Source organism: Lysinibacillus sp. LK3, assembly GCF_001043675.1.
Lineage (GTDB): Bacteria > Bacillota > Bacilli > Bacillales_A > Planococcaceae > Lysinibacillus > Lysinibacillus capsici.
The window spans coordinates 1-57,671 of sequence record NZ_LDUJ01000013.1; the positions used below are offsets into that span (position 1 = coordinate 1).

A 57,671-nucleotide genomic window follows, 5' to 3' on the forward strand; every position below is an offset into this window, starting at 1 on the left:
GTGAGTATATTCTTCTTGTTGAACACAACCAGAAAACATTCTCTTCATTACAAAATAGTTATAATAGAATATTATCTGAAGTTTTTTTCATTTCATTTTCACAATGAATAGTTGCTTCTAGAAATAACCATTGATTTAAAACAAAAGGGTTGTTTCCTATCTTTTTTGAGACAGCTCCTTTTTCTATAAAGCACCATTCTATTATAAAAATAAATACACAAATAAAGGGCAGAAGAAGGCTCCGATAATAGCCGTTAAACCCATTGATAAGGAACCAACTGATAATTCCTGTTCCCCATATTCTCTTAATTTCACAAGACCTACCCCATGTGAGGCACTTCCTACTGCCACTCCCCTACTCACGGCAGAGTCAATTTTGCCATACTTAATGACTAACGGTCCGATAATGGCCCCTACAAACCCTGCAATCATGACGAAAACAGCCGTTAAAGGAGGAATGCCCCCAATCGTTTCGCTCACCTGCATTCCAACAGGCGTTGTTAACGATTTAGGTAAGGCTGTCAGCATCCAGCTAGGATCTACACCGATCCATTTTAGTAACACAAAAATTGTCACTAAGCCTGTTATCATGCCGATGAGAAGTCCTGATAAAATAGAATACTTATATTTCATAATAATTGCTCGTTGATTATAGAGAGGATATGCAAGTGCCACAACAGCTGGCCCAAGCATTTTCTGAAGCCATTCCCCACCTTGCATATAAGTTGAATATGGAATATCAAATACAAGTAAAATCACTGCACTGACAATCGTAGTCGTGACCAAGGGAATCATGATAGGATGGGGAAATCGTTGATAGAGCTTTGTAAATAAAATAAACATGATGATGGTGCTAAGGACAACCGTTACTTCAATCAACAGTTAATTCCCCCTTTCCTTCTTCCACATTAGGCTTTGAGCTTTCTTTTTTGGCCAGTTCTCTTTTTTCAATGAGTTGTGTCAGCAATCCTGTTACATAAATAGAGATTAATGTACTAGCAATAACTGCTAAAATGATGAGCAGACCAGTGAATGTCATGAGCTCTGGATAATCAATAACACCTACAGTTGCTGGAATGAAAAACAACGTTAAGATGCCAATTAAAAAACCTGCTCCATCTTGTATATATTCGACCTTAATAATTTTAAAATTGAGTGAAAGTGCTAATAAAAGTAAGCCAATGACGCTTCCTGGAAGAGGTATGTGCAGATAAGAAACAATGCCAACCCCCATGTAATAGAAAATAGTAAGTATACCGATTTGCACAATAATCCGAACAGCTCTTAACAACAACGTAGCAAAATTTTCGTTCAACATTTCGCCACTTTTCACCCCCTATATCGTTCATTCTACATCTGTAGGAATTTTCTGTCTATTGTAATTTTAGAAAAATAATAATCAAATACAGAAATATCCAAGCAATTCTATGAAACAGTATTAAAAGTCCTATTCTACAAGAACTTCATGATTTAACTTTTTATCATTTTGACTTATCAACTTTTTTATATTGTGCCTATCCACTTCAAATCACTTTTTTAATGATCATCTAGCAAATTTCGAAATTTTTTTATATAATCGAAAATTACAAAAGATTACTAGTATTATCAATGACTAAAATTTCTAGAATAAACACAAAGGTGGGATTCACTATTTTCTTTAAAACATTAACACTCCAAGCCCGCTTTGCCTATTACAGCAGTTTTTTAATTTTTATTATTGTTATTTTAGCAGGCATCCTCTTTTATATGACCATATCTGATGCATTGCAAACACAAATTGGAAACCGGGCACTATATTTGGCGGAAACAACGGCTAGCAGGGGTGATGTAATTGAAGCGTTTCATACAAATAACCCTTCCGAAAGTCTGCAAAAAATTAGCAAAGAGATTATGCTTGCTGCAAAAGCTACTTATGTTGTAATAGGAGATAAAAATGGTATACGCTACACCCATCCTATCGCTGACCGTATTGGTAAATCGATGGTCGGAGATGATAATGACCGAGCATTAATCAACGGTGAGTCTTATATTTCCATTGCAAATGGTTCAATGGGACAATCCATTCGTGGGAAAGCACCTATCTTAGACTCAAATGGATCGATTATTGGTGTTGTTTCAATTGGTTACTTAACAAGTGAATTAGATCGCTTATATTTTTTATACCTTGATAATATTTTTTATACGATGGTTATTGCACTAGGCATTGGTATTATCGGCTCTATTTTTTTATCCCGAAACATTAAAAAGCAAATTTTTAATCTGGAGCCAAGTGAAATTGCCAGTCTATTAACAGAAAAAAATACTTTAATTGAATCAGTTCGTGAAGCTATTATTACGGTAAATCAGAAAGGTGAAATTACGACCCTAAACAATGCTGCCGCGAAAATCTTACATTTAACGGATTCAGCTTCTATCATGGGCGATAATATCGAACAGCATATACCAAACACACATCTGCTTAACGTATTAATGAAGGGTGAAAAACAACTTGATAAATTGATGATTGTTAATGGTCATGAAATTATTGTTAACCGTGTACCTATGAAGGTGAATGGTAAAGTTGTCGGCGCAGTTGCAAGTTTCCGATTACAATCAGAAATAGAACAAATGGCTATCGAATTATCACAAGTAAAGCAATATACAGAAGCTTTACGTGCTCAAACACATGAGTTTAATAATGTCCTTTACACAATATCAGGCCTTATTCAATTAAATGCATCTGATGAAGCACTATCTATTATTCATAAAGAGGTACAAGGACATTCTTCTCTAACCCAATTTATAACAAAGCGTGTAAAGGACCCATTTTTAAATGGTTTAATTATCGGATTTTTTAATCGTGCACGTGAATTAAAAATCAAGTTGATTTTTGATGAGGATAGTTATTTAGAAACATTCCCTGAAAGCATCGAAAAAAGCTTAATTATTTCTATTATGGGAAATTTATTAACCAATGCTTTTGAAGAGGTTGAAAAAAACAAAGAGCGACAACCAATTATTAGGCTTTTTATATTTGATAATGGAGAGGAAATCATCTTTGAGGTCGAGGACTCGGGACAAGGTTTTGCACAAGAAAAACTAGACGTGCTATTTTCAGAAAATATTTCTACGAAAGATAGTAAGCATCGAGGCTATGGATTAAGGAAAGTCATTTCCAGTATCCATGATTTAAACGGTACTCTTGCTCTTGAAGAAGGAGATTTAGGAGGTGCCCTATTTATCGTATCTATTAGCAAAAGGGGGACTATGATCCATGAACAATATTGAAGTGCTAGTAATTGAAGATGATGTACGTGTAGCAGATGTACATTGTCGTTTTTTAGAAAAAATTGAAGGCTTTACAGTAATTGCACGGGCAAGTACGGGAGAAGAAGCTTTAGATTGGCTTCAATCATTTTCACCACACCTTATATTACTCGATGTCTTTTTGCCAGATATACTGGGAGTAGATTTAATTGATAAAATCCAAGAAGTGAGCCCAACAAGTAGTATTATTTTGATTACCGCAGCTACAGAGGCACATATAGTACAGAAAGCTTATCAGAAAAATGTTACTGATTACATTTTAAAGCCATTTACATTCGAACAGCTAAAAGAGAGTATAGAAAAATTCCGTTACAAGTATCTATTGCTGAAAAATAATGAGAAATTTACACATGAAAAAATTCAATACCTTTGGCCAAAAGCAGGTTCATCCCCCCTTCAAGAAACACCGTTATTATTACCAAAAGGGATAGATCCAACAACAATGAATCATGTTATCAACCATTTAAGTATAATGGAGAATGGTAGTACAGCTGAGCTGTTGGGAAAGAATATAGGTGTCAGCCGTTCCACCGCTCGTCGTTATTTAGAATTTTTAGTTACACAAAAGCAGGTCTATACCGAACTGACTTATGGTACAGTTGGGCGTCCTGAACGACGATACTTTATTTCCACATAAACTTTATGAACAAAATGATGTTAATCCACATTATTATCACAATATTTCCAAAATTGAGAAGTAAGTTATAGTATGGGTAGCGCTAAATTGATAGCGCTACCATTTTATTTTTAAGGGGGATTTTTATGTGGAGGAACATTTCTAAAATAATGGTAGCTGGCTTACTATTTACTAGTTTGGTTGGCTGTTCAGCATCAAATGGAGAAAAAACAGAGGGAAAGAATGCCAGTGATTATCCGAAAAGTAATATTACCATTGTTGCTCCATCAGGTGCTGGTGGTGGCTGGGATTTAACAGCTCGTGCAGTAGCAAAAACAATGAGTGATACTGGGTTGATTGATAAGGCGATTCAAGTTGAGAATAAGCCAGGTGGTGGTGGTGCTGCCTTCATGGCAACATTTGCTACAAAGGAAGCCAATAATGATTATATGTTAATGGTTAAATCACCACCGATCCTTATAAATCATGAAAAGGCTGAAGGAAATAGTAAATTTGGCTATAAGGATACTACACCTTTAGCACAATTAACACGGGACTATGGCGCAATCGTTGTTAGAAAGGATTCTCCTTTCCAAACGCTTGCAGATGTTTTAAATGCCATGAAAACTTCACCAAAAGATGTCACATTAGCAGGTGGGTCTGCACCAGGTTCGATGGATCATCTAGTAGGAATTATCCCGGCTTATAAAGCGGGGATTGACTTAAAAACAATTAAATATGTTTCTTATGATGGTGGCGGTGAGGCGGTTACAGCATTATTAGGTGGCAATGCGGATGTAATTGCAACAGATGCCTCCACAATTGCTACTTATGTTAAATCCGGAGATGTTCGTGTATTAGCTGTCAGTTCCTCTGAACGCTTAGAAGGTGAGCTAGCAGAGGTTCCTACTTTTAAAGAAGCCGGTATTGATGAGGAGTTTACAATTTGGCGTGGTATCTTTGGTCCAAAAAATATGAGTGAAGATGCGATTGCCTATTGGTCTGAAAAATTACAGGCAATGTCTGAATCAAAAGAATGGCAAGCTGAGGTGACCCGTAATGGCTGGCAAGCAGAATACCGTAATGCGGAAGAATTTACAGCTTATCTAGACAGTCAAAATAAAATAATCATTGAACTACTAACAGCTCTTGGTATGCAAAAATAACGAAACGTTTTTTTAAAAAAGGCACAAGTATTTCCATTAAATATAGAACTACTTGTGTAACTTTATCTATTTTCAATGGAGGTGTAAAACGGTTGAGCTATAGATTTGATAAAACATTTAGCATTACCCTCTTAGCACTTAGTATTTTGTTTATTTTTCAAGCAACACAGATTTCTGATAGTGCTTATGGGTCTACAGTTGGTCCCAAAATTTTTCCATTAGGTTTAGGTATTATTTTAGGTTTATTAAGTCTTCAATTATTTTATGAATCATGGAAAAAAGCTGTGAGAGAGCGAGTCACAGGAGGACCAACTACTTCTTCTAAAATATCTTCAACAGAGCTCAAAAAGTTCTTAATTATTTTAGGTAGCGCTCTTGCGTATGTATTTTTCCTTGAAAAAATTGGCTATATGATAACAACATTTTTATTTTTGTGTATTAGTTTCCAAACAATGGAACGTACTAAACTTATTTATTCAATTATTATTGCAGCTGGATTTTCACTGGGCGTCTATTATTTATTTACTAGTTTACTAGGAGGGTCATTGCCTAGTTTCCCAATTTTTTAGTACAGGAGTGAACATATGTCGACATTGCAATTTTTAGCTGATGGATTTGCAGTTGCCCTTCAATGGCAAAACCTTTTATTCGCTCTTGTTGGTGTCATAATTGGTACAGCAGTTGGTGTACTTCCAGGTATAGGTCCCATGAGTGGAGTTGCATTATTAATCCCCGTTACAGCAACCATTACAGCTGGACTACCTACTGAGGCTGCCGCTACCAGCTCAATTATTTTACTTGCAGGGGTATACTATGGGGCCATGTATGGTGGATCAACAACTTCCATTCTATTAAACACGCCTGGTGAATCCTCATCAGTTGTGACAACATTGGATGGCTATCAAATGGCTAAACAAGGTCGTGCTGGAAGTGCTCTTTCTATCGCGGCCATTGGCTCATTTTGTGCAGGCGTTGTAGCACTACTAGGTCTGATATTATTAGCTAATCCATTGTCAAAATTAGCACTTAAATTTGGACCCGCAGAATACTTTTCTTTGATGTTATTAGGACTTGCAGCAGTAAGTGGCCTAGCAGGACGTTCTATTACCAAAGCTTTAATTATGACTGTTTTAGGGCTTATGCTCGGAACAGTTGGTATTGATGCCGTATCAGGTATAGAACGTTTTACATTTGGTCAGCCAATGCTGTTCTCTGGCATTGAATTTTTAACCATCGCTGTTGGTTTATTTGCATTAGGCGAAGTATTTAAAACCATTCTTGAAAAAGAAGAAGAGGATGGTCAATTAGCCAAAATTAATCGTGTATTACCAACAAAGCAAGATTTAAAGGATAGTGCTGTTCCTATTGCTCGCGGCTCCTTATTAGGCTTTTTCATCGGCGTATTACCCGGCGCAGGCGCAACACTTGCCTCATTCTTTTCTTATATTACCGAGAAAAAATTCAGTAAAACACCCGAGCAATTTGGAAAAGGTCATATTGCGGGTGTAGCTGGACCTGAATCAGCGAACAATGCTGCATCAGGCGGTGCAATGATCCCATTACTAACTTTAGGAATTCCCGGCTCAGGTACTACTGCTATTTTAATGGGTGCACTTATTATGTATAATATTCAGCCAGGTCCATTATTATTTGATGAACATCCTCAAGTTGCTTGGGGATTAATTGCCAGTATGTTTATTGGAAATTTAATGTTATTAGCATTAAATATGCCTTTGGTCCGCATTTTTGCCAAAATCATCGAAACACCTAAAAAATATTTATTGCCTATTATTATTGCAATTTCAATTTTTGGAGTTTATGCCGTACAATTCGCCACGTTTGATTTATTTTTATTAGTAGCTTGTGGTGTACTTGGTTATCTATTTGCTAAAAATGATTACCCAGTAGCTCCATTAGTACTTGCATTAGTACTAGGGCCGATGATTGAAAATAATATGCGCCGTGCATTAACCATTTCGAATGGAGACTTTTCTATTTTTATAACAAAGCCTTTATCATTACTATTTTTAGTGGTTGCCATTTCTTGGTTACTTATACCACTGATTATGAAAATACGTGGTAAAAATGTACTTATTAATGAAGAAGGATAAATATTCTTAAAAATCCACTATACTTCTATTAGTATAGTGGATTTTTACTATTCTATAATGCGTGACCAGAGCCACCATCAATATTAACAGCTGTACCTGTAACATAGCTCGCCGCATCAGATACTAAAAAAGTGATAACGTTTGCTGCTTCTTGCGTATCACCTACACGACCTAGCGGAATTGCTTGCCCCACTTTACGAGAATATTCTTCCCACGATAAATTTGGTTCTTCCTTTTTCCATTTCTTTTCGATTTGATCACTACGAATAAGTCCTATACATACAGAATTTACTCGAATATTATCCTTCCCTAAATCCTTGCTCATCGCTTTTGTCAAGGCAAGCCCCGCAGCACGGCTTACAGTAGTTGGAAGTGAACTTGCAGGTGGAGTTTTAGCCATCACGGCAGTCACATTAACGATTGCACCGCCCCCAGCCTTTCGCATATATGGAGCAGCATATTTTGAACAATGAATAGCTCCAAATACCTTTAAATCTAAATCTGCCTGCCACAGCTCACTACTCACCGTTTCAAAGGAATTCGCTGAAGCTGTACCAGCATTATTAATAAGAATATCCACACGTCCAAAATGCTCTACAGTACGCTCAATGAGATACTTACAATCTTTTTCTTTTGTAATGTCAGTTGGAACAATTAATACATCTACGCCTGTTTCATTTTTTATGCATCCTGCAGCCACTTGCAGTTGTTTTTCACCACGAGCGCAAAGTACAACCTGTGCACCCTCTTTAACAAGCTGCATGGCTGTATAATAGCCAATTCCTTTACTCGATCCTGTTATAATTGCTACTTTCCCCGTTAAATTAAGCTCCATTATTAAATCCTCCCTTACTTTCTACAATGCTATCATTATAGCATTTATCGATTATTCAGAATAATCAAAGGAGCTTGTAAAAGGTAGAAATACGATTTAAAAGCTATAATAATTGAATATTTTCCATGAGGAGCTACTTATTACTTATCATTATCATTCAAGCCTGTTACGGGAAAAAGCTAATAGAAAAATTAATTGTTCATATAAAACATTGGCTAAAAAAAGAGTGTAGATAAGCGAATGTCTCGCTTTATCTACACTCCTTTATTCAAATTATTTTTTCGCTACAATGTGGATTGGGTTGCCAAGTAATACTTCAGCAGTTTCCATTGTAATTTCACCTAATGTTGGGTGAGCGTGAATTGTTAATGCGATATCCTCAGCAGTCATGCCGCCTTCAATTGCTAAGCCCATTTCAGCGATCATATCAGATGCACCAGCACCTACGATTTGAGCACCAATTAATAAGCCGTCCTCTTTACGAGCAACAAGTTTCACGAAACCTTCTGATTGGTTTAATGCAAGAGCACGACCATTTGCTGCGAATGGGAATTTCGCTGCAGTGTATTCAATGCCTTCAGCTTTTGCTTGTTCTTCGTTGTAACCAACTGTCGCCATTTCTGGATCTGTGAAACATACAGCTGGCACAGCAAGATAATCAACTACTGATTTTTCACCCGCAATTGCTTCAGCAGCAACTTTACCTTCGTAAGATGCTTTATGTGCAAGTTGTGGACCTGCTACGATATCACCGATTGCATAGATATTTGGAATATTTGTACGACATTGTTTGTCAACATTGATTAGACCACGTTCACCGAATTCAACTCCGATTTCAGCAAGGCCCATTTCATCTGTATTTGGACGACGTCCTACAGTAACTAATACGTAATCAGCTTCAACTTTTTTCTCTTCTCCGCCTACTTCATAAGTTACTACTACGCCGTTTTCAGTTTCTTCTACGCCTTTTGCAGATGCGTTAACTTCAATTTCAACGCCTTTCTTTTTAAGGCCTTTTTTCACGATTTGCGTCATTTGCTTTTCGAAGCCAGCTAAAATATCTTTTCCGCCTTCAATAATTGTTACTTGAGAGCCAAGGTTCGCATAAGCTGATCCAAGCTCAGTACCAATATAACCGCCACCGATAACAACTAATTTACCAGGTACTTCTTGTAGAGAAAGTGCACCAGTAGAATTTAATACACGATCAGTGAATTTGAATGTTGGAATTTCAACTGGACGAGAACCTGTTGCAATAATGACATTGTTAAATGTGTAAGTTTGAGCAGATTCACCATTGATGATACGCACTGAATGAGCGTCAACGAAATAAGCTTCACCTTGTACAATTTCAACTTTGTTACCTTTAAGTAAGCCTTCAACACCGCCAGTTAATTTCTTAACAACGCTGTCTTTAAATGCTTGTGCTTTTGAGAAGTCTAATTTCACATCAGAAGCGATGATTCCCATGTCATCTGAATGTTTAGCTTGCTCAAAACGGTGACCTACTGAAATTAATGCTTTTGATGGGATACAACCTACGTTTAAGCACACTCCACCAAGTACATTTTTTTCAACGATTGTTACTTTTTGGCCAGTTTGAGCTGCACGAATTGCTGCTACATATCCTCCAGGACCTGAACCAATGACAAGAGTATCTGTTTCGATTGGGAAATCTCCTACTACCATTTTTGTTACGCCTCCATTAATAATAATTCTGGCTCACTTAACAAACGCTTTAAATGATTTAAAGCATTTTGCGCAGTGGCTCCATCGATCATACGATGATCAAAGCTCAATGATAATGCTAACACAGGTGCGGCTACAATTTCACCATTTTTTATTACAGGTTTTTCTGAAATTCGACCAATACCTAGAATTGCTACTTCAGGATGGTTAATAACTGGTGTAAACCATTGTCCTCCTGCAGAGCCAATATTCGTAATGGACATGGAAGCACCTTTCATTTCATGTGGTGCTAGCTTACCTTCACGGGCTTTTGTCGCTAATTCATTAATTTCATTAGACACTGCAAATACAGATTTACGATCTGCATGCTTAATAACTGGTACTAGTAAGCCTCTTTCAGTATCTGCTGCAATACCAATGTTATAGTAATGCTTTTGGATAATTTCTTGTGTTGCATCATCTAAAGAGCGATTAAATTCTGGGAACTCGCGTAAAGTTGAAATAAGTGCTTTCACTACATATGGTAAGTATGTTAATTTAACACCTTTTTCGGCAGCGATATCTTTGAATTTTTTACGATGTGCTACAAGAGCTGTTACATCGACTTCATCCATTAGTGTAACATGAGGAGCCGTTTGTTTCGAGTGTACCATTGCTTTTGCAATCGCTTTTCGAATACCTGACATTTTTTCACGAGTCTCTGGGAAATCCCCCTCAAGAACTACTGGTGCTGCTGGTGTAGACGTTTCTTGTTGAACTGTATCTTCTGATGTTTCGATATTTGCAGTTTCAGCCTCTACAGTGCCGCCACCTTTTAAGAAGTTTTCAATATCTTCTTTAAGGATTCGACCGTTTTTGCCTGTACCCTTCACTTCACGAATATTTACATCGTTATCACGGGCAAATTTACGTACAGAAGGCATTGCGATCACACGTTTTGTTTCATCAACTACTGTCTCCACTTTTTCTGGAGCTTTTTCAGGAGCTTTTTCTGGTGCCTTTTCCTCTTTAGTAGGAGCTTTTTCTACGTTCTGACCAGATTCAGCAGTTGCTTGAACTTGTGCCTCTGTTTTTGCTTCGGCATGATCGTCACCTTTTAGCTTTAAGTCTTCATAGCCAGGTGCGTCTAATCGGATTAAAACATCGCCAACTACGGCAACTGTTCCTTCTCCTACTAAAACTTCCTCTACTGTTCCTTCAACTGGTGAAGGGATTTCTACTACTGCTTTATCATTTTGTACTTCACAAAGAATATCGTCTTCTTTTACTGTATCTCCAGCTTTAACGAACCATTTCACAATCTCGCCTTCGTGAATACCCTCGCCAATATCCGGTAATCTGAATTCAAATGCCATGTGTACCCATCCTTTCTATTTACTGTTGTTCAAGTTTAGAAGCATTATTAGAATGTTAAAACTTTTTTCGCTGTTTCCATTACATCTTTGTAGTTTGGTAACCAAACACCTTCAGCTTGTGGGAATGGGTACACAGTATCTGGTGCAGCCACACGAAGAACAGGAGCCTCTAAGCTTAGAATTGCACGCTCTGTAATTTCTGCTACTACGTTCGCAGCGATACCTGCTTGTTTTTGAGCTTCTTGGACAACGATTGCACGACCTGTTTTTTCAACAGATGCGATAATTGTTTCCACATCGATTGGTTGAATTGTACGTAAGTCAATTACTTCTATAGAATGTCCTTCTTTTTCAAGTTCTTCTGCAGCCTTTAAGCTTTCATGAACCATTAAACCGTAAGCAACAATTGTTAAATCAGTACCTTCACGTTTTACATCCGCTTTTCCTAGTGGAATTTCGTATGCTTCCTCAGGCACTTCTTCACGGAATGAACGGTATAGTTTTAAATGCTCTAAGAAAATAACTGGGTTGTCATTACGAATAGAAGAAATAAGTAAACCTTTTGCATCATATGGTGTTGATGGAACAACAACTGTTAATCCTGGTTGTGCTGTCATTAAGCTTTCTAAGCTATCTGAGTGCATTTCAGGTGTGTGCACACCACCACCAAATGGTGAACGGATTGTTACTGGAGCATTGTAGACGCCACCACTACGGTAGCTCATACGTGCTAGCTGGCCACTAATTGAATCCATTACTTCATAAACGAAACCAAAGAATTGAATTTCAGGAACTGGACGGAATCCTTGAAGAGAAAGGCCAACTGCTAAGCCACCAATACCTGATTCTGCTAATGGTGTATCAAATACGCGGTCAACCCCAAATTCTTTTTGTAGGCCTTCTGTCGCGCGGAATACCCCACCGTTGACACCTACATCTTCCCCGAATACAAGAACGTTTTCATCATTCTTTAATTCTGTGCGAAGTGCATCTGTAATTGCTTGAATCATCGTCATTTGTGCCATAGGTTATTTCGACTCCTTCTCTTTATAGATTTCATACTGTTCTTTTAGATTAGATGGCATTTCGCCTTTATACATATTTCCCATTAATTCTGTTACTTTTTGTTTTGGAGCAGCATCTGCTTTTTTGATTGCTTCTTTAATTTCTTCTTTTGCTCGCTCAATAACTGCTTCTTCTTTTTTCTCATCCCATATACCTTTTGCTTCTAGGTATTTACGGAAGCGAACTAGAGGATCTTTTTGAGCCCATTCATTATCTGTATCAGAAGTACGGTAACGCGTTGGGTCATCCCCAGCCATTGTATGAGGACCATAACGGTAACACATTGTTTCAATTAATGTTGGGCCTTCACCATTAACCGCGCGCTCACGAGCATCACGAGTTGCTACATAAACTGCAAGCGCATCCATTCCATCTACTAAAATACTTGGTAATCCTGCTGCTACACCTTTTTGTGCAATTGTTTTAGCAGCTGTTTGCAATTCACGAGGTGTTGAGATTGCATATTGGTTATTTTGTACGATGAAGATTGCTGGAGATTTAAATGCACCTGCAAAGTTAATGCCTTCATAGAAGTCTCCCTGAGAAGAACCACCGTCACCAGTATAAGTTACTGCAACAGCTTTTTTCCCGCGCTTTTTAATACCAAGTGCTACCCCAGCAGCTTGAATATATTGTGCTCCAATAATAATTTGTGGAGCTAAAACGTTTACACCTTCAGGAACCTGATTCCCCATGAAGTGACCACGTGAGAATAAAAATGCTTTTTCAAGAGGTAAGCCATGCCATACAATTTGAGGTACATCACGGTAACCTGGTAAAATCCAATCTTCTTGTTCTAATGCAAAGTGAGAAGCAAGTTGTGAAGCTTCTTGACCAGCAGTCGGTGCATAGAAGCCTAAACGTCCTTGACGATTTAATGAGATTGAACGTTGATCTAAAATACGTGTGTAAACCATACGTGTCATTAACTCAACTAGTTCCTCATCTGATAATTTCGGATCTGCCTCTTTATTTATAATTTCGCCTTCTTCATTCAAAATTTGAAACATTTCAAACTTATCTTCGATTTCAGTTAGCGTTTGTTTAGCATCAAAAATATTATTGTTTTTCTTGCTCATTTGTCACATCTCCCTTTCAGCTGTATTAAAATAAATCACCTTTTTAACTAGTACAACTTATTCTTGACACTCAGTATACTGAATAAAATACTGTCGGTCAATCATCTATTACTGCTATATACAAAGATTTTTTCTAGAATAACAATCAAACACCGCTGTCCTATACTGTATTACTAATATTCAAATTCTGTATTACAACACCTTACTCACACCATACAACTCTTACGTTTTCCAACAGGTTTTCCCCTAGTAGAATACCCCATTCTCGAAAATCTAATAGCATTAGAAAAATTTTTTGAGTATATTCAAATAAGGACTTTTTTCATGGGATTGTACGAAAACGTGATGTATACTTATTAGTAAGCACTACAAAGTTGAAAGGAAGATTACTATTATGATTTTAATGGATGATATTATCCGCGAAGGTCATCCGACTTTACGCACAAAAGCAGAGGAAGTTAAATTCCCTTTAACTGAAGAAACAAGAAAGCTTGCTGAGGATATGCTTCAATATTTAATCAACAGCCAAGATCCTGAAATGGCAGAAAAATATAATTTGCGTAGTGGCATTGGTTTGGCTGCCAATCAGGTAAATAGCTTACAGCGTATGTTTGCTCTTCATTTAAAAGATGAGGCTGGTGAACAATTAAGCTTTGTAGCCATAAATCCAAAGATCGTTAGCCATTCTGTTGAAAACACATACCTATCAGCAGGAGAAGGATGTCTTTCTGTTGACCGTAATATTCCTGGGTATGTACCTCGCCATGCACGCATCACAGTAAAATTTAAAACAATTGATGGTGAAGAGAAAAAAATGCGCCTTAAGGGCTTGCCAGCTATTGCCTTTCAGCATGAATTAGATCATCTAAATGGCATTATGTTTTATGACCGTATTAATGAAAAGAATCCATTTGCGGAAATACCAGATTCAATCCCATATGAGCGCGACTAAAAACAACCTCGGCAGTTTATTACTTCTGCCGAGGTTAATTATTATTTACATTCTAATTGTCTATCCATATTTAACCGAGCATTGATCGTTTCAATTAATGCTGGCAACTCCTCCATTGTTTCTATTGTATAATGAGCGCCAGATTCTTCAAAAACACATTTTGTTTTCTCTATGATTTGTTGCTGTTCTTCTGAAGACAGGGCATTGAATTCTTCTTCGGATAGTCCCATTTCTGAACTTCCAATAATAACGCCAACAGCCCAAACACCTGCATTCAAGGCTTCCTTTATATCTGATGTTGTATCGCCAACCTTCACAACTTGCTTCGTCGCTTGCGAACCTAATACCTCCATATTTTTAAAAATCATATATGGATATGGTCGCCCTTTATCACCAACCTGTGTTGGTGTTACAAGAAAATCAGGTTGATAGCCCTTGTCAGCAGCATGCTTTGTCACTACTTCCATCATTGCATCTGTATAGCCAGTTGTAGAGCCTATTCGAATACCTGCATCTCTTAATTGCTGTACTGTTGTTTTCACGTGCTGGATAGGATCTGTATAGGTCGCCAAAGACTCCATTAATTTTGTTTCAAAATGATTATACAATACATGTACATCCTTTTCAGTAAAGGATTGTCCATGTACACGATGCCATGCTGCTTTAATTCTTGGCATTTCTAGCATGGTGCGTATATGATCAATTTTCAGCATCCCCATTGGTTTACGAGCCTCTTCCAGTGTAACTATTACACCAGCATCTTCAAAAATTGTTAAAAAAACATTAACAGGAGCAAAACAACCAAAGTCAACTGCAGTGCCTGCCCAGTCCAAAATAACCGTCTCAATTTTCATTGTTTTTCACCACCATATAATTTTCAATGATTTCACATAATGCAAGAATATCTTCCTCATGAATATCACCAATATTGCCAATACGGAATGTATCGACATCCGTCAGCTTACCTGGATAGATAACGAAACCTGCATTTTTTATTTCCTGATAAAAATGCTCAAAAGAAAACTCTTTATACGGGAATAAAAATGTTGTGATAATTGGTGATTGAAGCTCCTCCGAAATATACGCTTTAAATCCCAGCACCGACAAGCGAGAGCGAAGTAGTTGATTATTATACGCATAGCGTTTGTAGCGGGCATGAATTCCGCCTTCTTCATTCAACTCTTCAAGCGCCTTCGCAAAAGCTGCCACTACATGTGTAGGCGATGTGAAACGCCATTTCCCATCTTGCTTCATTACTTCCCACTGACTATGCAAATCTAATGCAACACTTCGAGCTTGTCCCTTACATTTTTCCAGTGCTCTTGTATTCGCGATAACAAAACCAAAGCCTGGGACACCCTGAATACATTTATTGGCACTACTAATACAAAAATCAATATGCAAGCTTGATAAATCCATTGGTACGCCTCCAAAGCTACTCATGGCATCCACAATAAACGTTTTGTTGAACGAATGAACAACTTCCCCAATTTCTTTAATAGGATTTAAAATACCAGTAGTCGTCTCACAATGTACGAGAGCTACATGAGTAATACTCCTATCTCTTTCAAGGAAGGATTGAACTTCTAACAAGGAGGGCTGTTCATCATAAGGAGCACTATAAACAACATGCTGTAACTTTAAGGCTTTGGCCATTTCAACAATTCTTTCACCATAAGCACCATTTGTTAGTATCAGCACCTTATCATTTTCACCAATTGCTGTTGTTAGTACAGACTCTACTACAAAGCTTCCACTTCCTTGCATTAGTACCGTAGTGTAATCAGCTTCATCAACTTTTGCTAATTTTAAGAGTTGCTTACGAATCACTTGTGTCACATTTTTATAATCGTCATCCCATGTACAACGATCTTTTAACATTTCTCGTTTCACTGCTTCAGTTGTTGTCAATGGACCTGGCGTCAATAATTTATAGTTACTCATCTGCTATAACTCCTTATCGCTGTGCTTCTTTAAAGAAGGCTTGGTGTTTTTCTAATAAATCTACGGTTAAGGTAGTATCCCATTTTTTCAAATAGGTAGGAACGTGCTCGTCCTTTACTTGTTCTCCTTCGTATAGAGCTACAGGATATTGCTCTAGAAGACCATCACGAGCCTCTGTTGCAATTACCTTTGCAATTTCTTTTGCTAATGCTTCCTCACCTTCTTTGTCTACAACAGCTACAGATTCCGTTAAAGTGAAATTTCCTTCTGTCGGGTCAATATAATCAATCGGTAACCCTTCGTTTTTGGCATCAATAGCTTGGATACGTAAACCAAAGCCTGCAGCAACTTCTCCTGTTTTCACCTTTTTAATAGGGCCAGAGCCTGAACTTTCAATATGTGGTCCTGCATTTTTAATTAACTCTGCTAGAACTTTTTTCCCTTCCTCTTCACCATATTCCTTTATAATAGCTTGTACTAGAAGCCACCCTGTTGAGGAGTCCATAATGTTTGGGAATGACACTAAACCCTTATAAGCAGAGTCTGTCAAATCTTTAATGGATTTCGGAATAGATAGCCCCTTTTGTTGTAATACCTCTGTATTAATAAAGATAGAGCCTACATTGCCTAAAATCGGTAATGCATACGTAACACTCCCATCAAGAGGCTTTAAGTCTGAAGAAATATCCACAAACATGGATTTTGAGGTTTGTGCACTTTCTATAAAATAAGAAGCCATTGTTACAACATCTGCTTCAATATCTGTCCCTTCCGCCATCATTTTGCCACCTAACTCAGAAGTACCAAACGACTGGATTAAATACTTACCTTTATAGCCTTTATCATCTAATGTAGTTTCCATCACTTCAATAGCTTCATCATCAGCATTTGAATAAATGATGACTTGCTCTTTGGAATCTGCTGCTACTCCTCCACATGCAGCTAAAACGACTGCTGCTGCACTTACTGTCCCTAACATCATGCCTGTTGACTTCTTCATTTTGTAATCTCCTCCGTTTTTTCTTTATGTGCTGCTATATAATCACAACCTAATTTCACAATGAGGTTTGTACATAAAATGAATATCGATAAAACAAAAATATCGGTGTACTTTGCGAAATGCTGTAGCTCTTTTATCCTTGTCGATACAAGCATTGTCTTTGTGCTGACAAGAAAAATAACACCGCTGACTGTAACCATCGCATTTAAAAAATAGTAGCTAAACATTTGATAAATCGTTGGCCTAATATTCGGTAAAATAATTCGTATCACGGTTTTTAACCACGAATCCTTTAATAGCTCAGCTGTCACTTCCCACGTAGGATCCATTTTTTGCAATGAATTTTTCGCCATTAAATAAGGTGTCGTAAAAAAATGCACGATATTACATGCGATAACGATAAGAAAAGTACCCTTTAAAGAACTTCCATTAAAGAAAAATAAGTAGGATAATCCAAGTACCATACCTGGAACTGTATTTGTCATCATAGAAGTTACATCTAAGCTTTTTCTTCCCTTTAATGGTGTCCTTGTATTAAGAAGCGCCGACATAAATGTTATGCCCACACCTAATATTGCTGTTAGAACCGCTACGATGAGAGAATTGATGTAAACCTTTGTTAAATCTTTCTCTGCGAGTACATTTTGAACATGCTCTAATGTAAAGCTGAAATCGTACGGATAGCCTTTGGTAAAAGGCACAATAAACATGGTTAAAAAAATAATACATACAGCTGTTACACAGAGAATTGAATAAATTGTAAATAGCGTGTCTCGTAAACGATGCTTTACAAGTTCACTTTGCCCAACCTGTTTATATTGAAAATTGAAGCGCTCTAAAATCGTTAGCATGACAACACCTAATACAGCAGGTACTAGCATTAACACTGAAATGACTGCTCCACGTTCAAAATGCACAATGGAACCTAACATAGCTTGGTAGAGTTCAGTAGCTATTACCCTGTAATTGCCACCAACCGATGCAGGGATTCCAAAGTCAGTGAAGCTTAAAACAAATGTTAAAATAAATGCCCCGCCAATTGTCCCAACCATAGGACGGTATACGGTATGATAAAAACGACGCATTGGCTGATCATGCATTAATATTGAAACAAGTAAAAAACGTTTATCGATATATTGCATGGAGTTTTGCATTAATATAAAGGCAACTGGTAATGTGTATAAGACGTAACCGATCACCAAGCCGTTATACCCATAGATTGTAAAAAGAGGCTGCCCCACTAATTTTGTTAGAATTCCTTGATTCCCAAATGTATAAATCAATACAAAGCCATAGGTGATGGTTGGCAGTAGCATCGGCAAGGTAATTCCAATTTGAACTAGCTTTTTTGTATGGCGATGCATCGTAGTAAAATGAACAGCATAGGCCAACCAAAAGGCTAAAATGGTTGTAATCACTGATGCTACAAAAGAAACTTTAAAACTATTCGTAAAAGCTTCACGAATTTCGATATTCCGTAAAGCTTCTATATAATTTTGAGTGGTAACGACATTGCCTATTTTGAATGACTGCCAAAACATATAAAGCAATGGCACAATTAAAAAGAATAGAAAAAATAGTAGAATCGGTAGAAAAATTAATTTCATTATTTTATTCGTTTTAAGCATATGTTTCTCCAAACAATTGATAGATGTTATGTCGCTTAATATGAAGCTGCCTTAAGATAAAATCTTCTACAAATTGATTTTTTGGCGCTGTAACAATTTCATGAGGTGTGCCAAATTGAGCAACTGTACCTTCATTAATAATGATGACTTTATCCGATAAGGTAAGGGCTTCTTCCGGATCATGTGTCACGATAATCGTCGTCAAATTAAATTCACGGGCGATGGATTTAATACGTTCCTTTATAGATTCCTTTATAACGCCATCTAGTGCACTTAGTGGTTCGTCTAATAATAGAATTTTAGGTTGCATCACGAGTGTTCTTGCAATGGAAACGCGTTGTTTTTGCCCACCAGACAATTCATGAATCTTCTTATGCAAATGAGGAGCTAGCTCTAAAAAATCAATGTATTCTTGTATCTCCTCTTTGGACATTTTCACGTTTTTATTTTTTAATCCATAAATGATATTGTCGTATGCATTTAAATGAGGAAATAACGCAAAATCCTGAAACACTATATTAAATCCTCTTTCTTGCATTGATTGCTTGGAAATATCTTGTCCATTGTAGACAAGCTGACCAGCAGTTGGATCTACAAGTCCTAAAATGATATTAAGCAAAGTAGTTTTACCGCAGCCACTCGGCCCTAGCAATGAAATAATCTCACCTGATTCGACGGTTACATTGATATCTACTAAAACTTTTTTATTTTTATAGCTTTTTGAGATATTTTTTAGCTCTAACAAATTGGGTCACCTCACTCAGTTCTTAGCTTCAGTATAGAGACCTTTTGTAAAGGAAAATGCTTATTTGTGTAAATGTTGAGTAAATTCTGACCAACTGTTGACAAAGTTATGATTATTTTGAGTAAATATCTAGTAGAGGTGATGAAATGTATATGATAGAAAGGCAACACCAAATTTTGCAGTTTATACGTCAACATAAGGTAGTAAAATTAGTAACACTTACAAAAGAGTTTAACGTTTCAATGGAAACGATCCGTCGTGATGTCCAACAGTTGATGCAAGACAAAAAAATTGAAAAATTTTATGGGGGCGTTAAATATATTGAGCCAGTAGAAGGACTAATTGATCACCGACTTCACGAACAGTTAACAGAGAAAATCGCCATTGCCAAAGCATGTGCTTCGCTCGTTCAAGATGGGGAATGTATTTTCATTGATAGCGGAACAACTACCTATCAAATGACACCATTTTTATTGGACAAGGAAAAACTAACAGTGGTGACAAATTCACTACCTGTAGCATTTGATCTAATCGGCTCTAACATTGAGGTTATACTGCTTGGGGGTAAAGTACGCCATTCTGAAAAATCAGTGACATCAAATGAATTTTTATTTCGCTTCGAGCATCTTAATATCAATAAAGCTTTTATTTGCGCTAGTGGCGTTTCAATTGAAAAAGGCATATCTGATTTTAGCTTGGATGAAGCGATTACTAGAAAGCAAATTATTTCCATCTCTCAAAAAGTCTACGTAGCTACAGATTCCTCAAAATTTAATAAAGATGTAGCGATTCAAGTTTGTCCAGTGGATGACGTAGATGTCATTATCACAGATGACGCACTATCCAAAAAGACGATTCAACATTTTTCGGAAAAAGGTGTTCAAATAAAAACCGTCAATATGGCATAGACCATTAATCAATAAAAAACAACTAGTTGTAAATTTCACAACTAGTTGTTTTTCATTTTTAAATAATGGATAGCTTACGCATAATTTTAGAGAGACCATCCTCGTCTACATGGTCTGCAATATGATGAGCAACTGCCTTCACTCGCTCATGGCCATTTCCCATAGCAACACTTGTCCCAACTGCCTGTAGCATCTCAATATCATTTATGCCATCGCCAAAAGCAAAGGCATCTTGTAAAGTGATGCCCATTTTTTCAAGCACCTTTTCAATACCAGCAGCCTTCGAACCTCCCTTTGGCAAAATATCACAAGAATAACGATGCCAACGTACAAATTGAACATTTGGGAATGCTTCATTATATAAAGGTTCATCTTTTTCTTCCATAAAAATAAGTGTTTGATATACATTGTTCTGCATATAATAAGATGAGTCTAATTCTGGATACGGATATTTAAGAGTATCTAAGCTTTCAGCTACCATACGATGATCGCCAACTGAGGCAATCATCCGTTTATCATCTAAAAACACTACCGGTTCGTTACGCGCCTCACCAAAGGCAATAATTTTAGCTAGTTCATCTTTCGCAATCCCATTTGTATAGACAACCTCACCTTTATAGACAACATATTGGCCATTGAAGGTAACATACGTATCGATCTCTAATTCTTCTAGCAATGACTCAATCATAAATGGTGCTCGACCAGTAGCAATTGCCAATTCATAACCATTACGTCGTGCTGTCAAAAGTGCCTCTTTTGCAGATGAAGGTAACTTTTTTTCACTGTTATAGAGAGTACCATCGACATCAAAAAATAAAATTTTGTTCATTCTATTAACCCTTTCCATAAATATTATCCTTTCAAGCTAAATGACTTTACATAGACAATAATTTTAATTATAATGATCCTAAGGAGTGATGTGCCATGCTGAAGAAACTCAAACGAAAATTATTGAAGCAACTTCGCGGCGTACTCGGAAAAAAATCAATTGCCTAACATTTGCCCTTCATTATTTGAAGGGCTTTTCTTTATTTTAGAGGAAGTGCGTGATAATATAAAGGAAATGCATTTATTTGGCTATACGCAACCACTGTCTCACTACTTCCTATACAATTTTATAACATAGTGCACATCTGAAGCATTGAGATACAAGTATTACAAACGTACATTTCTTCAATAAAAGAAATTCGTTGTTTTCTTGTAGCACGTGTGTGGTAGTAGTCAAAGGTGCAAGAAAATTGTACGCAATTAAAGGAGAGCAAACTATGATTTACAAAGTTTATTATCAAGAAAATGCAAATGAGATTCCAGTTCGCGAAAATACTAAAAGTCTATACCTAGAAGCTACTTCAGAACGTGAAGTACGTGAAAAGCTAAAAGACCGAAACTATAACATCGAGTTCATTCAACTGCTTGAGGGTAACTACTTAGAGTACGAACAAGCAAGCCCGAACTTCGTCTTGGAGGAAATTTAACAAACATGAAGTTTGTTAAAAATGACCAAGCAGCTGTTTTCGCGCTCGGCGGACTGGGCGAAATCGGCAAAAACACTTATGGCGTTCAATTTCAAGATGAAATTATCTTAATTGACGCCGGTATAAAATTTCCAGAAGACGACTTACTCGGCATTGACTATGTTATTCCTGATTACACGTACTTAGTACGTAATGTCGATAAAATCAAAGGACTGTTTATTACCCATGGGCATGAGGATCATATTGGTGGTATTCCATACCTTTTACGTCAAGTAAATATCCCTGTCTATGGCGGTAAGCTTGCACTTGGCTTATTACGTAATAAATTAGAAGAACATGGCTTGCTACGTACAACAAAACTCATTGAAATTAAAGAAGAGGATGTTATTAAATTCAGAAAAACATCTGTTAGCTTCTTTAGAACAACACATAGTATTCCTGATGCTTATGGAATTGTTGTTAAAACACCACCTGGTAATATCGTTCACACAGGTGACTTTAAATTTGACTTTACACCAGTGGGTGAACCAGCCAACCTAACAAAGATGGCTGAAATCGGACGTGATGGCGTGCTTTGCTTACTATCTGATAGTACTAACGCTGAAAAGCCTAATTTCACAATGTCAGAGCGCACAGTTGGAAAAAGTATCGACGAGATTTTCCGTAAGGTGGATAGCCGTATTATTTTTGCTACCTTTGCATCAAATATTCACCGTTTACAGCAAGCCACAGACGCAGCCGTAAAATACGGAAGAAAGATTGCTGTCTTTGGTCGCTCAATGGACAATGCTATTACGATTGGTCGTGAGCTAGGTTACATTACTGCTCCAAAGGATACATTTATTGATGCTCAAAGCATCAATAGACTTCCTGCAAACGAAGTGATGATTTTATGTACAGGCTCTCAAGGTGAACCAATGGCTGCCTTGTCGCGTATTGCCAACGGGACACATCGTCAGATTCAAATACAGCCTGGCGATACAGTTATCTTTTCTTCTTCACCAGTACCAGGTAATACCGTGAGTGTTAATAAAATCATTAATTTATTGTTCCGTGCAGGTGCAGAAGTCATTCATGGTGCATTAAACAACATTCATACATCTGGTCACGGATCTCAAGAAGAACAAAAACTGATGCTTCGTTTAATGAAGCCTAAGTTCTTTATGCCTATCCATGGTGAATTCCGTATGTTAAAAATGCATACACATTTAGCTGAAGATTGCGATGTTCCACTAGACAATACATTTGTTATGGAAAATGGTGATGTTCTAGCACTAAGTGCCAATGAAGCACATGTAGCTGGGCGTATTCCTTCAGGAGATGTTTACATTGATGGCAATGGTATTGGCGATATCGGTAATATCGTGTTACGTGATCGCCGTATTCTTTCTGAAGAAGGTTTAGTGATTGTAGTTGTAAGTGTTGATATGGAAAACCAAAAAATTGTTTCTGGCCCTGACATCATCTCACGTGGATTTGTCTATATGCGTGAATCAGGTACGATGATCAACGAGGCACAAAAAATGCTAAACCGTCATCTGAATGAAACAATTCAAAGCAAAACTCCTCAATGGACAGAATTGAAAAATGAAATTACAGACGTATTGGGACCTTATCTATTCGAAAAAACAAAACGTCGTCCAATGATCTTACCGATTATTATGGAGGTTTAACCTCGTAAAAAGAAACTATGTAAAATTTACATAGTTTCTTTTTTATTTTTGAAACCTCCTTTTTATTTTTGCGTATATAGTAATAACAACATCAAAAAGGAGCGTTTTTATGCTAGATAAAATTCTTCATTCCTTACTCAATAGTAAATCCAAACGCCATTATTCTTCATCAAGTAGCCGTAGTAGATATTCAAAGCGACATAATTATTATGGTCACAAGCATTATAAGCGTGGCTCTCGTAAAAGCTCACGCAGTTTTTTCAGCTCTATGAGTTTCTTTAGTAGCTAATGTGGTGGAAACGAATTTCCGAAAAAAGTTTTGACCAGGCTGTAGAACTTTACATAGCCGAACATCCCGATTTTTCTTTTAAAAAATTCCTTGGCTATGGCTCATATGGTCGTACGTATTTAATTGAAGATTGCTCGTCAGCAAGTCTATTTGTTTTAAAATGCTTGCGACCCAAACATCGTCACCACCAGAAAACCATTCATAAATTTCAACAAGAAATTCACATACTCCAGCAACTTTCACTACCCTATGTTCCTACCATCCATTCAGCAGGAACAATTTCAGACAGCCCATTTTTTATCATGGACTATGTCAATGGGCAAACTTTTGAGGAGCTTATTTTTCAGAATGGTACCAAATTTACAATTGCTCAATCCCTTGCTATTACAAAGCAATTATTAGAGCAAATTGTACAGTTACACAATTATGGTATTGTACATCGCGATTTACGGATTCCGAATATATTGTTAGTGGGTCAGCAATTGCATATTATTGACTTTGGTCTAGCTACCACTTATCAAAAGCAAATCGATATCTCTACGATTGAAAATCCAAAACGTGCCGAAAATCATATTAGTGATCTTTATTTTGTCGGCCATTTTTTATTATTTTTACTATACTCAGACTACAAGCCAAGCAAGAAAAAAGAGAAAGCTTGGCAGCAGGAATTAAAATTACCAATCGAAGTCCAAGATTTTCTTGAGCACCTATTATGGATTCAAGAACCCTTTGCAAGTGCGTTAGAGGCCTTGCAATCTATGCCCCCATCCATAGATAAAAACAATTAAAAATAGAATTGTTCACCGCCAAACGTGAACAATTCTATCCTAGAATTCAAATATTAAAGTATTTTGCAGTTACATATGCAATCCAATGATACGCTGGGTCTAAACGTAGATTTTCAATTAGCCCCTTAATGATTGCTTTACCATAAGTAGGATTTTCTATTTCTTGCTTTAACAACTCAATGGATTCTTTTTCTATAGAATCCTCAGTATGATTTATATTTTGCTCCAATAATTGTAGTAAAGCATCTTTTGACACGTCTTCCTCACACGGCTTTGCAATAAACGGTACAAGATCTGCTGTAATAAATGGAATGGTTGTATGATGGGCAATAATATCTGTCTTTTCTGCTAAAGATTTAGCTAATTGCTCTAAATCAAGTGGCATATCTGAAAAAATAAAAAGCTCAGCATAGCTCTTCATAAATCCTTTTATGCAGTACATTACATCATATTTCATTTCTTTTAATTGATCCTGATAAAGCTGCTCAAGCATATAGAGAATTGATTTCGACATTTCTGCTTCATACGCTGTTATTTTATGAAATAGCTCTTTTTTTGTTAAAAAGACCTTTTCATTAAAGAATACACGTGCAGATGCAGAATGGTCTTTGAATGCTTGAAAAATACTTTTATAAAATTCAACCAAAACAGTTTCTTTGTTATACGTTCCTCTGACTACTTGGTCAACATCTGTAATAAACTGCTGTAAATAGTAATCAACCATAGATATAACAAGCTCATCTTTGGTTTTGAAGGATAAATAAAATGCACCTTTAGAAATCCCGCAGCGTTCTGTGATTTGTTGTACTGACGTAGCTTCAAAACCCTGTTCAGAAAACAGTTCTAACGCTTTCTCCATAATTAATTGCTTTTTTAACATATTTTCAACTCTCTCCTAATGCATTTCGTTGACAAATGACCGATTAGTCATTAGTATAAATAATTGAATTTAGATAGTCAATAAAGGGTAGGTGTGAAGGTGAAAAGTTTAGTTAATTTCGTATTAAAGAACAAATTGGCAGTGTGGTTATTAACAATTATCATCACTGTCTCTGGTATTTATTCGGGTACAAGGATGAAAATGGAATCGATACCTGATATTTCGATCCCGTATTTAATTGTCATGGGCGTATATCCTGGCGCAACGCCTGAACAAGTCATGAATGAACTTTCCATTCCGTTCGAAAAATCCATAGAAAGTTTAGAAGATGTGAAGGCTGTTTACTCAACTTCCTCTTCCAACGTAGCACAAGTTCAAGTGGAATACGACTATGGAATTGATATGGATGAGAAAAAACGTCAATTAGAAGCAGCTTTAGATAATCTTAAACTACCTGAAGGTGCTCAAGAGCCTACTATTATGGCAATCAGCATGAACATGATGCCCGTAGTCGCTTTATCTGTAAGTAGCTCTAAGGAAGATATTGTTGATTTAACTTCAACAGTAGAAGAAGTTTTACTGCCTAAAATCGAAAAGATTGATGGTGTTGCATCTGCTACCATCACAGGGCAGCATATTGAACAAGTATCGTTTAAATACGATGAAGAAAAAATGGCAGCACTTGGTTTAACAGAGGAAACTGTTAAACAAATGATTCAGGCAAGTGATATGTCACTATCACTTGGTTTATATCAATTTACTGTCGGGGAACAAGCCGTTTCAGTAGATGGTAAGGTAAAATCAGTGGATGAACTGAAAGACTTATTAATTCCAGTTACACCTTCAGCTACAAATCCTTCACCTTTCGTTCGTCTAGGTGATATTGCAAAAATTGAAGTAGAAGGTAAAGTGCAATCTGTTTCACGTACAAATGGTCAAGATGCCATTGCTATTCAAATCGTAAAAGGCCAAGATGCGAATACGGTAACAGTTGTTAATGCAGTAAAAGACCTTATGAAGGATGAGGAAAAACGATTAGATGGCTTAAACGTAGAGATCTCTCTTGACCAAGGTGCCCCAATTGAAGATTCTGTATTTACAATGATCGAAAAAGCAGTCTTTGGTGGCGCAATTGCCGTATTAATCATTTTACTATTCTTACGTGATTTCAAATCAACGATTATTTCAATTATTTCTATCCCAGTTTCTATCTTCATGGCATTACTCCTATTAAACTGGATGGATATTACATTAAACATCATGACCCTCGGCGCGATTACCGTCGCAATCGGTCGTGTTATCGATGACTCAATCGTAGTTGTAGAAAATATTTACCGACGAATTCACTTAAAACAAGAAAAACTTACAGGTCGTGCCCTAATTCGCGAAGCAACAATTGAAATGTTCAAACCAATTCTTTCTTCAACATTGGTAACGGTCGCTGTATTCGCTCCTCTTATTTTCGTAGGTGGTATGGTAGGCGAATTATTCATGCCATTTGCCCTTACAATGACATTTGCATTAGGTGCATCGTTATTAGTTGCGATCACAATCGTACCTGCTTTATCTCACTTCTTATTCCGTAAAAAGTTATACGGTGAGAAGACTGAAAGCCAACATAAAGAAGTTGGTAAGCTTGCTACCTGGTACAAAGGTGTCTTAGAAAAAGTATTAAATCACAAAATTATTACATCTGTCCTTGCGATTCTTTTACTTGTTGGTTCTCTTGCATTAACACCACTTATTGGTTTTAGTTTTATGGGCTCACAAGAAGAAAAAGTTATGTACTTAACGTATACGCCTGCAACGGGAGAGCTGGCTGACGAAACGGCAGCAAATGTTGAAAAAGTAGAAAAAGAATTAATGAAACGTAAAGATGTTGATATTTTACAAGTTTCCATTACAGATGCGAAGAATGTCGATCCATCAGCAATGATGATGGGTGGAGGTGCTGGCGGTGCCTTAATGTACCTTATCTTTGATCCGGATATGGAAGACTTCCCTAAAGCTCGTGATGAGGTTGAAGACTATGTATTTAACATCGGGCAATCAGGAGAATGGAAGTCTCAAAACTTCACTTCTATGTCGATGTCATCAAACGAAGTCAGCTATACACTGTATAGTGATGATTTAGATAAACTTCGAGATGCTGTGAAACAAGTAGAGGGTGCTCTAAAAGAAGTGGATGGCTTAGAAGATATTAAATCTGATAATGAAGATCCATACGTAGAGCATGTGCTAAAAGTTGAACAAAAAAATGTCCTTCAATACGGGTTAACGACAGCTCAAATCGTGATGGCATTAAATTCAAATACATCACAAGAAGTATTAACTACCGTGAAAAACGATGGTAAAGATATCGATGTCATCGTTCAACGCGATGCTAAAGCAGCTGCGACTTCACTTGATGATGTCTTAGCCACTGAAATTAAAACAGCATTAGGTACAACAATGACTATCGGAGAATTAGTAGATGTTGAGGAAGGTACAACTCTTAACTCATTATCTCGTTCAAAAGGTGAATATTTTGCAACAGTATCTGGTACGATTATCGGTGACGATATTTCAAAAGCCACTACTGCTGCTGATAAAAAAATTGATAAATTAGATTTACAAAAAGGTGTAACACTTGGTGTTGCTGGTGTTGCTGCAGATATGCAAGAAACATTCACTAAGCTTGGTATTGCGATGTTAGCAGCCATTGCCATTGTTTACTTCATTCTAGTGGTAACATTCGGAGAAGGTTTAGCTCCATTCGCTATTCTTTTCTCACTACCATTCGCAGTAATTGGTGCATTTATTGGTTTATTCGTTACAGGGCAGACTATTTCTGTATCTGTCATGATGGGTCTATTGATGTTGATTGGTATCGTCGTAACAAATGCCATCGTATTAGTTGACCGTATCATTCATATGGAACATGATGGTCTTGCCATGCGTGAAGCGATCCTTGAAGCAGGAGCAACTCGTTTACGTCCTATCCTGATGACAGCCATCGCTACAATTGGTGCTATGATTCCAATGGCACTTGGTACTGGCGGTAGTGGGTTAATTTCCAAAGACTTAGCTATTACTGTAATTGGCGGTTTATTATCTTCTACCCTATTAACACTCGTTGTTGTACCAATTGTTTATGAAATGCTATCTAAAATGTTAAAGAAAAACCGTAAAGATATTGAAGAAAATTAATAAAAAAACAACCACTCATGCAATCTTTGCGTGAGTGGTTATTTATTATCCTAAGCTTTTTATTGATTTTCTATTACTACAAAAACTTCCTTGCTTTCCACACCTGTATTTGATACAGCCTTAATGCCGTATGTATAGCTATGCTTAGCAAGAGCTGATTTGTCCACAAATTTAGTGAATCCATCCATATTATAAACAACATCCACTATATTTCGAGGGTCATCATAAGAGCCTTCTTTGTTTCCTGTAAAACGATAAATGACATACTTGCGTGGTTGTGTTACATTTTCGTCTATAATCTCTATCTTACGACCTGCCGCTTCCTTTGTCACTTGCACAACAGTCGGCACGTTCGGCACTGTGTCATCATCCCAAGTTGTTTCTGGTGTCAGTGCTGTGTAATTATATAATTGTTGACTAACAATCGTTGCATAGCCTAGTTTATTGTTTTGAAAGCTTCTTAAGGAGAAATGCATTTGCCCCTCAGCCGCTACCTTTTCCGAACGATTCGCTAGTATTTGACTAGGTAGCTCCATTTTATTTTTCCATGCTGCATCACTATCATTGCCAACTTTGTAATCAGCAAGCCCAATGTATAGATGCACAGGGTGTGTTGTTGCGTAGGTTTGCACTTCATGGCTCCACCAATCTAACAGCGTTCCATATTTCGCAACAGATAATGTTCTTGACCAATAAATTTGTGGTGTAATGTAATCAATTGTGCCATTTTGAATCCATGTTCTGACGTCTGCATATAAATCATCGTAATTATTAACACCAGCCCTTGTATCGCTTCCTGTTTTATCTAGTGATTTATTGCGCCATACACCAAATGGTGAAATACCAAATTGGACATATGGCTTTGTGTCTTTAATGGCCGTGTAAAGATTTTCTACAAGACGGTTGACATTATCTCGTCGCCAATCCTCCACCTTTTTAAAGGAAGCACCATAGTTTTTAAAAGCTGCTTGATCTGGAAAAACTTCATTAGCAACTTTATATGGATAAAAATAATCATCCATATGCACTGCGTCAATATCATAATTAGCTACTAGCTCTCTTACTACGTCAACTAAATAGTCTTGTACTTCTGGTAAACCAGGATTTAAATAATATTGCTTACCGTATTTGATAACCCAATTTGGATGTGTTCTAGCCACATTATCAGCAGCAAGGTCTGTCAGTTTTTGTCCAGACATTGTTACACGATAAGGATTCATCCATGCATGCAGCTCCATACCCCGTTTATGACTTTCCTCTATCATGATCGCAAGAGGATCGTAGCCTGGATTCGTGCCTTGCTTTTTGCCTGTTATGTAAGATGACCATGGCGCTAGATCAGAGGCATACATTGCATCATTTGTTGGTCTTACTTGATAAATAACAGTATTGAATTTATTGGCTTTTAGTTGATCCAAAGTTTGGCGTGCCCAAGCCGTGTACTGCTCCTTCGTCATACCTGCTTTCATATCAAGATTAAGAACGGTTGAAATCCAGACAGCCCTCATCTCCCTTTTTGGCTGTGTCGTGCTTGCCATGGCAGTCTTTGTAGGGATTGTCGATAGGCATAACACAAAAATCATCGCGACTAAAGTTAAGATCTTCCATTTACTATTTTTCTTTCTCATATTTCCTCCATTTGCTATTTTTCTATTTTAGTATATGACAAGTACTCGCTATATGCACGTCTCCGAAGCAACTTTATTGGAATCAATGATAAGTTTCATCTCTAACAAACGTTCCCGATAGTTTCAAAATATGTATAAAAAAACTACTGAAAAGACAATGAATAGTACTTTTCCTTTAAAGAAATCGATAAATATAGATGCATGGCGTTTCATTTTATGAGATTCATTTCACAATTTCCAAATTTTTAAATTCAACCTAGTTTTTGCTTAATTCATTCTTTACGCATCGATGAACTTTATGCTACAATCAACACAACTTATAGAACGGAGGGTATTCCAAATGACAGCTTCAATTAGACTACGATTTCACCTTATTAATTAAATATGTGTACACTTTGCCTGCTGTGCAAGGGAAATGGAATTAGGTCTAGTCTGTTTTAGGAATACTGGAAAAGAGGGGACTTCTACTCCCCTCTTTTTTTGTGTTGTCTTTTACTTTCCACACAGGCACTACTGTTAGAAAGGGATGACGAAATTGGAACATTGGAAACGTAACACAATACTTTTTTTAAGTAGTCAAACGATTTCACTTTTTGGTTCTGCTCTTGTGCAATATGCCATTACATGGTATATCACACTTACAACACAATCAGGCAGCATGATGACCATCGCGATCATTTGCGGCTTTTTACCAACCTTCTTCTTAGCACCTATTGCTGGTGTCTGGGCAGATCGCTATAACCGTAAATGGCTTATTATTTTAGCAGATGGAATGATTGCCTTATCTACGCTAATTCTAGCTATTTTATTTTTAATCGGCTATGATGAGCTCTGGCTACTATTTGTTATATCAGCCGTACGCGCAGTTGGTGCAGGTATTCAAACACCAGCAGTGGGCGCAATTTTGCCACAATTTGTGCCTGAAGAGCATTTAATGAAGGTCAATGGTGCAAATAGTAGTATTCAAGCCTTCATCATGATTCTTGCACCTATGGCAAGTGGTGCATTATTAACGATGGCTTCTATTGAATCCATTTTCTTTATTGATGTGACAACAGCGGCTATTGCCATCGCTATCTTCTTATTATTTCTGCATATCCCTGCACATGCAAAAGCTAATCAGCCACAAACAACAGGCTATTTTAGTGATATGAAACAAGGCTTCATCTATATTAAAGAGCATGCTTTCTTGAAACAATTATTCTTGTTCTTTGCCTTTTTCATGCTGCTTGCTGCACCTGCTGCCTTTTTAACGCCTTTACAAGTTACACGAACTTTTGGCAATGATGTATGGCGTTTGACTGCCATCGAAATGGCCTTTGCCATTGGGATGTTAATCGGTGGTATCGCAATCGCAACATGGGGTGGCTTTAAAAATAAAGTGCATACGATGACATTATCTGCTTTGTTATTTGGTCTTTGTACAATGGCTCTCGGCGTCATTCCTATTTTTTGGTTGTACCTCGGAATCATGGCCATTACTGGCATAGCCATGCCAATCTTTAATACACCTGCAACGGTGTTATTACAAGAAAAAGTGGAAAGTGACTATATGGGAAGAGTATTTGGCATTCTTAGTATGATATCTACCTCTATGATGCCTTTAGGAATGCTAATTTTCGGGCCAATAGCTGATATTATTGCTATTGAGTGGCTACTCATCGGTACAGGATTATTACTCTTCATCCAAGGATTTTTCCTTCTGGGCAGTAAAGTCTTATTAAAAGCTGGTAAACCTACTGCTGAGCATGTTGACTCGCTAGAAAAAAAGTGAAGATTTTATTTCAAGAAAATTGTTAATAAAAAAAATAACATTTAAATTTAGCCTCTACACAATCTCAAACAACGTTGACGCTAAAAAAGCCTTGCTTTATGCAGGGCTTTTTTCGTCTTTATTTATGTCTTGGGAATTTTTTGTGCTTTAGCATCTTGCTTCCCACAATATCTGAATTATAATTATTTAAAATTTAAATGGTCATGAAGATCTCTTCCAATACGCAACAACTTTGGTATCCAAAAAATTTAGATGTTGTCCTTAAAGGAATTTAAAGATATGTATTAGGAAATAGGACGCTTAGAATTTATCTGTACATTTTTCACCATAACTTATTAAAATACGGACTTTAATCTAATTGTACTAAAATAAATCTATTATCATTAAATATAATAACGATGAATAGGACGTCCTACGTTTCCATATTGTATATCTACTTTTAATAGTTTCTGCTTTTCTAAAAAGTCTAGATAGCGTCTAGCTGTAACACGTGCTGTACCTATATAAGCTGATACCTCCTCAGCTGATACTGCCTCGCCACTTTTTTTTATATATGCAAGTACCTTATCTAAGGTAGCTCGATTAAACCCTTTTGGGAGTTCTTCTATAAGAATGGCATCCATTCCTGTTGTTTCTACTACAATTTGTTCAGGAAGACGCTGTTGCATTAAATGATCGACATCATGCTGAGTTAAATCTTGCATACCGCTTATTTTCCTTCTATAGCTTTGATAATTTTTTAAAGTCTGCTCAATCCGCTCAAACGTAAAGGGCTTCATAATATAATCATAGACACCTAAGTGTAATATTCGCTGCACAGTGGGCATATCATTCGCAGCTGTTACAGCAATAACATCAACATGAAGATGCTCTTCTCGTATTTTCCCTAACGTAATAATGCCATCCTGCTCTGGCATAAAAATGTCCATAAAGACAAGCTCTGGGGTTAATTGTTTAATTTTTTGAATTCCCTCAATTCCATTGCTAGCATAGCCAACTAATGAAAAACCTTTGATTTGTTCAATAAATTGTCTGTTCACTTCTCGTACCATTGGATCATCTTCAATCAATAAGACATTTATTACATCCATCTATACTTCTCCTAACTCAAATAAAATTAAGAAACTTGTTCCTTTCATAAATTCACTTGTTACTTCAATATCTCCATTGCCTTTTCTAACAATTTCATAGACTAAATGCAAGCCAATGCCTCGATTTTCACTAGCCTTTGACGAAAATCCATTTTCAAACATACGATCCTGCACCTCTTTGGTCATGCCAATACCGTTATCGGTAACTGCAATCGCTAAGACGCCATCATGCTCGTCTACAGAGATGGCTACATATTTATCTTCCTTAGAAAGTACATTTAATGCCTCAAAAGCATTTTCAATTAAATTGCCAAACAACACAACAAAATCATGATGATCTAATAGAGGTGGAAAGCGTTTAAAATGACTTTTCCGATCAATTTCAACCTCGATACCCAGTTCTTTTCCATAACTTACTTTACTTAATAACAAACCTGAAATATTTTCATTATGAAAGCGTTCATTTAAAAACTTCGTCAATGAGGCTTCATTTTCAGTAGTAACAGTAACATATTCAAGTGCTTGCTTTGTATGTCCCAATTGCAGTAGTCCCGCAATCGTATGAATCTTATTTTTATGCTCATGGGTTTGTACACGTAATGCTTGAACAAAGGCCTTTACACCTGTTACTTCCTCCGCAAGCTTTTTCACAGCTGTTAAATCTTTAAACATAGCAACTGCACCAACTAGCTCTCCATTCACAATAATAGGTACACGATTACTTAAGATACTATGATGATTAATGTAAAGCTCTTGATCATAAACAGGTGTTGCTGTTTCAACAATTTCAGGCAGACGGGTATCAGGCAAAACGTCATAAATCTTTTGTCCAATACAGTCCTCTATTTTCCTAGTAACACCTAAAATATCGGCCGCTTTTTCATTAAAAATAGTGATATTCATTTCCTTATCTACCGCTATTATTCCCTCATGCATGGCATTAAAGGTTTCTGTTCTTTCCACATACATTTTTGCAATTTCATGAGGTTCAAGCCCAAACATTTGTTTTTTTATATGTCGTCCTAGTGTATAGGCACCGAAAATACTGAAAATCAGTGATATAACAATAGTTATCATAATTTCTCGCTCATAACTTTGTAACATTTCCAGAAAATCTGGTAATGAATAGCCAACGACTACAATGCCCACTTGTTCCCTTTTATCATTAATAATTGGCACGAAAGCCCGTATCATAACACCCGATTCTCCACGTGCCTTTGATACATAATAATGTTCACTAAATGCGGCGTTTAAATCCTGCGACTCACTGCGTTTTCCTATTTCCTTACTTACTGGGTGTGATAGTTTAATACGCTCCATATTCATTACAACAATATACTCGGCCTTATGAATCACTCTAATGCCATCTACAATTTTATTAATATTTTTTGCAGATTCTTTTATATTGGCATTTTCCAGATGTACACTAAGCTCTGGTACATTTGATACAGTTCTTGCCACAAGCATTGCCCGCTGTCCAAAATCTTTTTCCTGTTCAGATAATAGGTTACCGAGTAAAAAAATACCACCTAGTAAAAAGGAGAGTGCAATGATTAAAAATGTCACTAACAGTATTTTGCCGTTCACAGGCATTTTCATCATTAAAAAATTCCTTCCTTTCAAATTTGCATTCTCATAATCAGTGGCACACATATTTAGTTTTAAGATTATCTGCAAAAAAATCTTTTGACAACATATTTAATCTATATAAGTAGCAGAAAATATTGAATTTAATGAACAATATTATAAACTGATAATTTTAAAAAAACTTAATTATCACTCTATGTTTTTGTATTATAACAATAATTAATTAACTATAGCGTACCATAACAGAGATAGTTATTGATATTACTATATTTATATGTAAATGTAAGTAAATGTACTTAATGAACGATATGTTTCTTATTTTCTAAATCTCTTTTTTAAAGAAATATTCGCTATGATACTTTTAGTGAAAGCGATATCAAAGAGAAAATTTAGAAAAGAGGTAGCAAAAAATGAAGTTACTGAAAAATTTGACTGTTCAGGTTATAGTGGCTATCATACTTGGGATTATTGTCGGAGCCATTTTCCCCGAGTTCGGTGCCAGCTTGAAAATCTTAGCAGACCTATTCATCAAATTAATTAAAATGTTAATTGCTCCTATTATTTTCCTAACAGTTGTTATTGGAATCGGCAGTATGGGAGATATGAAAAAGGTCGGGAAAATCGGAGGTAAGGCATTGCTTTACTTCGAAATAGTTTCCACAATTGCATTAGCAATCGGAATTGCTGTTGCTTTAATCGTAAGTCCTGGTACGGGCTTGGATACATCAGGTGCATCTGATGCTGATATTTCAAAATATACAACTGCTGCAGCTGAATCTGAGCAAGGCTTGGGTGCCTTCATTTCTAGTATTATTCCAGAAAATGTAGTTGGTGCATTGGCAACTGGTCAATTATTACCAGTCCTATTCTCTGCTGTTTTATTTGGCTTAGCAGCTGCCTCAATCGGTGCACCCGCAAAACCAGTCATCACATTCTTTGAGCAAGTAGCAGAGATATTCTTCAAGATTGTAAGTATGGTTATGAAAATATCACCAATCGGAGCTTTTGGTGCAATGGCCTATACAATTGGAAATTTTGGTTTAAAATCTTTAGGTAATCTAGGTTTATTAATGGCTGCCGTATATATAACAATGTTTTTATTTGTTGTCTTTATTTTAGGTGCCATTGCAAAGTTCTTTGGATTCAACATCTTTAAATTTATCGCTTATATCAAAGATGAGATTTTCTTAGTAATTGGGACTTCCTCTTCTGAATCAGCTCTGCCATCTATGATGCGGAAGCTTGAGAACTATGGTTGCTCGAAGCAGGTTGTAGGTTTAGTCGTTCCTACCGGGTACTCCTTCAATCTAGATGGGACTTCCATCTACCTGTCCATGGCTGCATTGTTTATCGCACAAGCATATGGAATGGAACTAACTTGGATTCAAATCATTACACTGCTCGGAATTTTAATGATTACTTCTAAAGGTGCAGCAGGTGTAACAGGCTCAGGATTTATTACATTAGCAGCAACTTTGGCTGCCTTCCCAATGATACCAGTGGAAGGAATAGCGCTGTTAATCGGTGTAGATCGCTTTATGTCTGAGGCTCGAGCTGTTACAAATTTAATTGGTAATGGCGTAGCTTGTGTTGTCGTGTCAAAATCTGAAAAAGAGTTTGACACAGCTATGGAAGAACGTGCACTTCAGGGAAAGACCACTATATCTTCCTAACAAAAATGGTAGAAATGATAGCCATCTCTTTTTCACTATACTCATTATCATTCGAGTAAAAGCTATGTCCTTATGGATTGACGCTGACAACAAACAATTAGCTTACACTATCACCCAAAATAAAATGTTTACACTCTAGTAAAAAAGTGAAAGTTAATAGTAAGAGGTGATAGTGAATGAATGATAAAAAACAGGCAAAAACACGTAATACGAATAACCCTGATGTATTGGATACAGATAAAGAAAGCATTTTTGATAAACACGAGGACATGAAAACAGTAGATCCAATACCTGTCGAAGAATTGAATGAAAAAGTGAAAGATGAACAACATAAAACCAAAACTAAGGATTCCTCTGCAACAGATAAGCGCTATCCTTAATGTGATCGCTGCAAAAATGAATAAATATAAAAAGTCGACCTAATTCATAATTATGGGTCGACTTTTTTATATACTATTTGTTAAAGGGGGTAAATCATGAGTAAAATACCAATTATGAAAACGGAAAGGTTACTATTAAGACCAATTACACATGGGGATTTAGAAGCAATGTATGACTACTCTTCCAGTGAAAATGTGGCGCGTTATGTGACATGGCAAGCACACACGAGCTTAGAGGATACAAAGGCTTTTATGGCATTAATTTTTAATGGCTATCAGCAAGGCAATTTGATGTTATGGGGTATTGAATATGCAGGCACAATTATTGGAACGATTGATTTTGTGACGATTAATGACACCCATAAATACGCGGAAATTGGCTATGCTTTCTGAGGATTTTTGGAATAAGGGGTACACAACAGAAGCAACAAAAAAACTCATTGACTTCGGTTTTAATGAATTAGATTTAGTACGTATCCAAGCACGATGCTTTGAAGAAAACATTGACTCACAAAAGGTTATGGAGAAGTCAGGTATGCAATTTGAAGGGTTATTACGGAAAAGTATGCTTGTTAAGGGACAATACCAAAATGTAAAAATGTACGCTATCACTGATGATGATTATAGGAACCTCTAGAAAATAAAGCCTTGCTACGATTTGCAAGGCTTTATCATTACAACCATCTTTCCAAACAGTATATCTTCTTAGCTGTGGCATCTATCCTTACTCGTTTGCCTATCGCAATTGGATGCATAGGATGTGTATGACAAATATCCACCTCTGCTAATAAAGGAATCTTTATTCCATCCAACTGTTCAAGTAGAATATGATATGGCTGTCGACCCGTTCCTAAATCATCGTAGCATTCATGTTTCCCCAAAATAATCCCACTAACTTTGTTAAAGACACCATGCAATTTTAGCATTGCAAAATTCTTTTCAACTACAGCAGCATTTTTTAAGCAGTCCTCCACTAATAAAATATCACCTTCCACAATTTTAGGGAAATACGGCGTACCAATAAATCCATACATGGCATTGGCATTCCCGCCAATTAACCTTCCTTCAACAACCCCACCCTGAATCGCTAACCATTCATTCTTCTTGAGTTTTTTATCCACTGTCTTCTCTAGCCAATTAACAGGTTCATCCGACCAATAAGAAGGCATTGGAATTTCGTATGGTAATGCTTGAGGCTTAAAGAAATAATGCTCAAAAAATTTGAAGGTATCATTTACCAATGGTTCAAACTCGCCAAAGGAAGGTACGAGGGCTGGACCATAAAAAGTTGAGATTCCCGTCTTTGCATAAAGTGCCAGTAGAACGGCCGTTGCATCTGAATAACCTACGACCAATTTGGGATGTTGACGAAAAGCCTCATAATCAATATAAGGTAGCATACTATTGGCATTGGTGCCCCCTATCGTAGACATAATCATATCCACATTTGGATTACGTAATAACTCATTCAATTCTTCTGCTCTTTCTTTTGGCGAACCTGAACGATAATAATCAGTTTTACCAGTTAGAGAACCTGTCACGATTTGAAAATTTTTATTCTCGAGAAATGCTTTAGCACGTTCATATCGTTCCAAAGCCGTCACCGTTGCTGGGGAGGACGGGGAATAAATGCCGATGTTTATTTTTGAAGTCATAAGGTAGTTCCTTTCCCAATCAATAGTTTTGACATGTAGTATTCATTAATATATTGTCCATCTACATACAGCGAAGCCCGCTTCGTTCCTTCGATATCAAAGCCCATTTTCTTATACAAAGCAACACCAGCCTCATTATTTTCCATGACGGTTAATTCTAGACGATGTACACCATTCACTATTGCCCAATTTTCTACGTGTTAAAATAAAGCTGTTCCAATTTTTCTTCCTCTATAGTCACTATGTATGCCTATGACAAGATAAGCACGGTGAGCAATTCTTGACGGCTCATTGCCTTGTACAATTAAGTACGCCACAACCTGCTCATCCATTTCAGCAATGAACAAAGCTGAGTGGTGACTATGATATAGCTTATCTATATACTCCCCAAATGGCTTAGGTGCTAAATTGCGCTCACCTGGTCCAAATAACATAAAATTTGATGCCTCTGCATTTGCCATAACAGCTATAATTCGTTCACTGTCATGTCGGGTTGCTTCTCGTATGATCATGTTAAACACGCTCTCCTTCTAAAATATAGTCACCTGAATCCTCAATTCTTTTGTATTTATATGGACCTTGCCACCAAAGTATCATCACCCAGTGTTAGTTTTGCTGGAATTCTCATACTTTTCTTCGTCCCTTCTAGTAGGTTTGAATTTTAGCTACTAGCTTTTCATCCCTAAAATGGAGTGTCTCAGTATCTATGAGTGTGTATTCTTGTAATGTGGGATGATTTTCTATCCAGCGATCAAATGCCCTCCTTCTCTCTTGATCATTATAATGGGGACAATAGGTACCTGATAATAGTCCTAAGCCATTCCATTCCTCAAAATCATCATATGTATTTTCACTATAGCATTTTTCAAACCAACACATTGCCCCAGCACTGATGCCAGCTAATATAATCCCTTTTTGATAAGCTTCCTTTAACAATTTATCAAAACCATATTCTCGCCACTTTTCAAGAAGATAACCTGTATTCCCTCCACCCACATAGATAATATGCTGCGCTAGTACTTTTTCTCGAATGCTTCTATCATGCATATCTTTTTGCAAGATATGGGTTGCATCACAATGATGGAATGCTGCATAAAACTTCTCGATATACCCTTGTGCATCATTACTTGCTGTGGGAATAAAACAAATTTTAACTCGTTCATTTTTCTGAGTTTGTCGTAAAATGTACTCATCGATAAATGAAGGGTTCTGCTGAGAAAACCCACCACCTGATAGGGCGATGATTTGTCTTATCGGTTCAATATTTTTACTTAATTCATAGACAGCTTGTTCCTGCCCAAATCTTTCTAAAATCTGTACATTCTTCATTCCTAATTTTTCGAGCAAGCGACATGATGCCTTGTTCGCTGTTTGTGTTTCTGCCACAATAGATTCTATATTCAGATAATTCAAACCATCCTGAATTACCTGCGTTAGCACTTCAAAAGCTAACCCCTTCCCCCAAAACTGAGGTAAAAATTGATAGGAAAGCTCATATAACTCCTGATCATGGTATTCATCGATCGAGACAAGACCTATAAATTCACCTGTCTCCTTTAAAGTAATATATAAATATGTATTAGGGAATGGCGCTTCTAGCATGCCTTTAAAAGATGCTTCTATATAGCTGTTTGATGGAACACCACCGAGATAAGTTCGAACTTGTTTATTAGAGTAGAGTTTTTGTATATCTGTAAAATGCTCTGGTTGTAATTGTTCGATTACACAATTAGTTGACATGATTTTCATTACATCTAGCCCCCTTCTTTATGTCAAAGTTTAATCTAACTCTCTCGATGAAATCAAATATTTTTTCCAATTTTTTCTTAAAAATAGAATAAAAAAGTAGTGACCAGCATGAATTGCTGTATCACTACCTGCATTATTGCCCGTATTGTTCAAGTAATCGTTGCGTGTTGGTCGATTGTTCGAGTACCTTTTTCTCTTTTGCCCAATAAACCAAATATTGTGCATCATCCACACGAAAAACCATTTGCTGTAACTCTTCATCAAGTTCAGAACTAATAGCCACTTTTAATATTTCTACCTCATAAAGAGGCTTATCCTTCATTTTATAAACGATATGATATACAGGCTTTTCTTCAAAAATAGTTCTTTCCTTTTTGGAAAGCTTCCTTACATGACTTAAAGGATATTTCTCAATAAAGTCTTGTGCTTCATCGCCTGTAGCATGAAATAGCGATTGATCTCCTTGGAATAATTCAATGTCGTCAATTTCTGTGGCATGATCTAGAACAAGAGAAATAGCTTCATCTTCACTTTTTTCTCTGTTTTGCATAATAAAAGCACCGACTAATAAAATACCAGCGAATATAACAAGTCTCCATCTGCGTTTCGTCATTTGCTCTTACCCATTCAAGGCCTTTTTAACAAAGCGATTTATATCAACATCAGCGCCTATAACAAGCATAATATCTCCTAATAAAATCTTGTCACTCGCCTGTGGAGATACGATAATATCAGCCCCACGCTTAATTCCTACAATATTGATGCCATATTTAGCGCGAATATCTAAATCCATAATGGAATAGCCAGCAATCGCATCATTAGCCTTTAATTCCATAATGGAGTGTTCATCTGATAGCTCTAAATAATCTAGAACAGTATTCGACAACATATTATTAGCAATACGAATACCCATATCTCGCTCAGGATGGACGACAAAATCTGCGCCAATTTTACGTAAAACCTTTTCATGGTAATCGTTTTGAGCTTTTACTGTAATTTGCTCAACACCAATTTCCTTTAAAATGATTGTTGTTAATATACTTGCTTGAATATCTTCCCCAATTGCTACAATCACGTGCTCAAAATTACGAATACCTAATGAATTCAACACCGATTCATCGGTTGAATCTGCAATAACAGCTTGTGTAGCAATGGAAGCAAACTCATCTACACGCTCTGAAGAATGATCAATTGCCATTACCTGTGCGCCCTGACTCATTAATTCACGAACAATACTGCCTCCAAAACGTCCAAGCCCTATGACTGCAAACTCTTTTTTCATCATAAAAATCCCTCCGAAAACTACTATACCACCATTGTAGCCTATTCTCTGCGATATGTATTGTCAAAACAAGAGCCAATTCGTCAATGGTGGACAACAAAAAAGACGAGGATCTTAATCCCCGTCTTCAACATATCGTTATTATTCAGCGTTACGCATCTCATCTAGCACGCGGTTTACACGCTTTTCTAGCATTTTCATACCACTACCACCAGCTTGCATATGACGCAGCTGACCATCTTTATCGAACACAAAATATGCTGGAACATATTGGTTTTCAAAAGCATCTGTTAGCTTCATTTCACTATCTACAAAGATTGGTTGCACAATATCATGCTCTGCTGCTACTGCTTTAATTGTGTCTAAATCAGTATCTGCCTCAGAACGTGGCATATGTACTGCTACAACGTTTAATTCATCTTTATATTGATCGCGGAAATTGTTCACATCTGGCATTGCTTCTTTACATAAATGACAGCTTACTGACCAGAAGTGGATTAATGTTGGTTTTTTGCCTACTAATTCTGCTTTAGTTACTTCACCATTTAACCAAGTCGTTGCGCCAACTAATTCAGGCATTTGTTCACGAAGTTTCATAAAAATCCTCCTCTAAAAGATCGTTTGTCTTCAAATATTTAGATAACGGTATAAAAACTCTTTTCCAAAACAAAAATTCAGTTAAAAGTCCCCACAAGCTTGTCGTGGGGACTTTTAATTTTTCGCATAATGATTCGACTCTATTTAGATTATAGAGTTGCTTGGCCTGGACGCCAGTTAGCTGGGCAAAGACCACCAGTTTGTAGTGCTTGAAGTACACGTAGTGTTTCATCAACATCACGGCCGATGTTGTTATCAAACACTGTTTGGTATTTTAATTCGCCTTCTGGGTTGATGATGAATAAACCACGTAATGCGATACCTTCTTCTTCAATTAATACACCATATTCTTTAGATACTTGATGGTTTGTATCAGCAGCTAATGGGTATTTTAATTCACCAAGACCATTTTGCGTACGGTCTGTGTTAATCCATGCTAAGTGTGTGTGGATTGTGTCAGTAGAAACACCGATTACTTCTGCATCTAAGTCTTCGAACTCGTCATAACGATCGCTCATTGCAGTGATTTCAGTTGGACATACAAATGTAAAGTCCATTGGATAGAAGAAAAGAACTGTCCATTTATCTTGTGCTTTAATATCTTCTAATGATACTTTACCAAACGATTTGTCTGAAAGTACTGCTTCCATTGTAAAGTCAGGTGCTTGTTTACCTACCATGCGTTCTGCCATAATAAATCCCTCCGAATAAATATGTAGTTTATATATTCCATTCGCACTAGCGAACTCGTCTTCTACGATAGCAGAGTAACCGCAGTTTTTCAAACAAGTAAACTCCGCCCGTTTGGATGATTAAAATGGATTGACAAAAATTCGTCAAATCCATAACTGGAATTATTGCTATTGTCTATCTACAAGCTATTTTTGACAATAATATTCTACTCTATTCAAAATTTTTCTCACTTTCATTTATACCCTATTTTTTAACTTTTTACAGCTATTTTTTTCACGAAAAACGATTGCAAATTTTTTATTATTATGTATAATTGTAATGGTTTTAGTAAACTAAAAGTTTCGTTAAAGTAAACTTCATATTTCGAAAGTTTATCATTGCTAAACTTCTCTTAGGAGGGAAAAGATGCAAATAGGAGCAAAAATTAAAGCGCTTCGTTTAAAAAAAGGTCTTACCCAAGAGGAACTTGGAGAACGTACAGATTTAAGCAAAGGTTATATTTCCCAATTAGAACGTGATCTAAACTCACCTTCAATTGAAACATTATTTTCAATCTTAGAAGTATTAGGGTCAAGACCCAAAGACTTTTTTGATGATGAATCACCTGAACAGAAGGTTGTTTATACAGAGGAAGACCAATCTACCTATACAGATGAAGAAAAAAAATATGAAATTCAATGGCTGATTCCTACTTCGAATGAAAAAGAGATGGAACCCATTTTCTTAACCTTTGCAGCAGATGGCGAGTTTAAACAGTTTGAGCCTTCGCTTTCTGAAACATTTATTTATGTTGTTAAAGGGCGTATTCGTCTCGTTTTAGGGAATGAACAGTATATCGCAAGTGAAGGTAACGCACTTTATTATGACGCGACAGACCATCATCAGATTTTTAATGCACATGATGATGAAACAAAAATTTTACTTGTCGCAACAGATTCTTATTTATAGCTTAAGGAGGCGCATCCATGACAACCAATTCAATTATCCGCTTTGAAAATGTTTCAAAGTCATATAGCGACGGTACCGTCGTTTTAAAAAATATCAATTTGGAGCTTGAAAAAGGGAAATTTTATACACTGCTTGGTCCATCAGGTTGTGGTAAAACAACCATTTTACGAATTATTGCAGGATTTACGGAACCTACAACAGGAAATATATTTTTCCATGATAAAAAGATTAATGCAGTTCCTGCCAATGAACGTCAAGTTAATACTGTTTTTCAGGATTATGCGCTGTTCCCTCATTTAAATGTGTTTGAAAATGTCGCATTTGGCCTACGTATTAAAAAGCTTCCTGAAAAGGACATAAAAGAGCGTGTAGCTGAAGCCTTAAAGTTTGTCAATTTGGCAGGCTATGGTAACCGCGAAATATCTGAAATGTCTGGTGGACAACGACAACGAGTCGCGATTGCACGTGCCATTGTCAATGACCCTGAAGTAATTTTACTGGATGAGCCACTTTCAGCTTTAGACTTAAAGCTACGTACAGAAATGCAATATGAGCTACGTGAATTACAGCAACGTCTTGGTAAAACATTTGTCTTTGTTACACATGATCAAGAAGAAGCACTTGCCATGAGTGATGAAATTTTTGTCTTAAGTGAAGGACAAATTCAGCAGTCAGGTACACCAGTGGATATTTATGATGAACCGATTAACCGCTTTGTTGCTGACTTTATTGGTGAATCCAATATTGTACCCGGCGTGATGATTGAGGATTTCAAGGTTGAATTTGCTGGCAAAGTTTTTGAATGTGTCGACCAAGGGATGAAGCCAAATGAAAAAATAGACATTGTCATTCGACCAGAAGATTTAGAAATGACAACGATCGATAAAGGCAAACTTGTGGTAAAAGTGGATACACAATTATTCCGAGGGGTACATTATGAATTATCCACATACGATAAAGATGGTAATGAGTGGCTAGTCCATTCATTGAAGAAAGCAGAAGTAGGGACTGAGATTGGCTTAGACTTTGATCCTGAGGCGATTCACGTAATGCGCTTAAACGAAACAGAGGAAGAGTTTGATAAACGATTAGAATCGTATGGAGACGATGAAGATGCAAACTAAAACATCAAAATCAGCGTTATTTCCATATGTGTTATGGATTGCCTTTTTCGTTATCGCGCCAATTGCACTCGTTGTCTATTATTCCCTGCTTGATTTACATGGCAACTTTACGCTCGATAACTATAAAGCGTTCTTTTCTTCTGTTTACTTAAAGATGACTTTGAGCTCGTTTTGGTATGCATTTTTAATTACATTCTTTACACTATTAATTTCATACCCAACTGCTTATTTTTTAACGAAGACTAAGCATAAACAACTTTGGCTTCTACTTATTATTATTCCTTCATGGATTAATCTTTTGTTAAAAACATATGCCTTTATCGGCATCTTTGGGTTATACGGGCCTATTAATGCATTTATCGAAGTATTTGGCTTCGATCCAAAGCAAATGCTCTTTACCGATATTAGCTTTGTCTTTGTGTCGGTCTATATTTTTATTCCATTTATGATTTTACCGATCTTCAATTCTTTAGATCGTTTAAACCCAACGCTCATTTATGCAGCACGGGATTTGGGTGCTTCGGCTTTTACAACCTTCCGTCGTGTTGTTTTACCATTGACAATGGATGGCGTTAAATCTGGTATTCAAGTTGTCTTTATCCCTGCCCTATCCCTGTTCATGATTACTCGCTTAATTGCAGGGAACCGTGTCATTACTCTAGGCACAGCGATTGAACAGCAATTCCTTGTGACGCAAAACTGGGGTATGGGTTCCACTATTGCTGTATTCTTAATTTTATTCATGGTGATTATCATGCTAATTACGGGACAAAAGGATAAAGGAGGTCGCGTACGATGAACAAACTATCTGCTTCAGCCAAAGTCTATTTAACAATTGTTTTTATCGTTCTCTATGCTCCAATTTTCTATTTAATCTTTTACTCGTTTAATAGTGGCGGCTCCATGAATAATTTTGAATCCTTTACTTTGGAGCATTATCAAGCTGTTTTTGAAGATTCGCGTCTTCTTGTTATATTAATAAATACGGTCATCGTGGCATTACTTTCTGCTCTCATTTCTACTATTATTGGTACGCTAGGAGCAATTGGAATTGTGACGGTTAAGGATTCTAAAATGCGTAATACTTTATTATCCTTAAACAATGTCTTAATCGTCAGCCCAGACGTAATTATCGGGGCTAGCTTCTTAATTTTATTTACAATGGTAGGCATTAAACTGGGCTTTGCATCTGTTTTACTAGCCCATGTTGCATTTAGTGTACCGATTGTTGTATTAATGGTTTTACCAAAGCTACTAGAAATGAATAACTCATTAATCGATGCAGCATTAGATTTAGGGGCAACGAAAAAGGACGTTATGATGCGTGTCATTCTTCCTTATATTCAGCCAGGTATTTTTGCAGGCTTCTTCCTTGCCCTTACGTATTCATTAGATGATTTTGCCGTGACATTCTTTGTAACAGGTAATGGCTTTAGTACTTTATCCGTAGAAATTTATTCAATGGCCCGCGCAGGAATTTCTCTAACGGTGAATGCAATTTCTGGATTAGTATTCTTTGTTACGGTTTTAGTTGTTGTTGGTTATTATTTCATGACAAGTCGTACGAGTAAAAGAATGGAGGGGCATCGATGAAGTCACTAATTCAAGCTACCATCGCCATCCTTGTCGTTTCAGCCCTTTTATTCTATGCGGCTGATGCCTTAAGTGCGGGAGGCGGTAAAAGTGGAAAAGACACGTTAACCATCTTTAACTGGGGAGAATATATTGATCCTGATTTGTTAAAAGAATTTGAAAAAGAAACAGGCATTCATGTCATCTATGAAACATTCGATTCCAATGAAGCTATGATGACAAAGATTCAGCAAGGCGGAACAGCTTACGATATTGCTGTCCCTTCTGAATATATGATTGAGAAGATGAAGGAAGAAAAATTATTAATTCCTTTAGATAAAACGAAAATCCCTAATTTAAAAAATATTGACCCTTACTTTTTAGATTTACCATTCGATGCTAACAATAAATATTCTGTCCCTTATTTTTGGGGAACAGTAGGTATTGTCTACAATCCAAGCCTTGTTGGAGACTTAGACTTCTCCTCTTGGGACGATTTATGGGACCCTTCTTTAAAGCGAAAAGTCTTTTTAGTAGATGGTGCGCGTGAAGTCATTGGGATGGGCTTAAACAGTCTTGGCTATTCTCTGAATTCACTAGATGATCAGGAACTTCGTGAAGCTACTGACAAATTAATTACACTTGCACCAAATGTTAAAGCGATCATTGGAGATGAAATCACACCGTTAATGATCAATAATGAGGCAACTGTTGCCCTTACATGGTCTGGCCAAGCAGCTGATATGATGTATGAAAATGAAGAGTTAGACTTTGCTGTACCTGAGGAAGGCTCAAACTTATGGTTTGATAATATGGTCATCCCAAAAACATCGAAAAATATTGATGGTGCCCACACCTTTATTAACTTCATGCTAAGTGCTGAATCAGGTGCTCAAAATGCTGATTTTGTAGGCTATTCTACTCCTAATATTGCCGCTATGGACTTAATGGACGAAGAAGTTGTTTCTGACGAACGCTACTATCCTTCTGAAGAACAACGTGATACATTAGAGGTCTACAAAAATTTAGGACCTGATTATTTAGGGAAATACAACGAATTATTTTTAGAATTTAAAATGAGTATCAGATAATTAAACTAGCGAATTGGTTTTCACACCAATTCGCTAGTTTTTTTCTCTGCTTGTCTAACTGTTTATTAAACTAAGAACATTTTCAATCGACTATTTGCATTATTATATTTATAAAATATTTTATCTAAATTTTAATAGATTCTCACATTAGTGTACTTTTGATAGTCCATAACTTCTAACGCTCAACATCGCTACAATTTATAGCCATGCTTTATGCCATTACAGACAGACTCTCCAAATTTTTAATCTCCCTTTATAAGAGAAGTCCCTCAATTGTTGTTGCTTTACTAATTTATCCTCCCATAGCTTCTTTTCCCTCAACTTTTATGACTAAAATGTATTATTTCATCATGCATAGGTGCGTGGATAAAAACTTTTGTGGAAAACCATTCTAAATATAGAACCAGTACTATAATCTTAACTATTAGCCAAGCAATAATTCTTTATGATAGACTGTACTATATTTGATTACAAAAAGGGGGTTCATTCGATGACCCAGCAGAAGTCCAATAAGGCGGCTTTGTATATTTTAATGTTTAATATGTTTATCGCAATGGGGAGTATTGGCATTATTATTCCTGTCATGCCAGAGTATTTAAAAATATTTGGTGCAGCAGGACAAGTTCTAGGTATGCTAATCGCAACGTTCGCCTTAGCTCAATTCGTATTTTCTCCTATTGCTGGGAATCTTTCAGATCAGTACGGACGAAAAAATTTAATTATTTTCGGTCTTATCGTAACAGGTCTTGCACAAATCGGATTTGGCCTTGCTACAGATGTATGGATGCTCTTTTTAGCACGATTTTTAGGTGGTCTAGGTTCCGCATTTGTTGCACCTCCTATTATGGCTTTTGTCGCTGACGTCACAACCTATGAAGAACGTGGGAAAGGTATGGGGATGTTGGGTGCCGCTATGTCTCTTGGCTTTATGATTGGACCTGGTATTGGTGGCTTTTTAGCAAAGGTAAGCTTACATTTCCCATTTTTCACAGCTGGAGCTGCAGCCATTGTAGCATCTATTTTATCTTACTTTTTATTACCTTCTACCAAACCAAACACTGCTCAACAGAAACAAAAGCAAGACAATCTGGCGAAGCAAATGGCTCGTTCCATACATATGCCTTATTTTGTTATGCTCATAATTATGCTGGTGTTCTCGTTTGGAATTGCAAATTTCCAAACGACATTGTCATTATTTGTGACAGAAAAGTTTAATTACACACCTGTAGATATAGCGATTATATTAGTTGTTGGTGGTGCTTTTGGAGTAGTAGTACAAATGTTTATTATTACACCACTGTTCAATCGTTATGGTGAAATGAAAGTAGTACTAGTAAATTTATTTATTGCATCCGTTGCTATTTTCTTAATATTATTTGTTTCTGGCTTTGCCCTTATTTTAGTTGTAGCAACAATTTTCTCTACAGCAACGACATTAATTCGTCCAGCTGTTAATACACTCATCTCAAAGCTTGCAGAGAAAGAGCAGGGATTTGCTGCGGGCTTGAATAATGCCTATATGAGCCTCGGAAATATGATTGGACCCGCTTTGGCAGGTTTATTATTTGACTGGAATATGAATAGCCCATATATTTTCGGTTCTATCATATTATTAGCCTGTTTCTTCCTTGCGCTCATCTGGACAGTGAAAAAAGCACCTCATTTAATGCATCCCGATACAAAATAGTCTGAAAAATCATTGACTATTTTTAGCAGTATGTTACATTATTGTTGATTCACAAAATTGAATGATTTTAACCACTAGGGGAGTCTTTAAAAGGCTGAGACGTATATGGTAATATACGGACCCTTTGAACCTGATCTAGTTCACACTAGCGGAGGGAAGTGGCGCTACTTGCTGTTGTCACTATATACACGCAAGGCCGCTTCCTATTGTTTAAAGGGGGTGGCCTTTTTATTTTTCCTCACGAACTTTACCAAAAGGAGTGAACTTTATGTCAATTTGTAAATTAACAGTCATGGCTTTATTAGTAGCCGTTGCTGTTGCAGGCTCTACTTTCGTATCCATCCCAACAGGAATCGCACGTGCTTACCCAGTTCAGCATGCTATTAATGTGATAGGAGCCATTATACTTGGACCCGTACCAACAGTTATAGTTGCCTTTGTCACTGCCATCATTCGTATCCTTACTGGAACAGGCTCTCTACTAGCTATCCCTGGTAGTATCATCGGTGCGTTCTGTGCTGCCCTTGCCTATAAATATAGCAATAAAATGTGGTTAGCTGGTATCGGAGAAGTTATCGGAACGGGCATTCTGGCTTCACTTATTGCCGTCCCTTATGCAAAATTATTCATGGGAACATCTGTAGCAGCATTCTTCTTCCTACCAGCCTTTTTAACATCAAGTACGATCGGTGCTATTTTAGGTGTAATGGTTGCGAGTAGCTTGCGTAAAACAGAGCTAGTAAAGAGGTTTAATTCTTCTCTTTATTGAGAGAGATTGAATTATGAGCATTCATTGAGCTGGGGTAGTCCAATTTGGATCGCTTTTCTTCTCATTTACCCTCTTTACAAAGGGGATAACTCTTTATTTCATGCAATATAAAAAAGCAGTGCAAAACTATTCGAGTTTGCACTGCTTCCTCTATTTTAAGATCGTTTTTTCATGCCTTTTAACAACTGTGCTACATTTGTGTCTTCTGCTTCTATAGTTTTTTCCTCAACCAGCGGCTCTTTTTTCTTCGCATTCGTTAGGAAATTCCAACCAAAACGTCTTATGGTAATATCAATAAAGAAAAGAAGCATACTCGCTAAGAGTAGCCATGTGGCAATATTTTGCCGATCTGCTCCTTTTGTCGTAAAGTCACGGAAGACATCTTGTGGTTCCTTTAAAACAGTGCCTCCTGTTCGTTGAGTTAACTCTTCTATCAGTTGGTTATTTACAGGGAGTAGTTCGTATTCAGCACTATAAGGAACACTTAGCCCTGCCTGATAAATGGCCTGCTTTTCATCTGCTATACGGAAGAAAATTAATCCAGGTTCAGCTTGTACTACAGCTCGAACTTGAGATGCGGAAATGGTTTCAAGTTGTGTTTCTAGCTCCTCCCCTGCTTCATTTACCGCTACAATATCTAAAAATGCGGCTTCATTTGTAGGGTCTGTAATCATAAAGGAACCATCTGCTTCCAATCTTACATCATAGGCTACATCATTGTAGCTTGGTAGCATTTGAGAAATAAGTGTTTGCCAAAATGCTCCCCAATTCTGCCATCTTGCCCAATCTCCAGTCCATTTACCCGTTGAATCAGATGTAAAGGCAAATGTTTTACCAAGACCATATTGCCACTGCGCTAACACAGGATCTTCTTTCTCGCTTTCTGCTACAACAGTAGCCCCCTGTTTTGCCGTTGTCCCAATATATGCATTCATTTGTGGGACACCATTAGCAAACAGTGAGTTCCATCCTGCTGCATTATAAATTGCCGGATAGAATGGATTGTCCTCAATATAGGTGCGGGAAATCATAGCTGTTTCCCGAGATAAAATAGAAGGAATGGTTTGCTCATCTATCACATCATAGAAACGTCCACTGCCCATGTCACTAAGCGCTTCTAATAAGTTCGCATCGGCATCTTGTCCAATCGCTACTGTCGATAAGGTTATACCCTCTTCTTTCCCTTCACCAATTAAATCCTCATAGTTCCCTGCCTGTGACTGCCCATCTGTTAAGAGGATAATATGCTTACGTTGGAGCTTTAAATCAGCAAGGTTCTCGTAGGCTTTAGCTAATGAACTATAGATTTCTGTTCCCCCACCAGGTGTTACTGATAAAATAGTATCCACAGCCTCTTCTTTACTGTTAAGAGGCCCTGTCTCTATAATCTCCCAAGGACGATCATCAAAGGCGATGAATCCTAATGTATCCTCATCTCGCAACATCTCAACAGAACGTGCCGCTGCTTCCTTAGCAAGCTCAAGCTTCGAGCCTTGCATACTGCCAGAACGGTCAAGTACAATCACTAATCCTAAGGAAGGTAATTGCTCTTTGCCCTTAATTTCCATTTCCACTGGCAATAAGGTTTCAATCGGTGTTTTAAAATAGCCGCCTAGACCAAAACTATTTTCTCCACCCACCATTGTAAAACCAACTCCAAAGTTTTTGACTGCTTGCTCAATAACACTCATTTTTGCTTCACCCACTAAATGACCTGGTACATTGTCGAAAACGATAGCATTATATTGCAAATAGCTGGATAGTTCATTTGGTAAACTTTTAGGTGCTACAACATCATAGGCAATGGATTGACTACCAAGTGCTGCTGCGATGGGTGATGCTGTTTCATAACCATTAACGATTAATAAATGTGGTTCACTTTGAACCATTGTGACACTAGTTAACTTATTGTTTTCAAAAATGGCATCCTGACCAACTTGAACAACGGCTTCATATTTTACAAGTCCTTCAGCTGTTGCTGCATGTTTATAGGTAAACACATTCGTGCCTTCAGTCAGCTCAACTGCCTCTCGATGAATAAGCTCATCATTTTCATATAGTAATAGCTCGCCTTGACCTGCTGATGTTGCATGTATGTCTGTCACTAATTGTTGTTGCTCTCCAACGTAAGCAACTTGAGGGGATACAAAGCTTTTTAGTGATACATCATTGACAACTGGTTGACTAAAAGGCTTAATATCCACACAAATATTAGAGCCTTTCAACTTCGTAGCAAATTCTAAAGCATCGCCCTTTGTCTCATTACCATCTGTTAGTAGCACAAGACGAGTTGCTTTTTTAGGATCTATAATCCCTGAAGCAAGCTGTAGACTTTGTTCTATATTTGTTTGATCGGTAGCTTTAATTTCAGTTAGTTTCGGTACTTCCTTTAATGTTTTAGATAAAATAGCTTCTGTTTGTAAAGTAGAGGAAAATGAATAAATGCCCGCAAGTTGTGGTTCTTTTTTTGATTGGAGGCTCTCCTGTATAAACTGAACCATCTCATCTTCCGTACCATTCATAGAAGCAGAACGGTCTACTAAATAAACAATTTGTTCTTCTTTTATTGGTAATAATAGATATGGACCTGCGAGTGCAAAAACTAAACAGCCTGCTGCCGCTATGCGAATAGTAAGTACAACAATATGACTTCTTTTAAGTCGCTGCCGCTCATGAAAGTATGTCCATCCAAAATACAAGAATAATGGAAGGAGTAACAACAATACTAACGGCATATCAATTCGTAAATCCACGACGTCGTTGCACCTCCCACTCTGAAACAAGCAATAGTAAAATAATTACAATTAGCCAAGGCACGAAAGAGGTCATCGACACTTCTTCCTTTCCATTGTCTGAAATATCACCTAATGTAAAACTTGTTCCTTGTTCAATGACACGTTCTTGTGCTTGCAATTGTACAATCAATTGTTTTTCCTCATTATTTGAGCGTACCATATAAATGCCTGGCTGTTTGGGCGCAGTTAGCATCCCCTTCGTAACAGACGAAAGAAACTCGTCTTCTTGCGAATAAACATTCCAGTCTCCTTGCGCTAAAGCAACTGCACGTTGTTCATTGGGTGAAAAAATCCCAAGTGACCCAACTGATTCTGTTAGCTGCTGCTCTGTACTCCATAGAAATAGTGGGAATGATGGATGTAAAGGCCAATCTGTATCAGCAATATCGGCTAAAACAACGATATCTCCTTTTGGGGAGCGTTGGATGAACGGCTCTTCTCCAACAGAAGCAATCGTTTCATAGTCCGCAAAACCAGGATAAACAGCACTAACATAAACATCCTTTAGTTCACTAAAGGCAAATAATGCATCACTGCTAGTGCTTACCGTCCCATTCGCATCTACTTTTTCTGCATCATCACGACCAAATAATACGAGGGGATTGTCCATCTTTTCCAATAACGCTGATTGGTTTGTGATTATGGTAGCATCTTGATTGTCAGCGACTTGCAAGGAAGGGACGATTTTTACGCCACTACTAACTGTTTGAAAACCTTTTTGTATCAGTTGATGCAAGCCTTGATCAACAATAATTTTTGACGTAGTCGTTTGTAGTAAAACTGTTTGTTGATTGTCTATGTCATAATCATCTTTTGCATCAATAATAGCTGTCATGGATTTTGCTAAAGGCAAATCTTTAAATGTTTTCGTAATGGCTTCATTTGGAGGCACAACGACACTTTCTGCTACCAGCTCCTCACCCTCTGCATTATTCAATGCGAGCGTTACCTTTTGCTCGGTATTTGTATCATTATGGAGTTGTACAAGTGCCAGCGTAGCTTGCCCATCTGTCGTAGCAGCAAAGCGGGTGATAGCGATATTTGTTAAGTCTTTTGTAGCACCTCTTACTAGCCATTTCACAGAATCCTTGTCCATCGGTAATTGCTTTTTATCAAGTGTATCTGTAAAAACATAGATAGAAGTCGGTGTGTCGCCCACAAATGCCTGTGCTACATCCAGCGCCTTATTCATTTCAGCAGTTTCATAGGTTACTTGTAAATCTTGAATAGCTTTTTTTATTTCACTCGTGTTTGTTTCTTGCTGTAAAACAGCTTTTGGTGCAGCACCAGTTGTAATTAATGTGACAGGTCGACCATTCAATTCATTCATCAAGTTCAGCATTTCCTGTTTATGAGCGTCAAAGGTTGATTGCTCTTTACCTGCCAGCATTGTGGCTGAAGTATCTACAATAAATATGGTTTGTGCACCAACAATGGTTGATTTTTTTATATAAGGATTCATCAATGCCAAAACAAGTAGCAGTAAAGCAAGAAGCTGTAAATATAGTAGGGCATTTTTTTGTAAATGCTTTAAATAAGGCGATACTCGCGTTTCCTGCATAATCTCCGACCAAAAAAGCGTCGAAGAAACTGTTTGATCTGTATATTTTTTTCGAAAGAAATAATAAAGTAGGACAATGACCGGGATGATGGCCGTCCAGCTAAATATAATTTGACTAAAGCCCAATACGGCTCACCTCACCTAATCCAATGTGCTTTTAATAATTGCTGGAAAATCGCATGTTGCAATCCATCTTCCACTTTCAATTGTAATTTTCGAACACCAAAGCGACGGCAAATGGCTTCAAATTCTTCTTCATGTAGTATGCGTCTTGCATGGTAGGACTCTAATACTTTAGAGGACATCGTCACATTCACATCATTACCTGTTTCACGATCAAGGAGACGTACATCACCCGAATAATTTGGTGACAGTTCTTCTTGCGTTACAATTTGCAAAATGCGAACATCTCCAGCATAGCGTGGTATCCTTTTTAATAGCTGTTCCCATTCCTCAATTGGCTCTAATCCATCTGTAACAATGAATAATACGGTACTATCTTTAGGTAAAGCTTTAAGTGCATCCTTGGCAAAACGATTAGAGTAATTAGCTTCCTCTATATCTGTTACTAGCTGTAAAAAAGCTCGGCGATACATGGTACCCTTCCGTCGAAATGGTGGCTTCACTTCATCTTGGACAAAAGAAAAGGATAGACGATCATCTCGACCTAATACCATCAGACCGAGGGAGGCCACAATTTGACGAGCAAATAACCACTTAGCATGTTGCCCCATTGATTTGGTAGCATCTAGTAGAATATGTACACGCATCTCTTGCTCATCTAAAAACCTTTTAATAAAGTATTTATCTGTACGAGCAAAGACGTTCCAATCCACTTGGCGTACATCATCTCCTAAATGGTATTCTCGAAAATCCGAGAAATCAAGGGATGCCCCGAAGCGTTGAGAACGGTGCGAGCCCTTATGTTGCCCGCGTAGTTTGGAGGCCGTCGCTACTTGAAAGCGACTGATTTTCGCTAACCAGTCTTCGGGCAATAAGTATTTTGCTGTCACTTGCTAATACCTTGCTGAACTTTTTCTAAAATAACATCAATCACATCGTCTGCTGTTTTTCCTGAAGCCTCCCCTTCATAATTCAACAGCATGCGATGACGTAAAACAGGCTTAGCAACAGATTTAATATCCGCTACAGAAACATGAAAACGACCATTCATTAAAGCTCTTGCCTTTGCCAATTTGATTAAGCTCTGCAAACCACGTGGACCACTGCCATACATTGCATATTGTTTAACCTCATCAAGCGCATCTGTTCTCTCAGGATGCGTAGCCACTACTAGATCAGTTGCATACTCTAGCATTTCATCAGCAACCATCACTTCCTTTACCATTTGCTGAGCTTGAATGAGAGCATCCGTATCCATCTGTTTCTGTAAACCAATTTCCTGGGCACCTGTCGTTCGCTTCATAATTTCCATAAGTTCGCTTTTTTCTGGATAGGGTACAAGAATTTTACAAAGGAAACGGTCCATCTGTGCTTCTGGTAATGGGTATGTTCCTTCCATTTCAATAGGGTTTTGAGTTGCCAGCACGAAAAATGGTCTCGCCATTTTTTTTGTATCCCCTAATATGGTTACCGTTTTTTCTCCCATTGCTTCCAACAAGGCACTTTGGGTTTTGGGTGTTGCGCGATTTATCTCATCAGCCAATACCATTTGACTAAAGATTGGCCCAGGTTGAAAGGTAAATTGCTGCTTCCCATCGGGTGTACGTTCAATCATGCTCGTACCTGTTATATCTGCTGGCATAAGATCTGGTGTAAATTGAATACGTGAAAACGACAGATCCAGTACCTCTGAAATGGTACGAATTAACATCGTTTTTCCTAAACCAGGTAAACCTTCTAACAATGCATGACCATCCGCTAATACTGCATACAGGGTATAATCAATTGCTTCTTCCTGTCCAACAATGAAGCGATGGATTTCTTCTTTAACTTGTTGTAATTTCGTACTCATATCTACATACTGTTGCTCTGTAAAGGCCATTTCTTTTCCTCCTACTGCGACTCAATTGACGTGAAATAAGATTGCACGACATTTTGTAAATCCTTCGGTAATTGTAAGCGCTCTGAACTCTCTAAATAGCTGTCTTTATAAGAGCCAATTACTTCTTCATAAGGTCGAATAGAACCTTTTGTTATCGGACCATTTCCTTGTTGCTCAGATACATGGGAACCATCTCCTAATGCGCCACCATCTACTGATGTCTCACTTGCCCCACCTATTCGATTCGGTGTCGTTAGCAAATTCCGACCGCCTTGGCCACTTCCTGCTCCTTGACCACCTTGTCCCTGACCTTGACCTTGTCCCTGTCCTTGGCCCTGTCCTTGTCCTTGGCCTTGGCCTTGTCCCTGGCCTTGTCCCTGGCCTTGTCCCTGGCCTTGTCCCTGGCCTTGGCCTTGTCCCTGGCCTTGACCATTGCTCTGGCCACTACCATTTTGCTGTTGAGAACCACTTTGAGCATTATTTTGACTAGACTGGCTTTGTTGATTACTAGGTTGGGAATTACCAGATGACTGTTGACTGTTTTGATTGTGGCTGCTGGCATTATTGGCACTCGCAATTGCATTTTGTAAGGAGTTACTTGCTGGTTTACCAAGTTTACTCATAGCAGTTTGTGTGGCATTTGCATTTTCTGTGAGCCCTTGCTGCATTTGGGCAAGCTCTTTTAGCTGCTCAACCTCTTCCTTCGATAATCCTTGGCCTTCTGTTGTGCCATCTTGACTAGCCGTTTGTTTATCCTTTAATTGCTGCTCCTTTAATGCTAGCTCCTTTTGCTTTTTGACAACTTCTCGTAAAGCTTCTTCTGCTGTTTCAGCCTCTTTTAAAGTATTTTGAAGTTCTTGCAATTGCTCCTTTACTTCTTTTGTTTCCGCCTTCTTCTCTAATTCAGCAACTTCCTTCTTCATATCTTCGATAACTGCTTGCTCCTTTTCAACCTCTATTGCTTCAATTTGCGTAGCTGCTGGGAACATATAAAGAATGGCTAGTACAACTGTTGTAATAAATAAACCGATAAACGCCTTTGGACGAAATAGATTTTTCTTTCGAGCCTTAAAGTCTGCGAAAGCTTTTTCAGCATTTTGGATAGCTTTCGATAATAATGATTGAACAAGAGGATCCTGATCATCTTTAAATGATAAAGCTGTCACTAATTCATTATGTGAGAAATAATGATCCAGTTTATGCAATGCCTCTTTCTCTTTGACCCGTTTCCACCAAATATAAGCAATGGTTGAAATAATAACGGTAATAAAGGCTCCTAACGCTATTTGGCGATAATATGGCCAGACAAATAGTCGG

Annotated in this window: 49 protein-coding genes, 2 pseudogenes and 1 riboswitch (1 of these 52 running past the window's edge); of the genes and pseudogenes, 22 read left to right on the forward strand and 29 right to left on the reverse strand. The window is 37.3% G+C overall.

What is annotated here, in order from left to right; genetic code table 11:
* Positions 1-201: 201 nt before the first annotated feature.
* Positions 202-879: an LrgB family protein gene (locus VK91_RS06960; RefSeq protein WP_053075688.1), complete on the reverse strand. Its 678-nt coding sequence runs from the start codon at positions 877-879 to the stop codon at positions 202-204.
* A complete protein-coding gene (locus VK91_RS06965; protein ID WP_048391938.1) occupies positions 872-1,318 on the reverse strand; it encodes a CidA/LrgA family protein in 447 nt (148 codons plus the stop codon). The genes VK91_RS06960 and VK91_RS06965 overlap by 8 nt, the downstream gene beginning before the upstream one ends.
* A gap of 290 nt (positions 1,319-1,608) precedes the next feature.
* Here VK91_RS06965 and VK91_RS06970 point away from each other — a divergent pair, with 290 nt between their 5' ends.
* From VK91_RS06970 to VK91_RS06990, 5 genes are all read left to right on the forward strand, one after another.
* The gene (locus tag VK91_RS06970; protein ID WP_231595604.1) at positions 1,609-3,267 is read left to right on the forward strand and encodes a sensor histidine kinase; all 1,659 of its coding nucleotides are present in this window, start codon (positions 1,609-1,611) and stop codon (positions 3,265-3,267) included.
* Positions 3,254-3,943, forward strand: coding sequence for a response regulator (locus tag VK91_RS06975; protein ID WP_048391939.1), 690 nt, complete (start codon positions 3,254-3,256; stop codon positions 3,941-3,943). The genes VK91_RS06970 and VK91_RS06975 overlap by 14 nt, the downstream gene beginning before the upstream one ends.
* A 125-nt stretch (positions 3,944-4,068) precedes the next feature.
* On the forward strand, positions 4,069-5,088 hold the full coding sequence (locus VK91_RS06980; protein WP_048391940.1) for a tripartite tricarboxylate transporter substrate binding protein: 1,020 nt from the start codon (positions 4,069-4,071) through the stop codon (positions 5,086-5,088).
* A 92-nt stretch (positions 5,089-5,180) separates the two neighbouring features.
* Positions 5,181-5,657 (forward strand): tripartite tricarboxylate transporter TctB family protein, encoded by a 477-nt coding sequence (locus tag VK91_RS06985; RefSeq protein WP_048391941.1) that lies wholly within the window; start codon positions 5,181-5,183, stop codon positions 5,655-5,657.
* Between the two features lie 15 nt (positions 5,658-5,672).
* Positions 5,673-7,199 carry a tripartite tricarboxylate transporter permease gene (locus tag VK91_RS06990; protein WP_048391942.1) on the forward strand — a complete coding sequence of 509 codons (1,527 nt, stop codon included), beginning with the start codon at positions 5,673-5,675 and terminating at the stop codon, positions 7,197-7,199.
* Between the two features lie 52 nt (positions 7,200-7,251).
* On the opposite strand, the gene VK91_RS06995 is transcribed toward VK91_RS06990, so the two are convergent.
* From VK91_RS06995 to pdhA, 5 genes are all read right to left on the reverse strand, one after another.
* On the reverse strand, positions 7,252-8,034 hold the full coding sequence (locus VK91_RS06995; RefSeq protein ID WP_048391943.1) for an SDR family NAD(P)-dependent oxidoreductase: 783 nt from the start codon (positions 8,032-8,034) through the stop codon (positions 7,252-7,254).
* A 273-nt stretch (positions 8,035-8,307) separates the two neighbouring features.
* Positions 8,308-9,723, reverse strand: a complete 1,416-nt coding sequence (gene lpdA / locus VK91_RS07000; protein ID WP_004224738.1) for a dihydrolipoyl dehydrogenase — start codon at positions 9,721-9,723, stop codon at positions 8,308-8,310.
* Between the two features lie 5 nt (positions 9,724-9,728).
* Positions 9,729-11,078, reverse strand: coding sequence for a dihydrolipoamide acetyltransferase family protein (locus VK91_RS07005; protein ID WP_048391944.1), 1,350 nt, complete (start codon positions 11,076-11,078; stop codon positions 9,729-9,731).
* Between the two features lie 47 nt (positions 11,079-11,125).
* Positions 11,126-12,103: an alpha-ketoacid dehydrogenase subunit beta gene (locus VK91_RS07010; RefSeq protein WP_048391945.1), complete on the reverse strand. Its 978-nt coding sequence runs from the start codon at positions 12,101-12,103 to the stop codon at positions 11,126-11,128.
* A gap of 3 nt (positions 12,104-12,106) precedes the next feature.
* Positions 12,107-13,222, reverse strand: a complete 1,116-nt coding sequence (gene pdhA / locus VK91_RS07015) for a pyruvate dehydrogenase (acetyl-transferring) E1 component subunit alpha (RefSeq protein ID WP_048391946.1) — start codon at positions 13,220-13,222, stop codon at positions 12,107-12,109.
* 394 nt (positions 13,223-13,616) lie between these two features.
* Between pdhA and def the strand changes: the two genes are divergently transcribed.
* Positions 13,617-14,174 carry a peptide deformylase gene (gene def, locus VK91_RS07020; protein WP_048391947.1) on the forward strand — a complete coding sequence of 186 codons (558 nt, stop codon included), beginning with the start codon at positions 13,617-13,619 and terminating at the stop codon, positions 14,172-14,174.
* Between the two features lie 41 nt (positions 14,175-14,215).
* Here def and phnX read toward each other — a convergent pair whose 3' ends face one another.
* From phnX to VK91_RS07045, 5 genes are read right to left on the reverse strand one after another with little or no spacing between them, the layout of a single operon-like run.
* Positions 14,216-15,028, reverse strand: coding sequence for a phosphonoacetaldehyde hydrolase (phnX, locus tag VK91_RS07025; RefSeq protein WP_048391948.1), 813 nt, complete (start codon positions 15,026-15,028; stop codon positions 14,216-14,218).
* Positions 15,018-16,118: a 2-aminoethylphosphonate--pyruvate transaminase gene (gene phnW / locus VK91_RS07030; protein WP_048391949.1), complete on the reverse strand. Its 1,101-nt coding sequence runs from the start codon at positions 16,116-16,118 to the stop codon at positions 15,018-15,020. Before phnW ends, phnX begins: the two co-directional genes overlap by 11 nt.
* 13 nt (positions 16,119-16,131) lie before the next feature.
* On the reverse strand, positions 16,132-17,118 hold the full coding sequence (locus VK91_RS07035; RefSeq protein ID WP_048391950.1) for an extracellular solute-binding protein: 987 nt from the start codon (positions 17,116-17,118) through the stop codon (positions 16,132-16,134).
* Complete coding sequence (locus VK91_RS07040) at positions 17,115-18,746, reverse strand: ABC transporter permease subunit (protein ID WP_048391951.1); 1,632 nt, start codon at positions 18,744-18,746, stop codon at positions 17,115-17,117. Before VK91_RS07040 ends, VK91_RS07035 begins: the two co-directional genes overlap by 4 nt.
* Entirely contained in the window at positions 18,739-19,491 is a 753-nt protein-coding gene (locus tag VK91_RS07045) for an ABC transporter ATP-binding protein (protein WP_048391952.1), read from the reverse strand. Before VK91_RS07045 ends, VK91_RS07040 begins: the two co-directional genes overlap by 8 nt.
* Positions 19,492-19,643: 152 nt before the next feature.
* On the opposite strand from VK91_RS07045, the gene VK91_RS07050 reads away from it, so the two are divergent.
* Positions 19,644-20,399 (forward strand): DeoR/GlpR family DNA-binding transcription regulator, encoded by a 756-nt coding sequence (locus VK91_RS07050; protein ID WP_053075690.1) that lies wholly within the window; start codon positions 19,644-19,646, stop codon positions 20,397-20,399.
* A gap of 58 nt (positions 20,400-20,457) precedes the next feature.
* On the opposite strand, the gene VK91_RS07055 is transcribed toward VK91_RS07050, so the two are convergent.
* On the reverse strand, positions 20,458-21,228 hold the full coding sequence (locus VK91_RS07055) for a Cof-type HAD-IIB family hydrolase (protein WP_048391954.1): 771 nt from the start codon (positions 21,226-21,228) through the stop codon (positions 20,458-20,460).
* Between the two features lie 436 nt (positions 21,229-21,664).
* Between VK91_RS07055 and VK91_RS07060 the strand changes: the two genes are divergently transcribed.
* From VK91_RS07060 to VK91_RS07070, 3 genes are all read left to right on the forward strand, one after another.
* Positions 21,665-21,874: a DNA-dependent RNA polymerase subunit epsilon gene (locus VK91_RS07060; RefSeq protein ID WP_004224712.1), complete on the forward strand. Its 210-nt coding sequence runs from the start codon at positions 21,665-21,667 to the stop codon at positions 21,872-21,874.
* A 5-nt stretch (positions 21,875-21,879) separates the two neighbouring features.
* Positions 21,880-23,547 carry a ribonuclease J1 gene (rnjA, locus tag VK91_RS07065; RefSeq protein ID WP_004224711.1) on the forward strand — a complete coding sequence of 556 codons (1,668 nt, stop codon included), beginning with the start codon at positions 21,880-21,882 and terminating at the stop codon, positions 23,545-23,547.
* 288 nt (positions 23,548-23,835) lie between these two features.
* A complete protein-coding gene (locus VK91_RS07070) occupies positions 23,836-24,624 on the forward strand; it encodes a protein kinase (protein WP_048391955.1) in 789 nt (262 codons plus the stop codon).
* 46 nt (positions 24,625-24,670) lie between these two features.
* On the opposite strand, the gene VK91_RS07075 is transcribed toward VK91_RS07070, so the two are convergent.
* Positions 24,671-25,504, reverse strand: a complete 834-nt coding sequence (locus VK91_RS07075) for a TetR/AcrR family transcriptional regulator (protein WP_004224709.1) — start codon at positions 25,502-25,504, stop codon at positions 24,671-24,673.
* Between the two features lie 99 nt (positions 25,505-25,603).
* Between VK91_RS07075 and VK91_RS07080 the strand changes: the two genes are divergently transcribed.
* Entirely contained in the window at positions 25,604-28,693 is a 3,090-nt protein-coding gene (locus VK91_RS07080) for an efflux RND transporter permease subunit (protein WP_048391956.1), read from the forward strand.
* 59 nt (positions 28,694-28,752) lie between these two features.
* On the opposite strand, the gene VK91_RS07085 is transcribed toward VK91_RS07080, so the two are convergent.
* Positions 28,753-30,321 carry a glycoside hydrolase family 10 protein gene (locus tag VK91_RS07085; RefSeq protein ID WP_048391957.1) on the reverse strand — a complete coding sequence of 523 codons (1,569 nt, stop codon included), beginning with the start codon at positions 30,319-30,321 and terminating at the stop codon, positions 28,753-28,755.
* Positions 30,322-30,847: 526 nt separating this feature from the next.
* On the opposite strand from VK91_RS07085, the gene VK91_RS07090 reads away from it, so the two are divergent.
* Positions 30,848-32,095: an MFS transporter gene (locus VK91_RS07090; RefSeq protein ID WP_048391958.1), complete on the forward strand. Its 1,248-nt coding sequence runs from the start codon at positions 30,848-30,850 to the stop codon at positions 32,093-32,095.
* A 383-nt stretch (positions 32,096-32,478) separates the two neighbouring features.
* Here the strand turns inward: VK91_RS07090 and VK91_RS07095 are convergent, their stop codons facing one another.
* Both VK91_RS07095 and VK91_RS07100 read right to left on the reverse strand, forming a co-directional pair.
* A complete protein-coding gene (locus tag VK91_RS07095) occupies positions 32,479-33,186 on the reverse strand; it encodes a response regulator (RefSeq protein WP_048391959.1) in 708 nt (235 codons plus the stop codon).
* Positions 33,187-34,788 (reverse strand): sensor histidine kinase, encoded by a 1,602-nt coding sequence (locus tag VK91_RS07100; protein WP_016992861.1) that lies wholly within the window; start codon positions 34,786-34,788, stop codon positions 33,187-33,189.
* Between the two features lie 395 nt (positions 34,789-35,183).
* Between VK91_RS07100 and VK91_RS07105 the strand changes: the two genes are divergently transcribed.
* From VK91_RS07105 to VK91_RS07115, 3 genes and pseudogenes are all read left to right on the forward strand, one after another.
* Positions 35,184-36,446, forward strand: a complete 1,263-nt coding sequence (locus VK91_RS07105) for a dicarboxylate/amino acid:cation symporter (RefSeq protein ID WP_048391960.1) — start codon at positions 35,184-35,186, stop codon at positions 36,444-36,446.
* A gap of 176 nt (positions 36,447-36,622) precedes the next feature.
* On the forward strand, positions 36,623-36,826 hold the full coding sequence (locus VK91_RS07110; protein WP_004224696.1) for a hypothetical protein: 204 nt from the start codon (positions 36,623-36,625) through the stop codon (positions 36,824-36,826).
* Between the two features lie 168 nt (positions 36,827-36,994).
* A pseudogene (locus tag VK91_RS07115) lies at positions 36,995-37,463 on the forward strand (GNAT family N-acetyltransferase).
* A gap of 37 nt (positions 37,464-37,500) precedes the next feature.
* Here VK91_RS07115 and VK91_RS07120 read toward each other — a convergent pair.
* The 7 genes and pseudogenes from VK91_RS07120 to VK91_RS07150 form a co-directional block, all read right to left on the reverse strand.
* Positions 37,501-38,481 (reverse strand): S66 peptidase family protein, encoded by a 981-nt coding sequence (locus VK91_RS07120; protein WP_048391961.1) that lies wholly within the window; start codon positions 38,479-38,481, stop codon positions 37,501-37,503.
* A pseudogene (locus VK91_RS23280) lies at positions 38,478-38,993 on the reverse strand (N-acetyltransferase family protein). The gene VK91_RS07120 and the pseudogene VK91_RS23280 overlap by 4 nt, the downstream one beginning before the upstream one ends.
* A 133-nt stretch (positions 38,994-39,126) precedes the next feature.
* A complete protein-coding gene (locus VK91_RS07130; protein WP_048391962.1) occupies positions 39,127-40,230 on the reverse strand; it encodes a GNAT family N-acetyltransferase in 1,104 nt (367 codons plus the stop codon).
* Positions 40,231-40,363: 133 nt separating this feature from the next.
* The gene (locus VK91_RS07135; protein ID WP_048391963.1) at positions 40,364-40,843 is read right to left on the reverse strand and encodes a hypothetical protein; all 480 of its coding nucleotides are present in this window, start codon (positions 40,841-40,843) and stop codon (positions 40,364-40,366) included.
* Positions 40,844-40,849: 6 nt separating this feature from the next.
* Positions 40,850-41,512: a TrkA family potassium uptake protein gene (locus VK91_RS07140; RefSeq protein ID WP_004224679.1), complete on the reverse strand. Its 663-nt coding sequence runs from the start codon at positions 41,510-41,512 to the stop codon at positions 40,850-40,852.
* Positions 41,513-41,653: 141 nt separating this feature from the next.
* Entirely contained in the window at positions 41,654-42,109 is a 456-nt protein-coding gene (locus tag VK91_RS07145) for a redoxin domain-containing protein (RefSeq protein WP_004224678.1), read from the reverse strand.
* 149 nt (positions 42,110-42,258) lie between these two features.
* Complete coding sequence (locus VK91_RS07150; RefSeq protein WP_004224676.1) at positions 42,259-42,801, reverse strand: peroxiredoxin; 543 nt, start codon at positions 42,799-42,801, stop codon at positions 42,259-42,261.
* A 406-nt stretch (positions 42,802-43,207) separates the two neighbouring features.
* Between VK91_RS07150 and VK91_RS07155 the strand changes: the two genes are divergently transcribed.
* The 7 genes from VK91_RS07155 (at position 43,208) to thiW (ending at position 49,993) form a co-directional block, all read left to right on the forward strand.
* A complete protein-coding gene (locus tag VK91_RS07155; protein WP_004224674.1) occupies positions 43,208-43,750 on the forward strand; it encodes a helix-turn-helix domain-containing protein in 543 nt (180 codons plus the stop codon).
* 17 nt (positions 43,751-43,767) lie between these two features.
* Positions 43,768-44,874, forward strand: coding sequence for an ABC transporter ATP-binding protein (locus VK91_RS07160; protein ID WP_048391964.1), 1,107 nt, complete (start codon positions 43,768-43,770; stop codon positions 44,872-44,874).
* Entirely contained in the window at positions 44,864-45,673 is an 810-nt protein-coding gene (locus VK91_RS07165; RefSeq protein ID WP_048391965.1) for an ABC transporter permease, read from the forward strand. The genes VK91_RS07160 and VK91_RS07165 overlap by 11 nt, the downstream gene beginning before the upstream one ends.
* Positions 45,670-46,467 (forward strand): ABC transporter permease, encoded by a 798-nt coding sequence (locus VK91_RS07170; RefSeq protein ID WP_048391966.1) that lies wholly within the window; start codon positions 45,670-45,672, stop codon positions 46,465-46,467. The genes VK91_RS07165 and VK91_RS07170 overlap by 4 nt, the downstream gene beginning before the upstream one ends.
* Positions 46,464-47,537 (forward strand): PotD/PotF family extracellular solute-binding protein, encoded by a 1,074-nt coding sequence (locus tag VK91_RS07175; RefSeq protein ID WP_048391967.1) that lies wholly within the window; start codon positions 46,464-46,466, stop codon positions 47,535-47,537. Before VK91_RS07170 ends, VK91_RS07175 begins: the two co-directional genes overlap by 4 nt.
* Before the next feature lie 490 nt (positions 47,538-48,027).
* On the forward strand, positions 48,028-49,224 hold the full coding sequence (locus VK91_RS07180; RefSeq protein WP_048391968.1) for an MFS transporter: 1,197 nt from the start codon (positions 48,028-48,030) through the stop codon (positions 49,222-49,224).
* 66 nt (positions 49,225-49,290) lie between these two features.
* Positions 49,291-49,398: riboswitch (TPP riboswitch) on the forward strand.
* Between the two features lie 94 nt (positions 49,399-49,492).
* Positions 49,493-49,993, forward strand: coding sequence for an energy coupling factor transporter S component ThiW (thiW, locus tag VK91_RS07185; protein ID WP_048391969.1), 501 nt, complete (start codon positions 49,493-49,495; stop codon positions 49,991-49,993).
* 155 nt (positions 49,994-50,148) lie between these two features.
* Here the strand turns inward: thiW and VK91_RS07190 are convergent, their stop codons facing one another.
* The 5 genes in view from VK91_RS07190 to VK91_RS07210 are tightly spaced (at most 11 nt apart) and all read right to left on the reverse strand, a layout consistent with a single transcriptional unit that may run on beyond the window.
* Positions 50,149-52,746, reverse strand: a complete 2,598-nt coding sequence (locus tag VK91_RS07190) for a VWA domain-containing protein (RefSeq protein ID WP_048391970.1) — start codon at positions 52,744-52,746, stop codon at positions 50,149-50,151.
* On the reverse strand, positions 52,730-54,475 hold the full coding sequence (locus VK91_RS07195; protein ID WP_048391971.1) for a BatA and WFA domain-containing protein: 1,746 nt from the start codon (positions 54,473-54,475) through the stop codon (positions 52,730-52,732). The genes VK91_RS07190 and VK91_RS07195 overlap by 17 nt, the downstream gene beginning before the upstream one ends.
* A gap of 11 nt (positions 54,476-54,486) precedes the next feature.
* Complete coding sequence (locus VK91_RS07200) at positions 54,487-55,362, reverse strand: DUF58 domain-containing protein (RefSeq protein WP_048391972.1); 876 nt, start codon at positions 55,360-55,362, stop codon at positions 54,487-54,489.
* Positions 55,359-56,354: a MoxR family ATPase gene (locus VK91_RS07205; protein WP_048391973.1), complete on the reverse strand. Its 996-nt coding sequence runs from the start codon at positions 56,352-56,354 to the stop codon at positions 55,359-55,361. Before VK91_RS07205 ends, VK91_RS07200 begins: the two co-directional genes overlap by 4 nt.
* 11 nt (positions 56,355-56,365) lie before the next feature.
* Positions 56,366-57,671: the 3' portion of a hypothetical protein gene (locus VK91_RS07210; protein WP_048391974.1), read on the reverse strand. It continues 134 nt past the right edge of the window; only the last 1,306 of its 1,440 coding nucleotides appear in the window; the start codon falls outside the window, past its right edge; its stop codon occupies positions 56,366-56,368.

Coding starts and splice junctions, on each gene's coding strand:
- def (WP_048391947.1), top strand. CDS start 13,617: ATGATTTTAATGGATGATATTATCCGCGAAGGTCATCCGACTTTACGC.
- VK91_RS07095 (WP_048391959.1), bottom strand. CDS start 33,186: ATGGATGTAATAAATGTCTTATTGATTGAAGATGATCCAATGGTACGA.
- phnW (WP_048391949.1), bottom strand. CDS start 16,118: ATGAGTAACTATAAATTATTGACGCCAGGTCCATTGACAACAACTGAA.
- VK91_RS07165 (WP_048391965.1), top strand. CDS start 44,864: ATGCAAACTAAAACATCAAAATCAGCGTTATTTCCATATGTGTTATGG.
- VK91_RS07085 (WP_048391957.1), bottom strand. CDS start 30,321: ATGAGAAAGAAAAATAGTAAATGGAAGATCTTAACTTTAGTCGCGATG.
- VK91_RS07005 (WP_048391944.1), bottom strand. CDS start 11,078: ATGGCATTTGAATTCAGATTACCGGATATTGGCGAGGGTATTCACGAA.
- phnX (WP_048391948.1), bottom strand. CDS start 15,028: ATGAAAATTGAGACGGTTATTTTGGACTGGGCAGGCACTGCAGTTGAC.
- VK91_RS06965 (WP_048391938.1), bottom strand. CDS start 1,318: ATGTTGAACGAAAATTTTGCTACGTTGTTGTTAAGAGCTGTTCGGATT.
- VK91_RS07050 (WP_053075690.1), top strand. CDS start 19,644: ATGATAGAAAGGCAACACCAAATTTTGCAGTTTATACGTCAACATAAG.
- VK91_RS07175 (WP_048391967.1), top strand. CDS start 46,464: ATGAAGTCACTAATTCAAGCTACCATCGCCATCCTTGTCGTTTCAGCC.
- VK91_RS07090 (WP_048391958.1), top strand. CDS start 30,848: ATGACGAAATTGGAACATTGGAAACGTAACACAATACTTTTTTTAAGT.
- VK91_RS07155 (WP_004224674.1), top strand. CDS start 43,208: ATGCAAATAGGAGCAAAAATTAAAGCGCTTCGTTTAAAAAAAGGTCTT.
- VK91_RS06980 (WP_048391940.1), top strand. CDS start 4,069: ATGTGGAGGAACATTTCTAAAATAATGGTAGCTGGCTTACTATTTACT.
- VK91_RS07070 (WP_048391955.1), top strand. CDS start 23,836: ATGTGGTGGAAACGAATTTCCGAAAAAAGTTTTGACCAGGCTGTAGAA.
- VK91_RS07110 (WP_004224696.1), top strand. CDS start 36,623: ATGAATGATAAAAAACAGGCAAAAACACGTAATACGAATAACCCTGAT.
- VK91_RS07205 (WP_048391973.1), bottom strand. CDS start 56,354: ATGGCCTTTACAGAGCAACAGTATGTAGATATGAGTACGAAATTACAA.
- VK91_RS06970 (WP_231595604.1), top strand. CDS start 1,609: ATGACTAAAATTTCTAGAATAAACACAAAGGTGGGATTCACTATTTTC.
- VK91_RS07145 (WP_004224678.1), bottom strand. CDS start 42,109: ATGAAACTTCGTGAACAAATGCCTGAATTAGTTGGCGCAACGACTTGG.
- VK91_RS06995 (WP_048391943.1), bottom strand. CDS start 8,034: ATGGAGCTTAATTTAACGGGGAAAGTAGCAATTATAACAGGATCGAGT.
- VK91_RS07035 (WP_048391950.1), bottom strand. CDS start 17,118: ATGAAGAAGTCAACAGGCATGATGTTAGGGACAGTAAGTGCAGCAGCA.
- lpdA (WP_004224738.1), bottom strand. CDS start 9,723: ATGGTAGTAGGAGATTTCCCAATCGAAACAGATACTCTTGTCATTGGT.
- pdhA (WP_048391946.1), bottom strand. CDS start 13,222: ATGAGCAAGAAAAACAATAATATTTTTGATGCTAAACAAACGCTAACT.
- VK91_RS07140 (WP_004224679.1), bottom strand. CDS start 41,512: ATGAAAAAAGAGTTTGCAGTCATAGGGCTTGGACGTTTTGGAGGCAGT.
- VK91_RS07130 (WP_048391962.1), bottom strand. CDS start 40,230: ATGAAAATCATGTCAACTAATTGTGTAATCGAACAATTACAACCAGAG.
- VK91_RS07160 (WP_048391964.1), top strand. CDS start 43,768: ATGACAACCAATTCAATTATCCGCTTTGAAAATGTTTCAAAGTCATAT.
- VK91_RS07135 (WP_048391963.1), bottom strand. CDS start 40,843: ATGACGAAACGCAGATGGAGACTTGTTATATTCGCTGGTATTTTATTA.
- VK91_RS07040 (WP_048391951.1), bottom strand. CDS start 18,746: ATGCTTAAAACGAATAAAATAATGAAATTAATTTTTCTACCGATTCTA.
- rnjA (WP_004224711.1), top strand. CDS start 21,880: ATGAAGTTTGTTAAAAATGACCAAGCAGCTGTTTTCGCGCTCGGCGGA.
- VK91_RS07180 (WP_048391968.1), top strand. CDS start 48,028: ATGACCCAGCAGAAGTCCAATAAGGCGGCTTTGTATATTTTAATGTTT.
- VK91_RS07105 (WP_048391960.1), top strand. CDS start 35,184: ATGAAGTTACTGAAAAATTTGACTGTTCAGGTTATAGTGGCTATCATA.
- VK91_RS07170 (WP_048391966.1), top strand. CDS start 45,670: ATGAACAAACTATCTGCTTCAGCCAAAGTCTATTTAACAATTGTTTTT.
- VK91_RS06990 (WP_048391942.1), top strand. CDS start 5,673: ATGTCGACATTGCAATTTTTAGCTGATGGATTTGCAGTTGCCCTTCAA.
- VK91_RS07060 (WP_004224712.1), top strand. CDS start 21,665: ATGATTTACAAAGTTTATTATCAAGAAAATGCAAATGAGATTCCAGTT.
- thiW (WP_048391969.1), top strand. CDS start 49,493: ATGTCAATTTGTAAATTAACAGTCATGGCTTTATTAGTAGCCGTTGCT.
- VK91_RS07055 (WP_048391954.1), bottom strand. CDS start 21,228: ATGAACAAAATTTTATTTTTTGATGTCGATGGTACTCTCTATAACAGT.
- VK91_RS06975 (WP_048391939.1), top strand. CDS start 3,254: ATGAACAATATTGAAGTGCTAGTAATTGAAGATGATGTACGTGTAGCA.
- VK91_RS07150 (WP_004224676.1), bottom strand. CDS start 42,801: ATGGCAGAACGCATGGTAGGTAAACAAGCACCTGACTTTACAATGGAA.
- VK91_RS07100 (WP_016992861.1), bottom strand. CDS start 34,788: ATGATGAAAATGCCTGTGAACGGCAAAATACTGTTAGTGACATTTTTA.
- VK91_RS07010 (WP_048391945.1), bottom strand. CDS start 12,103: ATGGCACAAATGACGATGATTCAAGCAATTACAGATGCACTTCGCACA.
- VK91_RS07075 (WP_004224709.1), bottom strand. CDS start 25,504: ATGTTAAAAAAGCAATTAATTATGGAGAAAGCGTTAGAACTGTTTTCT.
- VK91_RS07120 (WP_048391961.1), bottom strand. CDS start 38,481: ATGACTTCAAAAATAAACATCGGCATTTATTCCCCGTCCTCCCCAGCA.